This is a genomic window from Caulobacter sp. GW821-FHT09B08 (genome assembly GCF_059418225.1).
Genome location: NZ_JBWKPL010000010.1, coordinates 109,776 through 157,095 on the forward strand (window position 1 = coordinate 109,776; position 47,320 = coordinate 157,095).

Annotated in this window: 55 protein-coding genes; 22 read left to right on the forward strand and 33 right to left on the reverse strand. The window is 68.8% G+C overall.

Annotation, left to right across the window (positions count from 1 at the left end; genetic code table 11):
• Window positions 1–83: 83 nt before the first annotated feature.
• The gene (locus tag AC07OA_RS23050) at window positions 84–473 is read right to left on the reverse strand and encodes a hypothetical protein (RefSeq protein WP_494666162.1); all 390 of its coding nucleotides are present in this window, start codon (window positions 471–473) and stop codon (window positions 84–86) included.
• A 241-nt stretch (window positions 474–714) separates the two neighbouring features.
• Between AC07OA_RS23050 and AC07OA_RS23055 the strand changes: the two genes are divergently transcribed.
• Entirely contained in the window at window positions 715–1,185 is a 471-nt protein-coding gene (locus AC07OA_RS23055; protein ID WP_494666163.1) for a chemotaxis protein CheW, read from the forward strand.
• Window positions 1,186–1,206: 21 nt separating this feature from the next.
• On the opposite strand, the gene AC07OA_RS23060 is transcribed toward AC07OA_RS23055, so the two are convergent.
• On the reverse strand, window positions 1,207–1,527 hold the full coding sequence (locus AC07OA_RS23060) for a hypothetical protein (RefSeq protein ID WP_494666164.1): 321 nt from the start codon (window positions 1,525–1,527) through the stop codon (window positions 1,207–1,209).
• Window positions 1,528–1,551: 24 nt separating this feature from the next.
• Window positions 1,552–1,767 (reverse strand): hypothetical protein, encoded by a 216-nt coding sequence (locus tag AC07OA_RS23065; protein ID WP_494666165.1) that lies wholly within the window; start codon window positions 1,765–1,767, stop codon window positions 1,552–1,554.
• Between the two features lie 173 nt (window positions 1,768–1,940).
• Here AC07OA_RS23065 and AC07OA_RS23070 point away from each other — a divergent pair, with 173 nt between their 5' ends.
• Both AC07OA_RS23070 and AC07OA_RS23075 read left to right on the forward strand, forming a co-directional pair.
• A complete protein-coding gene (locus AC07OA_RS23070) occupies window positions 1,941–3,038 on the forward strand; it encodes a Zn-dependent alcohol dehydrogenase (protein ID WP_494666166.1) in 1,098 nt (365 codons plus the stop codon).
• Between the two features lie 53 nt (window positions 3,039–3,091).
• The gene (locus AC07OA_RS23075; RefSeq protein ID WP_494666167.1) at window positions 3,092–4,111 is read left to right on the forward strand and encodes a beta-eliminating lyase-related protein; all 1,020 of its coding nucleotides are present in this window, start codon (window positions 3,092–3,094) and stop codon (window positions 4,109–4,111) included.
• Here AC07OA_RS23075 and AC07OA_RS23080 read toward each other — a convergent pair.
• The 7 genes from AC07OA_RS23080 to AC07OA_RS23110 form a co-directional block, all read right to left on the reverse strand.
• Window positions 4,108–4,551 carry a recombinase family protein gene (locus AC07OA_RS23080; protein WP_494666168.1) on the reverse strand — a complete coding sequence of 148 codons (444 nt, stop codon included), beginning with the start codon at window positions 4,549–4,551 and terminating at the stop codon, window positions 4,108–4,110. The genes AC07OA_RS23075 and AC07OA_RS23080 overlap by 4 nt on opposite strands.
• Window positions 4,552–4,633: 82 nt before the next feature.
• Window positions 4,634–6,841 carry a putative bifunctional diguanylate cyclase/phosphodiesterase gene (locus AC07OA_RS23085; RefSeq protein WP_494666169.1) on the reverse strand — a complete coding sequence of 736 codons (2,208 nt, stop codon included), beginning with the start codon at window positions 6,839–6,841 and terminating at the stop codon, window positions 4,634–4,636.
• A gap of 333 nt (window positions 6,842–7,174) precedes the next feature.
• Window positions 7,175–8,119: a phosphoribosylaminoimidazolesuccinocarboxamide synthase gene (locus AC07OA_RS23090; RefSeq protein WP_494666217.1), complete on the reverse strand. Its 945-nt coding sequence runs from the start codon at window positions 8,117–8,119 to the stop codon at window positions 7,175–7,177.
• 204 nt (window positions 8,120–8,323) lie between these two features.
• On the reverse strand, window positions 8,324–9,301 hold the full coding sequence (locus AC07OA_RS23095; protein WP_494666170.1) for an NAD(P)H-dependent flavin oxidoreductase: 978 nt from the start codon (window positions 9,299–9,301) through the stop codon (window positions 8,324–8,326).
• Between the two features lie 76 nt (window positions 9,302–9,377).
• A complete protein-coding gene (locus tag AC07OA_RS23100) occupies window positions 9,378–9,812 on the reverse strand; it encodes a carboxymuconolactone decarboxylase family protein (protein ID WP_494666171.1) in 435 nt (144 codons plus the stop codon).
• Between the two features lie 73 nt (window positions 9,813–9,885).
• Window positions 9,886–10,107, reverse strand: a complete 222-nt coding sequence (locus tag AC07OA_RS23105; protein ID WP_494666172.1) for a hypothetical protein — start codon at window positions 10,105–10,107, stop codon at window positions 9,886–9,888.
• 2 nt (window positions 10,108–10,109) lie between these two features.
• The gene (locus AC07OA_RS23110) at window positions 10,110–11,072 is read right to left on the reverse strand and encodes an acetyl-CoA carboxylase carboxyltransferase subunit alpha (RefSeq protein ID WP_494666173.1); all 963 of its coding nucleotides are present in this window, start codon (window positions 11,070–11,072) and stop codon (window positions 10,110–10,112) included.
• A gap of 419 nt (window positions 11,073–11,491) precedes the next feature.
• On the opposite strand from AC07OA_RS23110, the gene AC07OA_RS23115 reads away from it, so the two are divergent.
• Together AC07OA_RS23115 and AC07OA_RS23120 are read left to right on the forward strand one after the other, a co-directional pair.
• The gene (locus AC07OA_RS23115; protein WP_494666174.1) at window positions 11,492–11,692 is read left to right on the forward strand and encodes a hypothetical protein; all 201 of its coding nucleotides are present in this window, start codon (window positions 11,492–11,494) and stop codon (window positions 11,690–11,692) included.
• Between the two features lie 72 nt (window positions 11,693–11,764).
• Window positions 11,765–12,181, forward strand: a complete 417-nt coding sequence (locus tag AC07OA_RS23120; protein WP_494666175.1) for an OsmC family protein — start codon at window positions 11,765–11,767, stop codon at window positions 12,179–12,181.
• Between the two features lie 157 nt (window positions 12,182–12,338).
• On the opposite strand, the gene AC07OA_RS23125 is transcribed toward AC07OA_RS23120, so the two are convergent.
• The 8 genes from AC07OA_RS23125 to AC07OA_RS23160 form a co-directional block, all read right to left on the reverse strand.
• Window positions 12,339–13,388, reverse strand: coding sequence for an HpcH/HpaI aldolase/citrate lyase family protein (locus tag AC07OA_RS23125; protein ID WP_494666176.1), 1,050 nt, complete (start codon window positions 13,386–13,388; stop codon window positions 12,339–12,341).
• A 216-nt stretch (window positions 13,389–13,604) separates the two neighbouring features.
• Window positions 13,605–13,871, reverse strand: a complete 267-nt coding sequence (locus AC07OA_RS23130) for a hypothetical protein (RefSeq protein WP_494666177.1) — start codon at window positions 13,869–13,871, stop codon at window positions 13,605–13,607.
• Between the two features lie 122 nt (window positions 13,872–13,993).
• On the reverse strand, window positions 13,994–14,638 hold the full coding sequence (locus AC07OA_RS23135; RefSeq protein WP_494666218.1) for a helix-turn-helix transcriptional regulator: 645 nt from the start codon (window positions 14,636–14,638) through the stop codon (window positions 13,994–13,996).
• Between the two features lie 214 nt (window positions 14,639–14,852).
• Window positions 14,853–15,878, reverse strand: a complete 1,026-nt coding sequence (locus AC07OA_RS23140) for a mechanosensitive ion channel family protein (RefSeq protein ID WP_494666178.1) — start codon at window positions 15,876–15,878, stop codon at window positions 14,853–14,855.
• 120 nt (window positions 15,879–15,998) lie between these two features.
• Window positions 15,999–17,012, reverse strand: coding sequence for an aldo/keto reductase (locus tag AC07OA_RS23145; RefSeq protein ID WP_494666179.1), 1,014 nt, complete (start codon window positions 17,010–17,012; stop codon window positions 15,999–16,001).
• Between the two features lie 138 nt (window positions 17,013–17,150).
• Window positions 17,151–17,750, reverse strand: a complete 600-nt coding sequence (locus AC07OA_RS23150) for a glutathione S-transferase family protein (protein WP_494666180.1) — start codon at window positions 17,748–17,750, stop codon at window positions 17,151–17,153.
• Between the two features lie 91 nt (window positions 17,751–17,841).
• A complete protein-coding gene (locus tag AC07OA_RS23155) occupies window positions 17,842–19,269 on the reverse strand; it encodes a right-handed parallel beta-helix repeat-containing protein (protein WP_494666181.1) in 1,428 nt (475 codons plus the stop codon).
• 114 nt (window positions 19,270–19,383) lie between these two features.
• Entirely contained in the window at window positions 19,384–20,523 is a 1,140-nt protein-coding gene (locus AC07OA_RS23160) for an aminotransferase class I/II-fold pyridoxal phosphate-dependent enzyme (RefSeq protein ID WP_494666182.1), read from the reverse strand.
• 166 nt (window positions 20,524–20,689) lie between these two features.
• On the opposite strand from AC07OA_RS23160, the gene AC07OA_RS23165 reads away from it, so the two are divergent.
• Window positions 20,690–21,151, forward strand: coding sequence for a VOC family protein (locus tag AC07OA_RS23165; RefSeq protein ID WP_494666183.1), 462 nt, complete (start codon window positions 20,690–20,692; stop codon window positions 21,149–21,151).
• Between the two features lie 133 nt (window positions 21,152–21,284).
• Here AC07OA_RS23165 and AC07OA_RS23170 read toward each other — a convergent pair whose 3' ends face one another.
• The 4 genes from AC07OA_RS23170 to AC07OA_RS23185 are packed head-to-tail and all read right to left on the reverse strand — an operon-like array spanning window position 21,285 to window position 24,251.
• On the reverse strand, window positions 21,285–21,506 hold the full coding sequence (locus AC07OA_RS23170; protein WP_494666184.1) for an alkylphosphonate utilization protein: 222 nt from the start codon (window positions 21,504–21,506) through the stop codon (window positions 21,285–21,287).
• A gap of 11 nt (window positions 21,507–21,517) precedes the next feature.
• On the reverse strand, window positions 21,518–21,865 hold the full coding sequence (locus AC07OA_RS23175) for a hypothetical protein (protein ID WP_494666185.1): 348 nt from the start codon (window positions 21,863–21,865) through the stop codon (window positions 21,518–21,520).
• Window positions 21,862–22,797 (reverse strand): site-specific tyrosine recombinase XerD, encoded by a 936-nt coding sequence (locus AC07OA_RS23180; protein WP_494666186.1) that lies wholly within the window; start codon window positions 22,795–22,797, stop codon window positions 21,862–21,864. Before AC07OA_RS23180 ends, AC07OA_RS23175 begins: the two co-directional genes overlap by 4 nt.
• Complete coding sequence (locus AC07OA_RS23185) at window positions 22,794–24,251, reverse strand: hypothetical protein (protein WP_494666187.1); 1,458 nt, start codon at window positions 24,249–24,251, stop codon at window positions 22,794–22,796. Before AC07OA_RS23185 ends, AC07OA_RS23180 begins: the two co-directional genes overlap by 4 nt.
• A 121-nt stretch (window positions 24,252–24,372) precedes the next feature.
• Here AC07OA_RS23185 and AC07OA_RS23190 point away from each other — a divergent pair, with 121 nt between their 5' ends.
• Window positions 24,373–24,978, forward strand: coding sequence for a shikimate kinase (locus tag AC07OA_RS23190; RefSeq protein WP_494666188.1), 606 nt, complete (start codon window positions 24,373–24,375; stop codon window positions 24,976–24,978).
• The gene (gene aroB / locus AC07OA_RS23195; protein ID WP_494666189.1) at window positions 24,975–26,084 is read left to right on the forward strand and encodes a 3-dehydroquinate synthase; all 1,110 of its coding nucleotides are present in this window, start codon (window positions 24,975–24,977) and stop codon (window positions 26,082–26,084) included. Before AC07OA_RS23190 ends, aroB begins: the two co-directional genes overlap by 4 nt.
• A gap of 160 nt (window positions 26,085–26,244) precedes the next feature.
• On the opposite strand, the gene AC07OA_RS23200 is transcribed toward aroB, so the two are convergent.
• The 3 genes from AC07OA_RS23200 to AC07OA_RS23210 form a co-directional block, all read right to left on the reverse strand.
• The gene (locus AC07OA_RS23200; RefSeq protein ID WP_494666190.1) at window positions 26,245–27,321 is read right to left on the reverse strand and encodes a hypothetical protein; all 1,077 of its coding nucleotides are present in this window, start codon (window positions 27,319–27,321) and stop codon (window positions 26,245–26,247) included.
• A gap of 1 nt (window position 27,322) precedes the next feature.
• Window positions 27,323–28,744 carry an MBOAT family O-acyltransferase gene (locus AC07OA_RS23205; RefSeq protein WP_494666191.1) on the reverse strand — a complete coding sequence of 474 codons (1,422 nt, stop codon included), beginning with the start codon at window positions 28,742–28,744 and terminating at the stop codon, window positions 27,323–27,325.
• 109 nt (window positions 28,745–28,853) lie between these two features.
• Window positions 28,854–29,678 carry an SDR family oxidoreductase gene (locus AC07OA_RS23210; RefSeq protein WP_494666192.1) on the reverse strand — a complete coding sequence of 275 codons (825 nt, stop codon included), beginning with the start codon at window positions 29,676–29,678 and terminating at the stop codon, window positions 28,854–28,856.
• An 87-nt stretch (window positions 29,679–29,765) separates the two neighbouring features.
• On the opposite strand from AC07OA_RS23210, the gene AC07OA_RS23215 reads away from it, so the two are divergent.
• From AC07OA_RS23215 to AC07OA_RS23225, 3 genes are all read left to right on the forward strand, one after another.
• On the forward strand, window positions 29,766–31,049 hold the full coding sequence (locus AC07OA_RS23215) for an HlyC/CorC family transporter (protein ID WP_494666219.1): 1,284 nt from the start codon (window positions 29,766–29,768) through the stop codon (window positions 31,047–31,049).
• 177 nt (window positions 31,050–31,226) lie between these two features.
• On the forward strand, window positions 31,227–32,831 hold the full coding sequence (locus tag AC07OA_RS23220) for a sensor histidine kinase (protein WP_494666193.1): 1,605 nt from the start codon (window positions 31,227–31,229) through the stop codon (window positions 32,829–32,831).
• A gap of 3 nt (window positions 32,832–32,834) precedes the next feature.
• Window positions 32,835–33,203, forward strand: coding sequence for a response regulator (locus AC07OA_RS23225; RefSeq protein WP_494666194.1), 369 nt, complete (start codon window positions 32,835–32,837; stop codon window positions 33,201–33,203).
• Here the strand turns inward: AC07OA_RS23225 and cdd are convergent.
• Window positions 33,200–33,643 carry a cytidine deaminase gene (gene cdd, locus AC07OA_RS23230; RefSeq protein ID WP_494666195.1) on the reverse strand — a complete coding sequence of 148 codons (444 nt, stop codon included), beginning with the start codon at window positions 33,641–33,643 and terminating at the stop codon, window positions 33,200–33,202. The two genes, AC07OA_RS23225 and cdd, sit on opposite strands and share 4 nt — an antisense overlap.
• A gap of 102 nt (window positions 33,644–33,745) precedes the next feature.
• Window positions 33,746–34,018 (reverse strand): BolA family protein, encoded by a 273-nt coding sequence (locus AC07OA_RS23235; protein ID WP_494666196.1) that lies wholly within the window; start codon window positions 34,016–34,018, stop codon window positions 33,746–33,748.
• A gap of 60 nt (window positions 34,019–34,078) precedes the next feature.
• Between AC07OA_RS23235 and AC07OA_RS23240 the strand changes: the two genes are divergently transcribed.
• Both AC07OA_RS23240 and AC07OA_RS23245 read left to right on the forward strand, forming a co-directional pair.
• Window positions 34,079–34,729 carry a J domain-containing protein gene (locus AC07OA_RS23240; protein WP_494666197.1) on the forward strand — a complete coding sequence of 217 codons (651 nt, stop codon included), beginning with the start codon at window positions 34,079–34,081 and terminating at the stop codon, window positions 34,727–34,729.
• An 89-nt stretch (window positions 34,730–34,818) separates the two neighbouring features.
• The gene (locus AC07OA_RS23245) at window positions 34,819–35,118 is read left to right on the forward strand and encodes a GIY-YIG nuclease family protein (RefSeq protein WP_494666198.1); all 300 of its coding nucleotides are present in this window, start codon (window positions 34,819–34,821) and stop codon (window positions 35,116–35,118) included.
• Window positions 35,119–35,121: 3 nt separating this feature from the next.
• On the opposite strand, the gene AC07OA_RS23250 is transcribed toward AC07OA_RS23245, so the two are convergent.
• The gene (locus tag AC07OA_RS23250) at window positions 35,122–35,880 is read right to left on the reverse strand and encodes a phosphatase PAP2 family protein (protein WP_494666199.1); all 759 of its coding nucleotides are present in this window, start codon (window positions 35,878–35,880) and stop codon (window positions 35,122–35,124) included.
• A gap of 211 nt (window positions 35,881–36,091) precedes the next feature.
• On the opposite strand from AC07OA_RS23250, the gene AC07OA_RS23255 reads away from it, so the two are divergent.
• Both AC07OA_RS23255 and cobS read left to right on the forward strand, forming a co-directional pair.
• Complete coding sequence (locus AC07OA_RS23255) at window positions 36,092–36,481, forward strand: RcnB family protein (protein WP_494666200.1); 390 nt, start codon at window positions 36,092–36,094, stop codon at window positions 36,479–36,481.
• A gap of 138 nt (window positions 36,482–36,619) precedes the next feature.
• Entirely contained in the window at window positions 36,620–37,627 is a 1,008-nt protein-coding gene (gene cobS, locus AC07OA_RS23260; RefSeq protein ID WP_494666201.1) for a cobaltochelatase subunit CobS, read from the forward strand.
• 4 nt (window positions 37,628–37,631) lie between these two features.
• On the opposite strand, the gene AC07OA_RS23265 is transcribed toward cobS, so the two are convergent.
• Window positions 37,632–38,186, reverse strand: coding sequence for a hypothetical protein (locus AC07OA_RS23265; protein ID WP_494666202.1), 555 nt, complete (start codon window positions 38,184–38,186; stop codon window positions 37,632–37,634).
• 126 nt (window positions 38,187–38,312) lie between these two features.
• Here AC07OA_RS23265 and AC07OA_RS23270 point away from each other — a divergent pair, with 126 nt between their 5' ends.
• The 5 genes from AC07OA_RS23270 to AC07OA_RS23290 all read left to right on the forward strand — a co-directional run bounded on the left by AC07OA_RS23270 (window position 38,313) and on the right by AC07OA_RS23290 (window position 42,196).
• The gene (locus AC07OA_RS23270) at window positions 38,313–38,555 is read left to right on the forward strand and encodes a DUF2188 domain-containing protein (RefSeq protein WP_494666203.1); all 243 of its coding nucleotides are present in this window, start codon (window positions 38,313–38,315) and stop codon (window positions 38,553–38,555) included.
• 230 nt (window positions 38,556–38,785) lie between these two features.
• Entirely contained in the window at window positions 38,786–39,886 is a 1,101-nt protein-coding gene (gene ychF, locus AC07OA_RS23275) for a redox-regulated ATPase YchF (RefSeq protein WP_494666204.1), read from the forward strand.
• 194 nt (window positions 39,887–40,080) lie between these two features.
• Window positions 40,081–40,785, forward strand: coding sequence for a hypothetical protein (locus AC07OA_RS23280; RefSeq protein WP_494666205.1), 705 nt, complete (start codon window positions 40,081–40,083; stop codon window positions 40,783–40,785).
• A 44-nt stretch (window positions 40,786–40,829) separates the two neighbouring features.
• Entirely contained in the window at window positions 40,830–41,510 is a 681-nt protein-coding gene (locus tag AC07OA_RS23285; protein WP_494666206.1) for a dienelactone hydrolase family protein, read from the forward strand.
• A gap of 2 nt (window positions 41,511–41,512) precedes the next feature.
• Window positions 41,513–42,196 carry a dienelactone hydrolase family protein gene (locus tag AC07OA_RS23290; protein ID WP_494666207.1) on the forward strand — a complete coding sequence of 228 codons (684 nt, stop codon included), beginning with the start codon at window positions 41,513–41,515 and terminating at the stop codon, window positions 42,194–42,196.
• A gap of 6 nt (window positions 42,197–42,202) precedes the next feature.
• Here AC07OA_RS23290 and AC07OA_RS23295 read toward each other — a convergent pair whose 3' ends face one another.
• A complete protein-coding gene (locus AC07OA_RS23295) occupies window positions 42,203–42,781 on the reverse strand; it encodes a DUF1579 domain-containing protein (RefSeq protein WP_494666208.1) in 579 nt (192 codons plus the stop codon).
• 130 nt (window positions 42,782–42,911) lie between these two features.
• Here AC07OA_RS23295 and AC07OA_RS23300 point away from each other — a divergent pair, with 130 nt between their 5' ends.
• Window positions 42,912–43,703 carry a pepsin/retropepsin-like aspartic protease family protein gene (locus AC07OA_RS23300; RefSeq protein WP_494666209.1) on the forward strand — a complete coding sequence of 264 codons (792 nt, stop codon included), beginning with the start codon at window positions 42,912–42,914 and terminating at the stop codon, window positions 43,701–43,703.
• Window positions 43,704–43,728: 25 nt separating this feature from the next.
• Here the strand turns inward: AC07OA_RS23300 and AC07OA_RS23305 are convergent, their stop codons facing one another.
• Genes AC07OA_RS23305 through petA form a run of 3 tightly spaced genes read right to left on the reverse strand, consistent with a single transcriptional unit; the run spans window position 43,729 to window position 46,480 of the window.
• Window positions 43,729–44,598: a cytochrome c1 gene (locus tag AC07OA_RS23305; protein WP_494666210.1), complete on the reverse strand. Its 870-nt coding sequence runs from the start codon at window positions 44,596–44,598 to the stop codon at window positions 43,729–43,731.
• A gap of 5 nt (window positions 44,599–44,603) precedes the next feature.
• Window positions 44,604–45,923: a cytochrome b gene (locus AC07OA_RS23310; RefSeq protein WP_494666211.1), complete on the reverse strand. Its 1,320-nt coding sequence runs from the start codon at window positions 45,921–45,923 to the stop codon at window positions 44,604–44,606.
• 5 nt (window positions 45,924–45,928) lie between these two features.
• Window positions 45,929–46,480, reverse strand: a complete 552-nt coding sequence (petA, locus tag AC07OA_RS23315) for a ubiquinol-cytochrome c reductase iron-sulfur subunit (RefSeq protein WP_494666212.1) — start codon at window positions 46,478–46,480, stop codon at window positions 45,929–45,931.
• A 205-nt stretch (window positions 46,481–46,685) separates the two neighbouring features.
• On the opposite strand from petA, the gene AC07OA_RS23320 reads away from it, so the two are divergent.
• The gene (locus tag AC07OA_RS23320; RefSeq protein WP_494666213.1) at window positions 46,686–47,147 is read left to right on the forward strand and encodes a tRNA (cytidine(34)-2'-O)-methyltransferase; all 462 of its coding nucleotides are present in this window, start codon (window positions 46,686–46,688) and stop codon (window positions 47,145–47,147) included.
• The last annotated feature ends 173 nt before the right edge of the window (window positions 47,148–47,320 follow it).

The window sequence follows — 47,320 nt, forward strand, 5'->3', positions numbered from 1 at the left end:
CAGCGCCCCTTTCTCATTTCAACTTGCCGGCGGACCGAGGGGTCCTCGGAACAAGTCCGAGGATGACGGTCCTGGGCGGGCCGTTAGCGGCAGACGGTCCGCTCGTACATCGTGCCGCGATAGCGGTCGTACTCGCGGGTGGTCCAGCAGTCGCCGCGATAGGGGCGGCCATAGCCGTAGCCGTCGTAGTAGCGCGGGGGAGGCGGCGGCGGGGCGTAGCCGTAACCGTAGCCGCTGTTGTAGCGCGGGCCGTTGTTGTGGTTGCCCGCGATCGCCGCGCCCAAGGCCAGGCCGACGATGCCGCCGGCGATGGCCACGCCCACGTCGTTGTCGTTGTGATGGTGGCCGCGGCCGCCGTAGTAGCCGCCGCCGCGATAGGGCTGGGCCGAGGCGGCGGTCGCGCCGGCCACCATGGCCAGGGCGGCGACGCCGGCGGCGGCGCGGCCGATGAAGGTCTTCAGTTTGCGGTTCATGACACGATGTCCTCTCTGGAGAGGCGACCCCGACGGGTCCGTCTCCATCTTGGGACCCATCCTCCGCCCCGGCGGCTGAACGCAGGCTGAACGCGGCCGTCAGCTTCGCCGCGACCGCCCTGCGCGACTGCAAGCCGCTGAAAATCCGTCGGAAAGGGGCCTATTTGTTCACCTTTCCGCGCGAGGGTGGCTCCCTACGGCGCTCAGAACGGGCGACGACGAGCTTGAAGGCGACTAGGCGATGTCCAGGAACGTGGCTTACGCGGCCGGCGAGGATTTGCAGATCCTGTCGTTCGAAGTCGGAACCCAGACCTATTGCGTGCCCGTGGGCGCGGTCCGCGAGATCCGCGGCGTCACCCCCCCGACTCCCCTTCCCGACGCCCCGCCCTATGTGCGCGGCGTGATCAATCTGCGCGGCCAGGTGATGCCGGTCATCGACCTGTCCGAGCGCCTCGGCAAGGGCGTGGCCCAGGACAGCGCCCGCCAGGTGATCATCGTGGTCGAGCACCATGACGACGTCGCCGGCCTGCTGGTCGACGCCGTCTGCGACAGCTTCATCGTCTCGGCCGACAGCATCAGCCCGCCGCCGCCCCTGGGCGAGGACGCCAATTCGCCGCTGGTCTCGGCCGTGATCACCACCGACGCGACCATGATCGTGCTGCTGGCCGTCGACGCCATCCTGCCCGAGCGCAAGGTCGCCCTGGCGGCCTAGAGGCCAAAATCAGCGCACCGACTATCGCTGGTTCCAACCGACGACAGAGCCGTTCTCGACCGTGATACGGGTCGCAAAGCGCTTACGGCCGTCTTGATCGTACTTGAAGACCAATGTGGTCTTGGTTTTGTACACCCGCTCATCGATCGCTACCGGTCTACCGCGCGAGTCGATCAGCTGCTCCTTCGTCATTCCTTGCCAAACCTCGTGGCGTAGGATGCCTCTGACGATCTCAACGTCGCCGTACTTCGCCATCAGCGCATTCCACCGCACGCGCCTATGCCAGACGTTTAGGCCCACAACCGCGCTGATGATCACCAGCGCCCAAACCCAAAATTCCATCGCACTCCCCCGAGCGAGAGACGTTCAGCCGTCCACTTGTTTAAAAAGCAGCCTGAGCAATTTGGCGAAGCTGAACGAAGTTCGATTGTAGACTCGGTTGTAAGCGGCCTTTTTGGGATTGGTCAGCCAACCATACCCTCTGGGCGCCTTCAGACCGAGGCTGTGACGGACAACGCGCTTGAGCGACGTGCGTGCAGCAATGCTCTTGCGTAGACTTGGTGTGCGCATGCCAATTTTCATGACGCCCTCCCTATCCCACTATGGCGCGAGCTTGAGCATTTCGACAACCTTTGTGAGTGAGGGCCCGAAGACACGCAACTCAGCTCGCCCCTCCAAACATTTGTTCGAATAGCCCCTTCCTTCTCCCCCACGCCTCCCGCTAGGGTCTCCCGCAACAAAGAGGGAGATCGCCGATGAAGGCCGCCGTACTGCGCCAAGTGGGTCAGCCGCTTACGATCGAGACCGTGTCGATCGGCAAGCCCGGCCCGCACGAGGTGCTGATCCGCACCAAGGCCGCGGGCGTCTGCCACTCCGACCTGCACTTCGTCGAGGGCTCCTACCCCCATCCCCTGCCCGCCGTGCTGGGCCACGAGAGCGCCGGCGTCGTCGAGGCGGTCGGGTCGGAGGTGCGCACCGTCAAGATCGGCGACCACGTCATCACCTGCCTCAACCCCTATTGCGGCCACTGCGAGGTCTGCCTGACCGGGCACATGAACCTGTGCATCAGCCCGGAGACCCGTCGCTCCAAGAGCGAGGAGCCGCGCCTGTTCCGCGAGGACCTTAGCGGCTCCGGCGACACCAAGATGGCTCAGTTCCTGAACCTGTCGTCGTTCGCCGAGATGATGCTGGTGCACGAGCACGCCTGCGTGGCCATCCGCAAGGACATGCCGTTCGACCGCGCCGCCCTGATCGGCTGCTCGGTGATGACCGGGGTCGGGGCGGTGATCAACACCTCCAACGTGCGCCTGGGCGAGACCGTGGCCGTGATCGGCTGCGGCGGGGTGGGCCTGGCGGCGATCAACGGCGCGGCCATGGCCGGGGCGGGCCGGATCATCGCCATCGACCGCCTGCCCCACAAGCTGGAGCTGGCCCGCCAGTTCGGCGCCACCGACGTGATCGAGGCCGGCCCCGACACGGTCAAGCAGGTGATCGAACTGACCGGCGGCGGGGTGCATCACAGCTTCGAGGCCATCGGCCTGAAGGTCACCGCCGAGCAGTCGTTCAAGATGCTGCGCCGGGGCGGCACGGCCAACATCATCGGCATGATCCCGGTGGGCACCATGATCGAGCTGCACGGCCCCGACTTCCTGGGCGAGAAGAAGATCCAGGGCAGCTACATGGGCTCCAACCGCTTCCCGGTCGACATGCCCCGCCTGGTCGACGCCTACATGGCCGGCAAGCTGAAGCTGGACGAACTGATCTCGCGCCGCATCAAGCTGGAAGACGTCAACTCGGCGTTCGACGAGCTGAAGCGCGGCGAGCTGGCGCGCTCGGTGATCGTGTTTGATTGATCCGCCTCGGCGTGGCATCGGGAGCTGATCCGACACCCGCCGAGACCCCACCCATGGCCCGCTACGACTTCGCCTCCGACAACGTCGCCGGCGCCATGCCGGAAGTGATCGAGGCGATCGTCGCCGCCAATGCCGGGACCGCTTCCGGCTACGGGACCGACCATGTCAGCGCCGCCGCCGCCGACCGCATCCGCGCCCTGCTGGACGCCGACGCGGAGGTGCGGTTCACCGCCTCGGGCACGGCGGCCAACGCCTTCGCCCTGACCTGCCTGGCCCATCCGCACGAGGCGGTGCTGGCCCACGAGCACGCCCACATCTGCACCGACGAGACCGGCGCCCCGGGCTTCTTCGGCCAGGGCGTTGGGCTGATCGGCCTGGCCGGCGCCTCGGGCAAGATCGCCCTGCCGGGGCTGGAGCTGGCGCTGAACGAGCCCGACGTCTCCTACCGCCAGCCGGCCGCGGCCCTGTCCCTGACCAACGCCACCGAATACGGCACGGTCTATGGCGCCGACGAGCTGGCCGCCCTGATCGCGCCTGCGAAGGCCAAGGGCTACGGCGTGCACCTGGACGGCGCGCGCCTGGCCAACGCCGTGGCCGCCGGCTTCGACATCAAGCAGATCGCCAAGATCGGCGTCGACATCCTGGTGATCGGCGGCACCAAGGCCGGCTCGACCCCGACCGAGGCCGTGGTGTTCCTGAACAAGGACTTGGCCCGGCGCCTGGACGCCCGCCTCAAGCACGCCGGCCAGCTGGTCTCCAAGGGCCGGTTCCTCAGCGCCCCCTGGCTGGGCCTGCTGGGCGAAAACGGCGAAGCCGGCCCTTGGGCGGCGCGCGCGGCCCACGCCAACGCCATGGCCCAAAAGCTGGCCGCCCTGATGCCCTTCCCCCTGCGCCACCCGGTCGAGGCCAACGGCCTGTTCGTCGACATGGACGACCAGGCCCTGGAGCGGCTGCGGGAAACGGGCTGGTTCGTCTATCGCTTCCTGGACGGCACGGCCCGCTTCATGTGCTCCTGGGCCACCACGCCCGAGATGGTCGAGGAGTTGGGCGAGGCGCTGAAGGCGGTGGCTTAAGGGCCGTCCGTCGGCGGCTCGTCCGCCTGAGGCCGCCGCCCGCCCTCGCGCACGATCTTCTCCTCGGCCAGGCGCACCATGCGGCGCTGGTCGTGGAACGCAGCCAACTGGGCGCAGGCGGTGAAGAAGCCGCCGGGCTGGCGAGTGTCGACGCCCTCGACCAGGGTCACCAGGTGGACCTGCGCCGCCTCCAGCCGCGCCAGCACTTCCAGTAGGTCGACCAGATGGGCGGCGAAGGCGTGCAGGTTGAGGACGACCAGCGCGTCGCCGGGCTTCAGCGCGGCCAGGGCCTGGTCCAGGCCCGGCTTGACCACGGCCAGGCCGTAGCAGCGGTCGTGGAACAGCTGGTCGCAGCCGGCCTCGAACAGGCGCTGCGACTGCGGCCCGTCGATCACCATGCCCCGAACGGGCGGAACTCTCAGATAGCCGACCTTGCGCATGGGGCTGTGTCGCAAAGGCGAAGGCGCGAGGCTAGAGGGCGCGCGCCGATAGATGTGGACGGGGCGTGACCGCCCCGGTCCGTCACGCTTCCTGGCGCAGGTCCCCTTCGCCGGTCCACGCCGGCGGCATGGGGGCCGCCTCGGCGGGCTGGGCGAGCGCGATCACGGGCGCCTTGTCGCCGCCTTGGACCGTCACCCCCAGCATGGCCGCGATCTCGGCGGCGGGCTTGGGACGGCTGATGAAGTAGCCCTGGATCTCGCCGCAGCCCTGGCGGCGCAGTTCGTCCAGTTGCTCGGCCGACTCCACGCCCTCGGCCGTGGTGGTGATACCCAGGCTCGCGCCCAGGTCCAGCACCGCCTTGATGATGGCCAGGGCGTCGGCGTCGTCGAGGATGTCGCGCACGAAGGTCTGGTCGATCTTGATCTTGTCGAACGGGAAGCTGCGCAGATAGCTCAACGACGAATAGCCCGTGCCGAAGTCGTCCATCGAGATGCGCACGCCCAGGGCCTTCAGGTCGTGCAGGATCGACATGTTGCCGGCGGTGTCCTGCAGCAGGACCGACTCGGTGATCTCCAGCTCCAGCCGCTCGGCGGCCAGGCCCGAGGCCGCCAGGGCCGAGACCACGGTGCTCACCAGGTGCTTGTCGCGGAACTGGGCGGGCGAGAGGTTGACCGCCAGGCGCACGTGGTCGGGCCAGCCGGCCGCCTCGCGGCAGGCCTCGCGCAGCACCCATTCGCCCAGCGGATTGATCAGGCCGATCTCCTCGGCCAGCGGGATGAAGTCGGCCGGCGAGACCATGCCGCGCTCGGGATGGCGCCAGCGCAGCAGGGCCTCGCACCCCATCACCCGGTCGGCGCCCAGGCTGAACAGCGGCTGGTAGTGCAGCTCGAACTGGCCCTCGGCCAAGGCCAGGCGCAGGTCCAGCTCCAGGGCGCGGCGGGCCTGCAGGGCCTCGTCCATGGCCCGCTCGAAGAAGTGGAAGGCGCCCTTGCCGTCGGCCTTGGCGCGGTAGAGGGCCATGTCGGCCTTCTTCAGCAGTTCGTCCGTGCCGGTGCCGTCGTTGGGCGACACGGCCACCCCGACGCTGCCGCCGATCATCACCTGGTGGCTCTGGATCTGGAAGGTCTCCGACAGGGCCTCGACGATACGGCCGGCCAGGCGCGTGGCGCCCGACAGGTCGGTCAGGCCGCACTGCACCACCGCGAACTCGTCGCCGCCCAGGCGGGCGATGGTGTCGCCCTCGCGCACGCAGGCCCGCAGCCGCTCGGCGGCGGTCTTCAGCAGCGCGTCGCCGACCGGGTGGCCCAGGGTGTCGTTGACGGTCTTGAAGCGGTCGAGATCGATGCAGTGCACCGCCACCAGCTCCTCGCGCCGCGAGGCCCGGCCCAGAGCCGCCGCCAGGTCCTTCTGGAACAGCAGGCGATTGGGCAGCTCGGTCAGCGGGTCGTAGTGGGCTAGGCGGGCGATCTGGGCCTCGGCGCGCTTGCGCTCGGCGATGTCTTCCGAGACGGCCAGGATGTATTCCGGCTGGCCGTCGGGACCGGGGATGGCGATCTTCTTGGTGCGCAGCAGGGCCGTCGTGCCGTCCTTGCGCGGCACCAGGTCCTCCTCGATCACCCGCACCTCGCCCGAGGCGGCCACCTCGGCGTCGCGCTGGCGGTAGATGGCGGCCTGCTCGGGCGGGTAGAAGTCGGCGTCGGTGCGGCCGATCATGTCGGCGCGGCTGTGGCCCAGGATCTTCTCGCCGGCGCGGTTCAGCAGAACGTACGAGTGGTCGTCGGCCCGCTTGACGAACACCATCGAAGGAATGGCCTCGACCACCGCGGTCATGAAGGTATGGGCGCGTTCCTGGTCGGCTTTCGCCGAGGCCAGGGCCTCGACGCCCCGCCGGTTGGTCTCGTTGGCGGCCTGCAGCAGGCCCAGCACCGTGCCCACGCCCAGATAGCGCCCGCCGTCGGTGACGATGAAGCCGCGCAGCAGGTCCGACGCGCGATACGACAGGCTGTCGCTGGTGAAGGCGGCCAGCTCGACGTCGGCCTCGACCACCAGGGGGTCCTTGTCCATCAGCACCGAGATGGGGCGCAGAGCGTAGAGGGCGCGGCCGTACTCGGCGGCCATCCGCAGGAAGAAGGCGTTGCGCTCGACGATGCCGATGGGGCGGTCGTCGGCGTCCAGCACCGGCACGATCAGCGTGTCGGGCTCCTCGCGGAACCGCTCGTACAGGGTCTTGCCCAGGTCGTCGGCCCGCGCCGGCTCCAGGGAAGACACGGTGTCTCGCAAGGTAAACATGGAAAGCCCCTCTTACTGGGGCTGGAAGGACCATTTCTCGACTAACGGCGTGCTAATTCAGGTCTTCAAGCCTCACCATTTCGCGAAAACTTCACGGCGCTGTCACAGTGTTTGCCGGGGCGTTTACTGTGACCTGCGGGCGCGCGAATTTTTCCCGCGCTTCCCCATACTCCCGTCATCCCGGGCCTTGTGCCCGGGACCCCTGGTTCAGCTTTTTCGTGAAGTGCATTGGCGCGCCAGTGCGCCACGCTTCCGCACCTGCGGCGGACGGAGGGGTCCCGGGCACGAGGCCCGGGATGACGGCTGAAAGGTTGGGCTCGAAAACCCTGCCCCCTAAGCCGGAAAGAACGGCGCCAGGTTTCGCCGAATGCGGTCCAGGATCGGCGCGTCGCCCGTGTACGGCTGGAAGGCCTGGCCGGTGATGGCCTCGTAGGCCTCCTGATAGACGTCGGACGTCGCCTGGATCACCGAGTCCGGGATCTCGGGGATGTCGTCCTTGTACGGATCGCAGCGGGCGGCGACCCAAGCGCGGACGAAGTCCTTGTCGAAGCTGTCGGGCCGCTCGCCGGCCGCGAAGCGCTCGCCATAGGTGTTGGCGCGCCAGAAGCGGCTGCTGTCGGGGGTGTGGATCTCGTCGGCCAGCACGATGGTCCCGTCGGCGTCGGTCCCGAACTCGTACTTGGTGTCGGCCAGGATCAGACCGCGCTCGGCCGCCATGGCCTGGCCGCGCGCGAACAGGGCCAGGGCGTAGGCCGACAGCGTCTCCCACTGCCGCGGCGTCAGCAGGCCCTGCTCCAGGATCTGGGCGGGCGACAGCGGGGCGTCGTGGTCGCCGTCGGCGGCCTTGCTGGTGGGGGTCAGGATCGGCTGGGGCAGCTTCTGGTTCGGCTCCAGCCCGTCGGGCAGGGTCACGCCGTACATCTCGCGCTGGCCGGCCTTGTAGAGGGTCAGGATCGAGGTCGAGGTCGTGCCCGCCAGATAGCCGCGCACCACCAGCTCGACGGGCAGCATGTCCAGACGCTTGCCGATCACCACGTTGGGGTCGGGATAGGCCAGCACGTGGTTGGGGCAGATGTCGGCGGTGGCCTCGAACCAGAACCGCGCGGTCTGGGTCAGCACCTGGCCCTTGCACGGCACGGCGCACAGGATGCGGTCGAAGGCGCTGAGCCGGTCGGTGGCGATGATCACCCGGCGGCCGTCGGGCAGGTCGTAATTGTCGCGCACCTTGCCGTGATAGGCGTTGGGCAGCTCGGGGATCGTGGCGTCGGCCAATACCATCTTGGGGAGAACTTGGGGCGTGGTCACGGTCGTCGGCTCCGGTGGCGAGTCGGAGGCGACGTATAGCCGGTGCGACGGCCCGGGACATCCAAAACGGTTGTCATCCCGGAAACGGCGCAGCCGTTATCCGGGACCGACTTGGAACTCGGCGCTTCGGGTCGGTCCCGGATCGGCGCGCTGCGCGCTTGTCCGGGATGACAGCCCCTATTGCACCATCCCCGCCAGGCGTCCGCGAATGATCTCCTCGGCCTCCGAGACGATCCGGTCGATCAGGTCCTTCACCGTCGGCACGTCATGGATCAGGCCCTGGACCATCCCCGCCGACCAGACGCCGTGGTCGACGTCGCCGCTGAGCAGCCCCTCCCTCCCGCGCGCGCCCTTCACGAGATCCGCCACGTCCTCGAACTTGGCCCCGCCGGCCCGCTCGATGGCCACGACCTGCTGGCTGATGGCGTTCCTGGCCACCCGGGCGGTGTTGTGCAGGGTGCGGAAGATCAGGTCGGTGGCCCGCTCGTCGTTGGCCACCATCTGCTGCTTGAAGTTCTCATGGATCGGGGCCTCGACCGTGGCGCAGAAGCGGGTGCCCATGTTGACGCCGTCGGCGCCCAGGGCCAGGGCCGCCACCAGGCCGCGCGCGTCGCCGAAGCCGCCCGAGGCGATCATCGGGATTTTCACCTTCGAGGCGGCCACCGGGATCAGGATCAGGCCGGGAATGTCGTCCTCGCCAGGGTGACCGGCGCATTCGAAGCCGTCGATGCTGATGGCGTCCACGCCCATGCGCTCGGCGGAGAGGGCATGTCGGACGGCCGTGCACTTGTGGATCACCTTCACGCCATGGGCCTTCAGGTCGTCAACATGCTCCTGCGGCTTGTAGCCGGCCGTCTCGACGATCTTGATCCCCGCCTCGATGATCGCGGCGCGGTACTCGGCATAGGGCGGCGGCTTGATGGCCGGCAGGATGGTCAGGTTCACCCCGAACGGCTTGTCGGTCAGCTCGCGGGTGCGGGCGATCTCCTGGCTGAGCGCCTCGGGCGTGGGCTGGGTCAGGGCGGTCAGGAAGCCCAGGGCGCCGGCGTTGGCCACGGCCGAAACGAGCGGCGCGGTGCCCACCCACTGCATGCCGCCCTGGGCGATCGGATGCTCGACGCCGAACATTTCCGTGAAACGGGTCTTGATGGCCATGGACGCCTCCCTCTGATTTTGGAGGAGTATGGCCGAGTGACGTTGGGGAGGGGCAAGCCCCTCCCCAACGAAAGGATCAGTGCACCGACACGCCCAGCCGGTTCCACAGGTTGATCATCGCGATCACCGTGGTCACGGCGCTGGCCTCGACGTCGGTGAAGTGCTCGCGCAGGCCGGCGCGCAGCGGGGCCAGGTCGACCTTGGCCGGCAGCTGGGTCAGGGCCTCGGTCCAGGCCAGGGCCGCCTTTTCCTTGGCGGTGAAGTCGCTGACGTGGCGCCACACCACCAGGCGGTCCAGCCGCTCGTTGGTCTCGCCGTCGTCGCGGGCCTCCTTGGAGTGCATCTTCACGCAGAAGGCGCAGTCGTTCAGTTGCGAGGCCCGCAGCTTGATCAGGTGCAGCAGGCCGTGGTCGATCCCCGACGCCACCACCGCGGTCTCGGCGGCGATGAAGGCCTTGTAGACCTCGGGGACGTTCAGGTCGTGGCGGAAGGGCGCGGTCTCGGCGGACATGGTCTTGATCCTCGTTGGGGCCCGGCGTTCGGGCTTTCGAGGGTAGGACGAGGCCGCCCGGCGCGATGTGACATCAGCGCGCGAATTTTCCGCGTTTGATTTGTCCAAGGCCCTTCCAGGCCAGGAAGGCCAACAGGCCCGCCCCGACGATCACCCCGCCGATCACGGCCATGGGCAGGGGCGCGACCTCGGACAGGACGCCGAAGCCGGCCTCAATGCCCGCGTCGGCCCAGGCGGAATCCTTGCGCTTGCCGCCGACCGTCTCGCCCAGGAACGGATCGCCCCCGCCGGCCAAGCCTATTGCAGGCCTTCGCGGCCGATGGCGTAGAAGCGCGCGGCGCGTTGCTTCTTCAGCTCGGCGGCCGACAGTTGCATCAGGGCCTTCAGCTCGTCCTCGACCGCGTCGCCCACGGCCTCGATGGCGGCGGCCGGATCGGAGTGGGCCCCGCCGGCCGGTTCCTCGACGATGCGGTCGACGATCTTCAGCGCGATCAGGTCCTGGGCGGTGATCTTCATGTTGGTGGCCGCGTCCTTGGCCCGGGCGCCGTCGCGCCACAGGATCGAGGCCGCGCCTTCCGGCGAGATCACCGAATAGATCGAGTGCTCCAGGATCAGCACCTTGTTGGCGCCGGCCAGGGCGATGGCCCCGCCGCTGCCGCCTTCGCCGACGATGGTGGCCACCATCGGGGTTTCCAGCACCAGGCCGCGTTCGGTGGAGCGGGCGATGGCCTCGGCCTGGCCGCGCTCCTCGGCGCCCAGGCCCGGATAGGCGCCGGCGGTGTCGACGAAGGTGACGACCGGCAGGTTGAAGCGCTCGGCCATGTCCATCAGGCGCACGGCCTTGCGGTAGCCCTCGGGGCGGGCCATGCCGAAGTTGTGCTTGAGGCGCGTGGTGGTGTCGTGGCCCTTCTCGTGGCCCATGACCACGACCGGGATGCCGCGGAATCGGCCGAGACCGCCCACGATGGCCTGGTCGTCGGCGAACTTGCGGTCGCCGCGCAGCTCGACGAACTCGTCGATCAGGCCGGCGATGTAGTCCTTCAGGTGCGGACGCTCGGGATGGCGGGCGACCATGGTCTTCTGCCAGGCGTCCAGGCCCGCATAGGCTTCCTTGCGCAGCTGCTGGGCGCGGTCGCGCAGGGCTTGGATCTCGGTTTCGAACGCGCCGGGACCAGCCGTCTCCGACAGGCGGGACAGCTCCTCGATCTTGCTTTCCAGATCGGCGATGGGTCGCTCGAAGTCGAGATAATGCGCGGCCATGGGTCTCTTAACGTCGCCGTTGCGGAAAGGTGGCGAACCTAGAGCGCGATAACGCAAAACGGAACCGGTTTCGGCGGGTTCCGCGCCCGAAATCGCCAAATCCCGGACTCGCGAGGGACTCGGGCGGGACTCAAGCCCGCCTCGGGGCGGACTCATTGCCATCGCACAAAGGTCTGGCCGGGCCCTGGGATGCGACTCGTCGTCGCAGCGACACCATGACTCGGCAGGAACCCCTGGGAGTCTCAGGGATTCCGGTTCGTGAGAGTCCTGTGGAGAGTCCTGTATTGAAACCTGGGATCTCTGGTTAATCGCCGGGTTCTCGCCTATATCCCCTCTTGTCGGCTCGGAAGCCAGTCGACGCCCGCGGCCCCGCCCATCGAATATGGACCCGGTCCCGCCTGTAGCGAACGGATGTTCCCATGCAGGTGTTCACCTTCTTCTGCGTCGGTTCGGACGGCTCCGTGCCGCGTTTCGACGTCACCCCCTGCCCCGACGATCACGCCGCGCGTCGCCACGCCGAAGAGCTGGTCGGCGTCCATCGCGGCTGCGACACCATCGAGGTGTGGCGTGGGGCGACCCGGCTGTTCGAGGTCTCCTCGCACCAGGTGGCGGCGGCTTAAAGCACGCACGAAGGTTCAAGCGCCGCCGTTCGCGCGCGCTATAGTCCGGGCTCGCCTTTCGGAGTCCGCCCCATGACCCTCGCCCCCGTCCGTCCTTCCGCCATCGCCGACGACAGCGGCCACGGCGGGGTGCAGATCCTCGTCACCGCCGGCCCCGTGCGCTTCACCGGCGACCTGACGCCGGCCGACGGCGGGCTGGATGTCGGCCCCAATCCCCACGACCTGGTCGCCGCGGGCCTGGCGGCCTGTACCACCCAGACGCTGCGCCTCTACGCCAAGCGCAAGGGCCTGGCCCTGGGCGCGGTGCACGTGGAAGTGACCTGGCGGCGCGAGCCGGGCTGGCTCCCGGCCGACGTCTTCGAGCGCGTGATCACCTTGCAGGGGGACCTGGACGAGGCCCAGCGCACGCGGCTGATGGAGATCGCCGAGATGTGCCCCGTGCATAAGATGCTGACGGCGGGGTCGCAGGTGGTGACGAAGGCGGGGTAGGCGAGGCACGAGCGCCTTGCCCCCACCTGGCGACTTCGTCGCCTGTCCGCCCCCATAGGGGGCGGAGCTGCGCCGCGTCAGATCAAACTCCGCCCCCTATGGGGGCGGACAGACCGCGAAGCGGTCAGGTGGGGGCAAGTGATGATCCACTACGCCCTCAGAACCCATAAAGCCCCGCGTACTCCGCATCCTTCGCCGCGATCTGCCGCGCGCAATCGACCATGACCTTGGCCTGCTTCCAGGTGGCGTCGTCCTGCATTTTACCATCCAGCATGGCCACGCCCGTGCCGTCGGGCATCGCCTCCAAAATCCGCTTGGCGAAGGCCACCTCATCGGGCGCGGGCGAGAACACCCGCTTGGCGATCTCGATCTGGCTGGGGTGCAGGCTCCAGGCCCCGGCGCAGCCCATCAGGAAGGCGTTGCGGAACTGCTGTTCGCAAGCCACCGGATCGTCGATGGCCCCGAACGGGCCGTAGAACGGCTTGATGCCGTGGGCGGCGCAGGCGTCGACCATCTTGGCGAAGGTGTAGTGCCACAGGTCCTGCTGCACCGAGACGCGGGGGCCGCCATCGGCGTGCGGGTCCTCGATGACGCGGTAGCCGGGATGGCCGCCGCCGACGCGGGTGGTCTTCATGGCGCGGCTGGCGGCGAGGTCCGCCGGACCGAGCGAAATCCCCTGCATGCGCGAGCTGGCGCCGGCGATCTGCTCGACGTTCATCACCCCCTCGGCGGTCTCCAGGATCGCGTGCAGCAGGATCGGCCGGGTGACGCCGTGCTTGGCCTCCAGCGAGGCCAAAAGCTGATCCATGTAGAAGATGTCCCACGGCCCCTCGACCTTGGGGACCATGATCACGTCGATCTGGTTTCCGGCCTTCTCGACCAGGGTCGCCACCTCGTCCAGGTGCCAGGGCGAGTTGAGGCAGTTGATCCGCACCCACAGCCCCACGCCCAGGGCCGCGAAGTCGGTCTCGCGGGCCAGGGCGATGGTCCCGGCCAGGGCCGCGCCCTTGGCGTCGGCGGGGATGGCGTCCTCCAGATTGGCCAGGATGACGTCGACGGTCGGAGCGATCTCGGGGACCTTGGCGCGCACCTTGTCCAGGTGCGGCGGCACGAAATGGATCATCCGCTCGACCCGCGCCGGCGGCTCGCGCCAGGGCGTGGGCGCGCCGATGGCCAGCGGTTTGAAAAAGCCTCGAGGGGTCTTCATGGCGGCGGCTCCCGGCGTCGTCGTTTCTTATTTCGCAGTTGCGAGAAGAGTGCGGCGCGGGGGTGACGGGGTCAAGGCTGACGCATGGGTCAGGGACCGGTCGGCTGCACCGCCGATCTCGGCCACGAACGGCAATCCCGAGCGCCAGGCGCGAACCTGGGCTTTCTCGCCCCCAACAACCTCAGGCTCGCTTTGTCAGCCGCCGGCCGGACCAATCTAGGCGGCGACGCTAACGTCGTCCTGCGAGAGCCACGCCTGCAAGGCGGTCAGGGCGCCGACGTCACGACGATCGCAACGCACCCCAGCCGCGATATTGTCGATCAGCGTGCCGACGATGACCGCCGCTTCCCCCCGGTCGCAGGGACGATGATCCAGGATGATCTCCTCGGCCTTCCCGGCCAAAACCCCGTCGTCGTCTTCGGATCGCGTCTCGGCGTACCGACGCAGATAGTCAAAGGCTTGCTGAAAAGTCATCGCGCTCATGTCTGTACCCCGACTGACAAATCGATCGTCCTGCCTCCTCCGAGGGCAAGGACGTCACACCGATCAGGATGTCAGCGTCTACGCAACGCGCCCCTAGGTAACCCTACGGATGCGCCTTAGCGTCACAGGCGCAAGGCGCGCGACAGCGAGGCCTCGATCACGGCCTGGAAGCGGGTCCGCACGCCGAGACGCTGGCAGGCGGTCAGCAGATGCTGATCGACCGTTCGTGCTGAGATACCGAAGATCTGACCGATGTCGAACGAGCTTTTGCCATCGCGAACCCATTCCAGGCATTCGATCTGGCGCGCCGACAGGCGGACGGGCTCCCGCTCGGACTGCGCCAGGCGCGCCCCGATCAGCCCGTAGTGGGTGGCCAGAAAATGCACCACCATCCGATCGACCGGATCGTCCAGCGCGACGTGCCTGCCCGCCGTCGAGATGGCCACGGGAAGGCTATCCCCGCGCCGCACCGCGACAATATGACCGTTATGCAGGCCGAACTCCTTGAGCTCTTCCAGGACAAGAAGCTGTCGCTTGGCGAGTGGTCGGGCCTTCAGCTCGGTCCAGATGGTAGGTTCCGACGAGGCGGCTTGCACTACCGGGCAGTATGCGCCGTGACCCTGCTCAATGTAATGCAGCATAGGAGGCGCGGCGACGTCGCCAAACAAGGGTTGAACGGTTCGCTCATTGCCTCGGCGCGAGATTTCGACCGCCGTCACCACGTCGAAACCGTAGGAGCGAAGCGCCCAACCAGCGGTCTCTTCCACCAAGTGTGCTCGCGGCTTGAGCGTCCGCGATCACATCGAAAGCCATTCGGGTCGCGTTGGCTGATGATCCTCTACCCATCGAAGCATACAGCGACTCTCAACCTACCCCTGGCAAATCACTGATTGTGACAATGAGGCGCCGCCGTCTTCGTCGGCTGCAGTCTCCGCCCCGGCTGAAAATCGCCCGCTGACCTGAAACGTCCGACACCCCAAGCTACCCCTTCGCCGGCGGTCCCTGCACCGGCAGCGGCGGCTCCTCGGGGTCCTCGCGCTTGAGATCCTCGGCCGCGTCGTTCTTGGACGCTACGGCGGTCTTGGCCCGCGCCTTGCGCCCCGCGCGGGGCTCAAGCCGCAGAGCGGCGCGGGCGTCGTCGCCTTCCTCGCCGAACAGGCCGCGCAGCCGCACGTCGTGCTGGGGATAGGGCACCTCGATCCCCGCCCCGCGCAGGGCGTCGTCGATGGCCCAGGTATAGGCGGCCAGGATCGCCGCCGGACGACGCACCGAGTCGATGGTCGGCCAAACGATCAGTTCGAACTTCAGCGACGACTCCCCGAACCCCACCAGCCAGACCTGGGCCTTGCGCACGGCGTCGTCCGGCGCGGTGAACGACACCGAATGGGCCGCCTTCAGCACCGCCTCGCGCACCACCTCCTTGTCGACCCCGAAGGCGGTCACGAACGGCACGCGAATGCGGCGGGTGGTGTGGTGCAGGGTCCAGTTGATCACCTGCTCGTTGACCAGCACCGAGTTGGGCACGATCACGTCGGTGCTGTCGTTGGTGCGGATGCGGGTCGAGCGCGGGCCGATCTCGTGCACCACCCCGCGCGCGCCGTTCTGCAGCTCGACGAAGTCGCCCACCGCCACCAGCCGCTCGAACATCAGCGACACGCCGGACGCGAAGTCCTTGACCAGCCCCTGCAGGCCCAGCCCCACGCCCACGCCCAGGGCGCCGGCGAACACCGCCAGGGAGGTGAGGTTCACCCCCATCACCGACAGGGCCACCAGCAGGCCGACGGTGCGCAGGCCGTAGGTGCTGAGCTTTTCGACGATGTACAGCGACGGGGCGCTGACCACCGAGCGCTCGCGAAGCTTGCGCAGGCCCGAGGCCACCAGACGCGACAGATAGACCGACGCCACCACGATGACGATGGCCGCCGCCAGGCCGCCCAACGTGATCGTGGTCTTGCCCAGCCTGATCAGCTCGATGGCGTCCGGACGATGCAGGGGATCGGCGACCATGGGCCGAGTGTGGGCCGGGCGGGGTAAAGGGGGCAATACCCCTTTACCCCATAAAGACTCAGCAGGCCCCACCCGTCCGCTTCGCGTCCACCCTCCCCACGAGGGGGAGGGAAGACTGGATCAGGGCGCCTCGCGCCCCACCATCGCCATGCCGGCTTCCGAATAGCGCGCGCCCTCGATGGCGACCTCCGGCACGGCGGCCTCGATCCTGGCCAGGTCGTCGGCCGACAGGACCACCTCGGCGGCGCCGATGTTCTCCTCCAGGCGGCTGATCTTGGTGGTGCCAGGGATCGGGGCGATGTCCTCGCCCTGGGCCAGGATCCAGGCCAGGGCCAGCTGGGCCGGGGTGACGCCCTTGTCGGCGGCCACCTGGGTCAGGGCCTCGACCAGCGACAGGTTCTTGGTCAGGGCCTCGCCCTGGAAGCGCGGCAGGCCGCGACGGAAGTCGTTCTCGGCCAGGGCGGCGTCGCTCTTCAGGGCCCCGGTCAGGAAGCCCCGGCCCAGGGGGCTATAGGGCACCAGGCCGATGCCCAGCTCGCGCAGCAGCGGCAGGATCTTGGCCTCCACGTCGCGGGTCCACAGCGAATACTCGTTCTGCAGGGCCGCCACCGGCTGGACGGCGTGGGCCCGGCGGATGGTCTCGGGACCGGCTTCCGACAGGCCGAAATGCTTGACCTTGCCCTCGGCGATCAGGTCCTTGACCGCCCCCGCCACGTCCTCGATCGGCACGGTGGGGTCGACGCGGTGCTGGTAGAAGAGGTCGATCACCTCCACGCCCAGGCGCTTGAGCGAAGCCTCGGCCACCGCCTTGATGTGGTCGGGCCGGCTGTTGACCCCGACCATCCGCGCCGCGCCGCCCGCCTGTTCCGGCGGGGCGATGTCGAAGCCGAACTTGGTGGCGATCACCAGCTTGTCGCGATAGGCCTTCAGCCCCTCGCCGACCAGTTCCTCGTTCGCATAGGGGCCGTAGACCTCGGCGGTGTCGAAGAAGGTCACGCCCAGCTCGACCGCGCGGGCCAGCACCTTGAAGACGTCGGCCTTGTCGGGCGCCTGGCCGTAGGCCCAGCTCATCCCCATGCAGCCCAGGCCGATGGCCGAGACCTCCAGGCCGTCACCGAGTTTGCGCGTCTTCATGGATCGCTCCTTCTTGTCTGATCGCGCCCAGAAGATGGGCGTCGTCCGGTCCGCCGGAACCTCCCGAGACCCCGAAATCGACGGCGACGCAGTAACAGGCAAGAACTCGGCGCGATCAAGCAAACCCGCGTGGAGGCGTCAGTCGAAGGGCGTCTCCAGGAAGGCCGGCGTGGCCTCCGCCGCCTGCGCCAGGGCCGCCAGGTTCGGATGCTCCGCCGGATCGACCGAGCCCGGCAGGGTGCGCACCGCGAAGGTCCAGACCACCGCGCAGGTCAGCCAGGCTTGCGAGCCCTCGAACCCGGCGGGCGGATCGGCGACCTCGGCCTCCAGCAGCCGCCAGGCGTGGGCCAGCTGGCCGCGCACCCGCTCGATCCACGGACCGTGATGCTTGTCCTCGGGTCGCAGGTTGAATTCGTAGACCAGGGAGACGGTCTTCTCGCTGGCCGCCAGGGCCAGGCCCAGGATGCGCTGGGCGCGGGCGTGATCGGCCAGGTCGGTCAGGCCCAGACCCCGTCCGGCCAGGCGCTCCAAGTGCTCGATGATCAGGGTGGAGTCCATCAGCACCACGCCCTCGTCGGTGACCAGGGTCGGCGCCTTGACCACCGGATTGACCGCCGCGAAGGCGTCGTAGTGGCGAAACACCGACACCGGCTCGTGCGCGAACGCCAGCCCCAGCAGCCGCGCCGAAACGGCCACGCGCCGCACATAGGGCGAATCCAGCATCCCGATCAGTCGCATCTTGGTCCCCGCTTTGGTCGGCGCATGATGAGGGAGCCGGTCCCGTCGCGGAAGAGCCCCGGCGCCCTTTCGGACGCCGGGGCCGGCCGATCTAGTCCTTCTCGGTCGTGGCCTGCCAGGCGAAGTACATCGCCGAGCTAGGCGCGGCGTTCACGCGGATGACGAACTGGGTGGCCGTGATCGAGGCGCTGTCGATCCAGAACGAGGACGCGGTGGTCCAGCCCGACACCGGCGTGACCGACAGCCGCTCGATGGGCGGCGCCGAGGCCAGGCCGTGATTGACCGTCACCGAGGTGGCGCCGGACGGCACGTTGGTCGAGCCGGCGGCCCGGGTGGCGTAGCCGAGGTTGCGGGTGACATAGCCGGTGGGCGCCAGCGCATTGTCGCTGAGGCCGGTGGTGGTGTTGCCCGTCAGGTCGTTGTCACGGATCTCGTAGTCGCCGCAGCCCGCGCCGACATAGACGCCGTACAGGTTGCCCGTGAAGTAGTCGTGCGGGCCCATCCGGTTGCCCCGGATCTTGAACCGCTGGGTGTTCGGCGCGACCGACACCCCCGACCCGCCGTTCTGGGCGAAGCTGCCGTAGTCGATCCAGGTGTCGGTCGCCGTGGCGCCGACCAGGATGCCGTCGTGGGTGTTGAGCTCGGCCTGGTGGCGAAGGGTGTGGAAGCCTTCGATGGCCCCCGCCCCGGCCAGCAGCACGCCGTACTGCAGGTGCGACGAGGTCCAGACGTTGGTCAGCCAGGTCCGCGACACGTGGCCGGTAGCGGCCGGATCGACATAGATCCCGTATTCGGCCGTGTCGAAGAAGGTGTGGTGGATGTAGGTGTTGGCCACCGTCTGTTCGTTGGCGGGGACCAAGGCCAGGTCCTTGCCGGCGCGGATGATGTCGCAGTTGGCGATGATCACCGCGTCGCTCTGGGTGATCTTGATCCCGTAGGACGGCATGTCGCCCACCTGGGTCGGCGACGGCGCCAGGTCGGTGTCCATCACCACGTCGTCGATGACGACCGCGACGGTGAAGCCCTGGGCGTTGCCGCCGATCACGACGCCGGCCGAGCCCGCCGAGACGCTGCTCTTGGTGGCGTTGCGGATGCTGCCGTGGACGATGCGGCCGATCGAGGAATTGATCGCCTCGACGCCCACATAGGGCGCGCGGAAATCGAAGTCGCTGATCGAGAAGAACGGCGCGTTCTCCAGCCGCACATAGGCGCCGGAAGTGCGCGGCGCGGCGCTGCCGATCACCAGGCCCTGGGCGTTGAAGCCCTGGGCCGTGACGTTCAGCACCGGGCCGGTGGCGTCACGGGCCATCAGGCGGGCCGAGACGCCGGCCACGCCGCCCTGGAACTCCAGCTTGACCGGGGTGGTGACGTTCAGCTGGCCCACCTTGTAGATGCCGGCGGCCAGGATAGTCCCGCCGTGGGCCGGCAGGGCGTTGAGGGTGTTCTGCCAGGCGGTCGTGTCGTCGGCGACGCCGTCGCCGACCGCGCCGTAGGTTTCGGGGGTAAAATAGGTGGTCATGAAAATGGCTCCAAAAATGAAAATCCCGGGCCTAATGGGCTTCGGGATCTCCACTGTGGAGCCGGGCTACGACAGGCCCGGTCGCTGACTCATGCCGCCAGTTTGGCTGCTGGTTTAGGCCGCCGTCCGCGCCGCGAACCAGGGCCTGATCCGGCGCAGGGCCTCTTCCACCTCGGCGGTCGAGACCGCGAAGCTGAAGCGGATGAAGCGCCGGCCATCCACCGGGTCGAAGTCGACGCCCGGGGCGGTGGCCACGCCCGTGTCGCGCAGCAGGGCCTCGCAGAAGGCCAGGCTGTCCTGCGTGAGATGGCCGATGTCGGCGTAGATGTAGAAGGCCCCGTCCGGCGGGGCGATCGAGGCCAGGCCCAGGGCCGGCAGGGCGTCCAGCAGCAGGGCGCGGTTGGCGCGGTAGACGTCCAGGTGGCCTTCCAACTCGTCCAGGCAGTCCATGGCGACCAGGCCCGCGTGCTGGCTCAGCGACGGCGGGGTCAGGAACAGGTTGCCCATGAAGGCCCGGGCGCGCGGAATCTGGTCCTGCGGCACGACCGCCCAGCCCAGCCGCCATGCGGCCATGCTGAAGTACTTGGAGAAGCTGTTGACGATCAGGGCGTCGGGTTCGAACGCCAGCATCGAGCGGGCCGGCTCGCCGTAGCTGAGGCCGTGATAGATCTCGTCGGAGACGATGCGGATTCCGCGCTCACGGCAGACCCGCGCGATGGCTTCCAGCTCGGCGGCGGGGATGATGGTGCCGGTGGGATTGGCGGGGCTGGCGATGATCACCCCCGCGGGGGCGGGCTCCAGGGCGGCCAGGTGGGCGGCGGTCAGCTGGAAGCGGCTCTGCGCCCCGCAGGCGATCTCGACCGGGACCAGGTTCAGGGCCTTCAGCGTATTGCGATAGGCCACGTAGCCGGGCCGGGCCAGGGCCACGCGCTCGCCCGGCTGGAAGTTCGACGCCAGGGCCAGCACCAGGGCCGGCGAGGCGCCGCAGGTCAGGATGATCCGCTCGGGATCGACCTCCACCCCGTCGAGCTCGGCGTAGCGCCTGGCGATGGCGGCCTTCAGGCCCGGGCTTTCCCAATAGCCCATGCCGTCGGTGTCCAGCACGTGGTGGGCCGTGGCGATGGCCGCCCGAGGCGCGCCGGTCGAGGGCTGGCCGAACTCCATGTGGATGATCGACTGGCCCCGCGCCTTCATCTGGTGAGCCAGACGGCTGATGGCGATGGCGTGGAAGGGTTCGATCTCGGAGGCGGACATGCAGCGTAACTAGAGCGACCGGGCCGGTGCGGCAACGGGGGCGGCTTACAAGAAATCCCCAGGGCCAAAATCCTCGGGGCAAGAATCCCCAGGCCATGTCGGATCAGGCGTGCCTTGATCGTCCTAGGTGCTGAAAAGCCGCCAACCGGCCCCTGGAGAACGTCCCATGCCCAAGATCACCCCATTCCTGTGGTTCGACACCCAGGCGCAGGAAGCCGCCGAGTTCTACGTCTCGCTGTTCCCAAATTCGAGGATCACCTCGACCTCGCCCGGGCCGGGCGGCACGGTGATGACCGTGGGCTTCGAGCTGGAAGGCCAGCCCTATACGGCCCTGAACGGCGGGCCGCACTTCCAGTTCACCGAGGCGGTGTCGTTCGTCGTCCACTGCGCCGACGGCGCGGAGGTGGACCGCTATTGGGACGCCCTGATCGCCGACGGCGGCCAGGCCAGCCAGTGCGGCTGGCTGAAGGACAAGTACGGCCTGTCCTGGCAGATCGTGCCGCAGGAATTCCTGGAGCTGTCGGGGAGCCCGGACAAGGAAGCGGTGGGCCGGATGTTCGCGGCCATGATGCAGATGGTGAAGCTGGACATCGACAAGCTGCGGGCGGCGTTCGAGGGAACCGCATAATTCCGCTCATCCCGGCGAATGCCGGGACCCAGATGGAATGGCTTTGAGGCTGACGCCAAGAACGCTGAGCTCTTCCAATCATCCACACCGCTTTGGGATCTGGGTCCCGGCATTCGCCGGGATGAGCGGAACCTCAAGCCTTCTTCACGAACTCCGTCCGCAGCACCAGGCCGCGCACCTTTTCGACATTGGCCTCGATCTCGTCGGGATCGCCGGTCAGGCGGATCTTCTTGACCAGGGTCCCGCGCTTGAGCGTCACCCCGCCCGAGCCCTTGACCTTGAGGTCCTTGATCAGGGTGACGTTGTCGCCGTCGGCCAGGATCGTGCCGTTGCTGTCTCGGGTTTCGTCGGACATCGCCGTCTCCATCAGGCCTTGGGGGTCACGGGCGAAGCCTTAGCCTGCCCGGCCAGGATTCGCCGACGGATTTCCAGCACCGCGAAGATCAGGGCGGGCACGCCCAGGGGACCGGCCAGGAACAGGTAGAAATAGCCCATCCGGCCCAGCAGGCCGCCGGCCAGGAGCCCTCGCGTCGCGGGAACGCCGTTCAGGACGATGAACACCATCAGCGCCAGGACATAGCCGATGCAGTATTCGGCGAAGGCCCGCCACCACCGTGCGTCGCTCTGGGCCAAGCCCAGCGCGTGGCCGGATCGCCAGCGCCAGATCCATATGGGCCCCGCGAAGATCAGCGGCAGCAGCAGGGCTCCGATCATGCGTCGTGTTCCTTTTTAGCGAGCGGGTGCTTGGACTTGACCACCTGGGCCAGGTGGTCGCCCGCGACATGGGTGTAGATCTGGGTGGTGGCGATGTCGGCGTGGCCGAGCAGCGTCTGGATCACCCGCAGGTCGGCGCCGCCTTCCAGCAGGTGGGTGGCGAAGGCGTGGCGCAGCACGTGGGGGCTGACCGTCTCGCGGTCGATGCCGGCCGCCAGGGCCGCCTCTTCCAGCAACTGGGCGACCCGCCGCGCGGTCAGCCGCCCGCCCTTGCCGCGCGAGGGAAACAGCCAGGGGCTCTCTTTAACGCCTTTTGGCAGAAATTGCGACCTTGCCTCCAAATAGGCCTTCACCGCCGCGCGGGCGGCGTCGTTCAGCGGGGCCAGCCGCTCCTTGCCGCCCTTGCCCTTGACCATCAGAAAGGCCGGGTCGCGGGCCAAGGCCGCCAGGGGCAGGTTCAGCAGTTCGGAGATGCGCAGGCCCGAGGCGTAGAGCAGCTCGATCATGCAGGCCAGGCGCAGGCCCTGGCGGCCGTCCTTGGCCGCCGCCGCCGCGATCAGCCGCTCGACCGCGTCGCGCGACAGCACCTTGGGCAGGGGTCTCCCGGCCTTGGGGGCCTCGACCCGGCGCGAGGGATCGTCGGCCCGCCAGCCCTCGCCCAGCACGAAGCGGTAGAACTGGCGCAGGGCCGAGCGCCGCCGCGCGGCCGTGGCCGGCGAAAGCCCCCGCGCGCCCAGATCGGCGAAATAGGCCTCGACCGCCTCGGCGCCCGCCCCGTCCAGGTCGCCGCGCGCGGCCAGGAACAGGCGCGCGTCGGCCAGGTCCTTCTCATAGGCGGTCAGGGTGTTGCGGGCGGCCGCGCGCTCGACGGCCATCATCTCGAGGAAGGCGTCGATCCAGCCTGAAGCCTTGCCGGAAGAGGGGGCGCTCATTTCACCTGCAGCGCCAGCAGGCCCTCCACGGCCAGGGCGCGGGCGTCGGCGTCCAGCCCCGCCTGCAGCAGGGCGCGGACCAGGCGGGCGCGGTCGACGGGACCCGGACCGGCGGCGCCTGTCTCGGCGGCCACCGACAGCGCCAGCAGCGCCGCCTCGCCCTTGCGGCCGGCGGCGGCCGCGTCGTCCAGCACCGTCAGGCGCGGAGCGGCGGCGGCGGGCTTGCCGGGATCGAAGGCGGCGAACTGGGCGCGGGCGTCCGGCCCCATGGCGCCGCCCAGGGCGGCCAGGATGATAGCGGCCGGCTGGGCCGGGGACTTGGCGCCACCCTGGGCGCCGCGCTCGATCAGGCCGTCCAGCACCTGGGCGTCCTTCTTGCCCTCGGCGGCGGCCAGGGCGGCGTCCAGCAGGGCCAGGTCCTGGCCGGTGGCGTTGGGAATGGCGTCGCCGGTCAGCTTGCCCCGGATGGTCTGGGCGGTGGCCGGATCGCCGGCCGCCAGGGCGGCGCGGGCCAGCAGGACGGGATCCTCCAGCGGCGCGTCGGCCCGGGCCACGGCGGCGATGGTGGGCAGAGCGGCCTTGGCCGCTTCGGTGAAGGCCGCCAGACCCTTGGCCGCGCGCAGGGCGGCGACGGCGGAGGCCTGCTCGGCCGTCAGGTCGGCGCCCGCCAAGGGGGTCGGGTCGGCCGGCTTCAGCGCCGCCTTGATGGCCGGCGAGGCGGTGGCGAGGGCGGCGGGCGTCCGCACGTCCAGCGCCAGCTTGCGCGACAGAGCGTAGTTGATCCCGTTCTTCAGATTGGCCGCGCCCGTCGGCGTGCCCGACACCGCCGCGCCCGCCAGCCGGGCGTAGTCGGCGTCCTTGGTCTGCTGCAGGGCCAGGGTCAGGGTCAATTGAGCCGCGTCGTGCTGATCGGCCAGCACCTGGCAGAAGGTCCGCAGCCGCAGCCAGTAGGCGCCGCCGCGATCCACGCTCAGGGCGTCGCCGATCCTGCAGGCCTTGTCGTCGGCGCCGACGATCAAGGCCGCCTCGGCCGCCGCCATCGACAGGGACGAGCTGGCCGCCACGCCGGGGGCGCGGTCCAGGATCGCGTCGGCGCCGGCCGCGTCGCCCAGGGCGATCAGGGCCGTGGCCCGGGCCGCGCCCAGGTCCGGATCGTCGCCCACCCCGGCTGGGGCGTTGGCGCCGGTGGCCAACACCCGCCGCGCCAGGCCGGCCGAGGCGGGCGACAGCGGCTTGGCGGCGAGCTTGGGCAGCACGTCGCGGGCGATGCCCGGCGAGAGGTCCTTCCACAGATCGCCGGAGAGGCCGGTGTCGCCCGCCGGGGTCGAGAACAGGTCCGGCGGCGCCAGGGCCTGCACCTGCACCTGGGCGAAGGCGGGCGCCGCGACGGAGGCGGAAAGCAGGGCGGCCAGGACGAAGGTCGAGCCGGTCGTGAGTCGCTTGGAAAGGGCCATGGTTCAACTATGCCGCAGGTCAGGGGTTGGCGAAACTTTTCGCCCTTTGAACGAGCTTGGACGCCGGGTTGGTCCAAACCTTGGCGGCGGGCCTCACGGTCGTGTAAACCGCGAGCAGGCCATGACCGACGATACGATCCCCTCTCCCCCTGACAAGGGCTCCGACGCCAGGGCCGCCCTGCGTCACAGGACCATCGTGCTGGTCGGGCTGATGGGGGTGGGCAAGTCCAGCGTCGGCCGCCGCCTGGCCGCCGCGCTGGAGCTGCCGTTCCGCGACGCGGACCACGAGGTCGAGGCCGCCGCCGGCCGCACCATTCCCGAGATCTTCGCCGAGATGGGCGAGCCGGCCTTCCGCGACGGCGAGCGGCGGGTGATCGCCCGGCTGCTGGACGATCCGCCCCACGTGCTGGCCACCGGCGGCGGGGCCTTCGTCAATCCCGAGACCCGCGCCCTGATCAAGTCCAAGGCCGTCGCCGTGTGGCTGAAGGCCGACCTGGAGCTCCTGGCCCGCCGCGTGGGGCGCAAGGAGGGCCGGCCCCTGCTGAAGAACCGCGACCCGATGGAGGTGCTGCGCGAGCACGCCCGCCTGCGCTACCCCGCCTATGGCGAGGCGCACCTGACGGTCCAGACCGGCGACACCGCCCACAGCGTGGCGGTCGAGGCGGTGATCAACGCCCTGCGGGCTCACCTGGGGCCCGTCCAGTCTTCCGAAAGTCGAGTTCCGTGATTCAGACCATTCCCGTGGGCCTGGGCGCCCGCGCCTACGACGTCGTGGTCGGGACCGGCCTGATCGACCGGGCCGGCGAGCGCATCGCGCCCCTGCTCAAGCGCAAGCGGGTGGCCGTCGTCACCGACACCATCGTGGGCGAGCACCACGGCGAGCGCCTGGCTGCCGCCCTGGAGCACGCGGGCGTCGCCGTCGACGTGATCCTGGTGCCGCCCGGCGAGGAGACCAAGAGCTTCGAGGGCCTGGCCGAGCTGTCGGACCGCCTGCTGGCCCTGGGCCTGGAGCGCGGCGACATGGTGGTGGCGTTCGGCGGCGGGGTGGTCGGCGACCTGACGGGCTTCGCGGCGGCGATCTACAAGCGCGGCATCGACTTCATCCAGATCCCCACCACCCTGCTGGCCCAGGTGGATTCGTCCGTGGGCGGAAAGACCGCCATCGACACCCCGCGCGGCAAGAACCTGATCGGCGCCTTCCACCAGCCGCGCCTGGTGCTGGCCGACCTCGACATCCTGGCCACCCTGCCCGCCCGCGAGCTGGCCTGCGGCTATGCCGAGATCGTCAAGTACGGCCTCTTGGGCGACTTCGCCTTCTTCGAGTGGCTGGAGGCCAACGTCCACGCCGTGCTCGAGCGCGACACCGCCGCCCTGGTCCGCGCCGTGGGCCGGTCGGTGGAGATGAAGGCGCAGATCGTCGCCGAGGACGAAAAGGAGGCCGGCCGCCGGGCCCTGCTCAATCTCGGCCACACCTTCGGCCACGCGGTCGAGGCCGAGATGGGCTTCGGCGATGCGCTCAAGCACGGCGAGGCCGTGGGCCTGGGCATGGCGCAGGCCTTCCGCTTCTCGGCCCGCCAGGGGCTGTGCTCGGCGCAGGACGCCGTCCGCGCCGAGGCCGCCATCAAGGCCGCCGGCCTGCCCACCAAGCTGTCGGACATCCGCCCCGAGCCTTTCGCCGCCGACGCCCTGATCGCCCACTGCGCCCAGGACAAGAAGGCCGAGGGCGGGACCCTGACCTTCGTCCTGGTCCGCGCCATCGGCGATGCGTTCGTCGCCAAGGACGTCGACCGCGAAGCCCTGCGGGTGTTCCTGGTGGAGGAAGGGGCGGTCTGAGAAAGCGCGATCCTTCTCCCCTTGCGGGAGAAGGTGTCGGCGAAGCCGACGGATGAGGGGTCGAAAGACCTGTCCGGAAAGGCTTGCGAGACCCCTCACCCGACCTCGCTCCGCGAGGCCACCCTCTCCCGCAAGGGGAGAGGGATTTGAAACCGCAGCCCTACTTCTTCGGCCGCGTCTCCGCGTCCGCCTTCAGCAGCATCGGCGCCAGCCTCGCCGTATAGACCTCGGCGTCGCGCGGGTGCATGTGCGACAGCTCCGGCAGGCGGAAGCCTTGCAGCTGCGGATAGTCGTCGTAGCGCACGCCCTTGGTCCCGGTCTTGGCCAGCAAACCGTCCCAGAACACCGCGCGCGGGAAGGCGTGGCGCTCGCCGGCCTCCAGGAAGCCGCCCTGCGGGTGCATGACGAACACCACGTTGCCGCCCCGAGCGCGGATCTTGGCGACATTGGCGGCGACCTCGGCGATCACCTTGGGCGGGTCGGGCGGCGGAGCGCCGGGCGGCGGGCGGAACAGCACCGCCCAGATGCCGATGGCGCGCTGGCGATACTCCTCGTCGATCAGCAGTCGGCCCCACAGCTCGGTGTTGCGGTCGGGCTTGGCGGTCTCGAGCTTGTAGGGATCGACGAAGGGCGGCCGCTGGCCGGGCCGCAGCGGCAGGCTGACCCGCCGCCAGATCTCCTTGGGCCGGGTCTGGTCGTCGATGTAGCCGAAGGCGTATTCCGAGGGATAGGCCAGGAAGAACCCCGCCCGCTGCGACGGCGTCTCCTTGTGATAGTACGGCACGGCCGCCGCGCCCCGCCCGTCGAAGGTGGTGTAGAACATCCCCGTGACCATGTCCGAGATCACCAGGCCGTGGAATTTCGGGTCGTTCGCCAGGTCGGCCAGCACAAAGCGCGGACTGGTGCCGGCCAGGGACAGCTGCACGGGCCGCACGCCGGTGGTCTTCTGGAAGACATCCAGGTCGACGTCGTAGAGATTGCGCGAGGTGCCGATCAGCACCACCGCGTCGCCCGTGGCGTGGCGGCGCTGCTCGGACCAGCCGGCATAGGTGTCCTTGACGTCGCCGGGCATGAACTGGCGGGTCCGCCAGAAGCCCTCCCAGCCGGCGATCATCAGCGCGGTCAGCACCAGGGCGATCAGGGCGATGCGGCCCCACGGCCGGTCGGGCACGTCGCGGTGCGCCTCCTCCAACTCGTCGGCGTGGCGCAGGCCGTCGATGGGCGGGGGCGCCGGCATGTCAGAACTGGAAGTAGATGAAGGCATTGTCCGAGCCCTGACTGGCGAGAACGAGGAAGCCCATGACGCTCCAGGCAACGGCCAGGACCAGGGCGGGCGTGCGGGCCACCACCGCCTCCAGCGAGGTCGCCCGCAGGCGCCAGTGGCTGACCAGCATCAGCGACACGATCAAGGCCACGGCGATCAGGTCGTTCAGATAGAGCAGCGGCTTGGCCCCGGCCGGGGTCGTGGCCATCGAGGCCAGCAGACGGGCGGCCTGGGCGAAATCGGCCGAGCGGAAGAACACCCAGGCCACGCAGACCATGGCGAAGGTGAAAAGGCCCGCCAGCAGCTTGAAGACCCCGGTGTGGAAGACCCTGAACCGTCCGAAGGCGCCGGTCAGCAGCCGCTCGCCGCTGAGATAGAGGCCGTGCAGCCCGCCCCAGACCACGAAGGTCCAGTTGGCCCCGTGCCACAGCCCGCCCAGCAGCATGGTGATCATCAGGTTCAGGTGGGTGCGCAGGGCGCCCTTCCGGTTGCCGCCCAGCGAGATGTAGAGGTAGTCGCGCAGCCAGGTGGACAGCGAGATGTGCCAGCGCCGCCAGAAGTCCGAAAAGCCCACCGAGGCGTAGGGCGAGTTGAAGTTCTGCGGCAGGGCGAAGCCCAGGCACAGGGCCGCCCCGATGGCGGTGGTGGTGTAGCCGGAGAAGTCGAAGAAGATCTGGCCGGCGAAGGCCAGCACGCCCGCCCAGGCGTCCAGCGACGGCAGGGCCTCCTTGGCGCCGAACACCTTGTCGGCCGGTCCGGACAGGAAGCCGTCGGCCAGCACGATCTTCTCGAACAGCCCCATGGTCATCAGGGCCAGGCCCCACAGCATCATCGGCCGGGTCGCCCGCTTGGGGGTGGAGAACTGCGACAGCAGGTCCCGCGGCCGCATGATCGGGCCCGCCACCAGGTGCGGGAAGAAGGTCACGAACAGGGCGAAGTTCAGGAACGAGCGGCTGGGGGCGATCCGCCGCTGATAGACGTCCAGCGTGTAGGACAGGGTCTGGAAGGTGTAGAACGAGATACCCAGCGGCAGGACGATGTTCCACTTGGGGGCGTGATAGGTCACCCCCGCCAGGGCGGCCAGCTGCTCGAAGTTCTGCTCCAGGAAGCCGCCGTACTTGAAGAAGCCCAGCATGCCCAGATTGGCGGCCAGGGATATGATCAGGGCCACGCGCCGGGGTCCCGGCCGTTCCTCGCTTGCGATCCAGCGGGCGGCGAAATAGTCGACCACGGTCGAGATCCACAGCAGGACCACGAAGGGCGGGCTCCAGCTGGCGTAGAACAGATAGCTGGCCACCAGCAGGATCACCCGCCGCGCGGTCCAGGCCAGCGGCAGGCTCCACAGCGCCAGGAACACCGCGAAGAAGACGACGAAGGTGATGGAGTTGAAGATCACGGCCTGCCCCCCGGCATGTCGGCTCCATACCGCGAAACAGCGTTCGCCGAATGACACTTTCCATAAGTTTCGCCGGCCGGACCCCGATACGCCCGGTTTTTGAGCCGTCTCAGGCGTCGGTCGACAGGGCCAGGGCTTTCTGGGCGTCCAGGATCTCGAGCCGCTCGACCAAAGCGGCGCGGACCATGGCGTAGGCGTCTCTGCCCAGGGTCAGGCGCTTGGGGGCTGGACTGACGTCGACGGAGTCGATCATCGCCTGAACGATCCTGGCCGGATCGCCGGGCGCGGGGAACGCGCCCTCCGCGCTCATGCGGCGCACCGCCCCGGCGGGGGTGTCGGCATAGGCGGCCATCGGCGCGGCCACGGCCAGGCCCGCACCGAAGCCGGTCTTGGCCGCGCCGGGCTGGACGATGGTGAATTCCACGCCGAAAGGGGCGACTTCCTGGGCCACGGCCTCCACGAAGCCTTCCACGCCCCATTTGCTGGCGTGATAGAGGCTGAGATTGGGGAAGGTCGCCTGGCCGCCCAGGGACGAGACCTGCAGGATGCGCCCGCCGCCCTGGGCGCGCAGGTGGGGCATGACCGCCCGGATCACCTGGATCGCGCCGACCAGATTGACGGCCAACTGATGGTCGATCTGGGCGTCGGTCACCTCCTCGACCGAACCGGCCAGGCCGTAGCCGGCGTTGTTGACCACCACCTCGATACGGCCGAGCTCGGCGAAGGCGCGGTCGACCACGGCGCGCACGGCGGGGGTGTCGGCGACGTCCAGCGACGCGATCCAGAGGCGCTCGCCGTGCTGAGCCTTCAGGTCATCGAGAGCGCCCGTCCGGCGCAGGGTGGCGGCCACGCGGTCGCCGCGCGCCAGCAGCCGCTCGGTCATGATCCGGCCGAAGCCCGACGAGGCGCCCGTGACGAACCAGGTCCTGGACATGACGTTTCCCTTCCCCTGAACCCATTGGGCTCCGATTTCACCAAGCTACTCCCGCATCGCGCCGGCGAAGCGTAGGAAGACGGCATGATCCTGACCGCCATCCTCGGCCTCGCGCCGATCATCGTCCTGCTCCTGGCGACCTCGGCGCTGTTCTCGGCGGCCGAGACCTCGCTGACCGCCGCCAGCCGCGCGCGCATGCACCAGCTGGAACGCGAGGGCGACCGCCCGGCCAAGCGGGTCAACAAGCTGCTCTCCGACCAGGAGACGATGATCGGGGCGGTGCTGCTGGGCAACAACCTGATCAACATACTGGCCTCGGCCCTGACCACCCAGGTGCTGACCACCGCCATCCCCGGCCCGTGGGGCGTGGCCGCCGCGACCGGGGCCATGACCGTGCTGGTGCTGGTGTTCGCCGAGGTGCTGCCCAAGACCCTGGCGATCCTGAAGTCAGACGACGTGGCCCGCTTCCTGTCGGGCCCCACCCTGCTGGTGGTGCGCCTCTTCGGCCCGATCATCTACGCCATCCAGTGGGTGGTGCGCCGCACCCTGCGCCTCTTCGGCGTCAAGCTGACCATGGAGGTCGACGTCCTGGCCGCCCACGAGGAGATCCGCGGCGCGGTCGAGTACCACCACTCCGAAGGCGGGGTCGAAAGCGGCGACCGGCGGATGCTGGGCGGGGTGCTGGACCTGTCGGACATGGACGTCTCGGAGATCATGGTCCACCGCAAGTCGATCACCCTGATCGACGCCGACCTGCCGGTGCGCGAGCTGGTGGCCGAGGCCCTGGAGGCCCAGCACACCCGCATCCCCCTCTATCGCGACAACGCCGACAACATCGTGGGCGTGCTGCACGCGCGCGACCTGTTGCACGCCCTGGCCGGCGCCAACGGCGACATCGACGCCATCGACATCGCCGCCATCCAGCGCGAGCCGTGGTTCATCCCCGACACCACCAACCTCAAGGACCAGCTGAACGCGTTCCTCAAGCGCCGCAGCCACTTCGCCCTGGTGGTCGACGAATACGGCGCCCTGCAGGGGCTGGTGACCCTGGAGGACATCCTCGAGGAGATCGTCGGCGAGATCGAGGACGAGCACGACGCCAAGGTCGAGGGCCTTCGTCCGCAAGCGGATGGTTCGGTGCATGTCGACGGCCACGTGACGGTGCGCGACCTCAACCGGGCCATGGACTGGCGCTTGCCGGAAGGCGAGGCGGTGACCATCGCGGGCCTCGTGATCCACGAGGCCCAGACCATCCCCGAGCCCGGCCAGATCTTCATCTTCCACCACCACCGCTTCCAGGTGCTGCGCCGCCAGCGCAACCAGGTGACGGGCCTGCGGATCAGCGCGCGACTGGACGAGAGCGCGCGGTAGGGTCGCCTCGGTCGGAAACCCGACGCAACCGCTTGATTCATGCGGATTTCCGCAAGTAATCGCTTTCCCAGACCGTGCGGGCGGGCGCAGAGTACGGACGTACGGAACCATAACCCTGGCGGCGCGTTTGCAGCCCGCCGGGGGTGTTGATACGGCGTAGCTTTAGGGGGCGAAGACTTGGCCAAGGCTCTGGGCCTCGTGGCGGAGGATGGGATCGAGGATCTCACCGCGCGCCTGGCCATGGCCCAGGTCGCCCTGGCCGACGAGATCCGCCGCTCCCGCGCCCTCAACCGCATCGCCGAAGCCATCGGCGGCGGCGGCGACACCGAGAGCCTGATCCAGATCGTCGTCGACGGCGGGGTCGAGCTGACCGCCGCCCAGTTCGGGGCCTTCTTCTACAACGTGGTCGACGAGGCCGGCGAGAGCTTCATGCTCTACAGCCTGTCGGGCGCGCCGCGCGCGGCGTTCGCCGGCTTTCCCATGCCGCGCAACACCGAGGTCTTCGCCCCCACCTTCGGCGGCCAGGGCGTGGTGCGCTCAGACGACATCACCCAGGACCCGCGCTACGGCCGCAACGCCCCCCGTCGCGGCATGCCCGAGGGCCACCTGCCGGTGCGCAGCTATCTGGCCGTGCCGGTGATTACCCGCGAGGGAACGGTGCTGGGCGGCCTCTTCTTCGGCCATCCGGAGGTGGGCCGGTTCAGCGCCCGGGCCGAAAGCCTGATGGTGGGCCTGGCCGCCCAGGCCGCCGTGGCCATCGAGTCGGTGCGGGCCCGCGAGGCCGCCCAGGCCGAGCTGGAGCAGCGCCGCGCCACCGAGGAGCGCCTGAAGTTCGCCCTGGAGTCCGGCCGGCTGGGCTCGTGGGAGCTGGACGTGCAGACCCGCGCCTATCTGGCCTCGGACATCTGCAAGGCCAATTACGGGCGGGGGCCGCACGAGGACTTCGGCTTCGACGACCTGGTGGCCTCGGTGCATCCGGGCGACCGCGAGCGGATGACCGCCGCCATCGAGGACGCCATCCGCCACGGCGCCGAATACGACATCGAATACCGCGTGCGCCATCCGGGCGGCGAGGAGCGCTGGGTCCACGCCCGGGGCCGCGCGGCCCAGACCGCCGACCACGGCGAGGCCCGCCGCATGGCCGGGGTGTCGCTGGACGTCACCGACCGCAAGCGCGCCGAGGAACGCCAGAAGCTGCTGGTCAACGAGCTGAACCACCGGGTGAAGAACACCCTGGTCTCGGTGCAGTCGATCGCCAGCCAGACCCTGCGCACCACCGATACGCCCGAAGCCTTCCGCGAGGCCTTCGAGGGCCGGCTGATGGCCCTGTCCAACACCCACAACCTGCTGACCGAGCAGAACTGGGAAGGCGCCAGCCTGCGCGAGATCTTCGATTTCGAGCTGGAGGCCTTCGCCGCCCGCGACCGCATCGACTTCGACTACGCCCAGGACCTGCAGCTGAGCCCCAAGGCCACGGTGGCGTTCGGCATGGCGGTGCACGAGCTGGCGACCAACGCGCTGAAATACGGCGCCCTGTCGATCCCCGACGGCCGGGTGCGGGTGGTCTGGGCGCCGGATCCGGCCTCCGAAATGCCCGTGCTGCGCCTGACCTGGACCGAAACCGGCGGTCCGCCCGTCGTTTCGCCGACCCGTAGCGGATTTGGCGCACGCCTGCTCGAAAAGGGCCTGGCGGGCGAACTGTCCGCACAGGTCGACCTAGCCTATGATAGCCTTGGCCTCGTATGCACCATGAGGTTGCCGATCCGTGCCCTGGAGCCCTGAACAATGAAGCCCCTCACCGCCCTCAAGGTTCTGGTGGTCGAAGACGAGGCCCTGGTCTCCATGCTGGTGGAGGACATGCTCAGCGATCTCGGCTGCGCGGTCGTCGGTCCCGCCGCCGAGCTGGAAGAGGCCCTGCGCCTGGCCGGCAGCGCCGACATCGACGCGGCCCTGCTGGACGTCAATCTGGGCGGCCGCCCGATCTTCCCGGTCGCCGACGCCCTGAAAGAGCGCGGCGTGCCGTTCGCCTTCGCCAGCGGCTACGGCGAGGCGGGCCTGTCGGAAAGCCACAAGGGCGCGACCGTGCTGCAGAAACCCTTCCGCGAGGCCGACCTGCGCCGCGTGCTCGAGGGGCTGGCCGCCCAGGTGGCCTAACCCAGGTCCTTCGGCCCGAACGATTCGGGCAGCAGGCTCCAGAACGGCGTGCGGCGCGTGGCCTTGCCCGCCTGCACCGAGACAATCTCGCAGGTGTCGGCCGCGAATTCGGCGATGCGCTGGCGGCACGCGCCGCACGGCTGGACCACGCCGTCGGAGCCGGCCGCGATCAGCACCTTGGCGATCTGGCGCCCGCCGGCCGTGACCATGGCCCCGATGGCCGTCTGCTCGGCGCAGGTGCCCGACGGATAGGCCGCGTTCTCGACATTGACCCCCAGGTGCGCGCGCCCGTCCGCATCGATCACCGCGGCGGCCACGGTGAAGTTGGAATAGCGCGCATACGACCGGGCCAGCAGGGCCGGCAGGGCGGCGGCCAGGGCCGCCTCGCTGTCCTCGTCCAGGAAGGTGGGGATCGGAGTATCGGTGTCTGTCGCGCTCATGCCGGCCTCGTCGCCGGCGTTCCCGCTGTTTGCGGGGCTGCGCCGGGCGGAGAGGCAATCAGTCGCGGGCCGCCCTGGCAAGCCCGTTTTCGCAGGCTAGCGTCAAGCTTCGCCGGGCGCCTTGGCGATGATCGAAAGGGCGTGGACGGGGCCCGCCATCTCGTCGGCCAGGGCCTGGAAAATCAGCCTCTGGCGCTGCACGCGGCCCTTGCCCGCAAAGGCTTCGGCCTCGATCACGAGGTTGAAGTGGCTCTCCCCCCCCTCGCGGTGTCCGGCATGGCCGTGGTGGCGGTCGCTGTCGTCCACGATCTCGAGCCGTGTGGGCGAAAAAGCGGTGGTCAGTTTGGCGGCTATGGTGTCGGCGACGGCGCCCATGGACGGCTTCCTTGCTTGTCAATCCTTGAACGCAAATAGCTGCGGCTTACTCTAAGCGCCATGAGCGCCGACTTCGAATATCGCCCCAAGTTTTTCGACATCCGTGTCCGCCCCCCGAAATCGCCGGAGGAGGCGGCTCGGGAGAACGACGTCTACGCCCTGAAACCGGGCGAAGTGCGGTGCGATCATCCTGAATGCCGCTCGGCCGCCACGGCCAAGGCGCCCAAGTCGCGCGACCTGCCGGGCGTCTACTACAATTTCTGCCAGCGGCACGCGGCCGAGTACAACAAGAACTGGAACTTCTACGCCGGCATGAGCGAGGGCCAGATCCGCGCCGCGCAGGAAAAGGAGAAGATGACCGGGGGCCGTCCGACCTGGTCGATGAAGGCAGACGCCAATTCGCGCGAGGCCGCCGCGGCCGCCGCCCGCGACGCTCGCCACCTGAACGACCCCTTCGGCCTGTTCCGCGCCCAGCAGCGCAAGGCCGAATCGGCCGCGGCCGGTCGCGCCCTGGGCAAGCTGGAACGCCAGGCCCTGGCGGATCTGGATCTGGACGCCGACGCCGACGGCCCGGCGATCCGCGCCAAGTACAAGGACCTGCTCAAGCGCTGCCACCCGGACATGAACGGCGGCGACCGCAGCGCCGAGCACAAGCTCCAGCGGGTGATCAAGGCGTACAAGACCCTGCAGAAGTCTGGGCTGGCGAAGTAGGCCTAGACACAACCAAAAGTTCACATAATGTTCCGCTCATCCCGGCGAAAGCCGGGACCCAAGCCGAGGTGAGGGATTGGAGCTGGGACTTGGCCTTCTTCACTTACATCGTGGCCAGCAGGCCTTATGGCACGCTGTACACGGGCTCGACCGACAATATCTGGCGTCGGGTAGCCGAACACCGGGCCATGGAACGGCCGGGGTTCACTAGAAAGTACGGCGTCACGCGCCTGGTCTGGGTCGAACAGCATGAAAGCCGCGACCAGGCTTTCCGTCGTGAGCGCCGCATAAAGGAATGGCGTCGAGCCTGGAAGATCCAGCTGATCGAGGCGGCGAATCCTGACTGGTCCGATCTCCTAGAGCACCTGGACGAGTCGTTCTCGTTCTGAGCCTCAGCTTGGGTCCCGACTTTCGTCGGGATGAGCGGATTTGAGGGACCCGAACCGCCGCTCCCACGCCCAGGCCGCCATCCAGCAGATCATGGCCCAGGCCGCGCCCAGGCTCCAGCCGCCCAGCACGTCGCTGGCCCAGTGGACGCCCAGATAGACCCGCGAGGCCCCCACCAGGAGGCTCAGCAGCACCCCGGCCGACAGGACCAGGGCCTTGATCCGCCGCTTGTCGGAGAACCGGGCCGCCAGGGCGCCCAGGGTCAGGAACACCACGGCCGACAGCATGGCATGGCCCGAAGGGAAGCTGGGATTGGACGCCTCGACCGCGCGATAGACGAGATCTGGCCGCTCGCGCCCGAACAGCTGCTTGAGACCCTGGCTGATCGCCACGCCTCCGCCCGCTCCGACCAACACCATCAGAGCCTCGCTCCAGCGCCGCAGGCTGGCCATGAAGACGACGGCCAGGGTCACGATCAGCCCCAGCACCGTCACCGAGCCCAGGGCCGTGATGTCTGTGGCGGCGATGTGCAGCCACTTGGGTCCGACCAGGGCGTTCGGATCGCCCGGCAGCCGCAAGGCCGTCAGCACCGCCAGGTCGAACGCCCGGGTGTCGCCCTCGGCCATCTCCTCGGCCACGTGCAGGAAAGCCAGCAGCCCGCCGGCCGCCACCATCAGGGCCGCCACCATCCCCAGCTCGCTCTTGGCCGCGGCCAGCAGGCGGGGCAGGTCGCGACGGGGCTGGAAGGCGAAAAGGCGGCTCATGCGGGATCAACGCTCCACGGCCGGATTGGCCTCTTTCCGAGTATTGCGAGCGAATACACGGAAGATCACGCCAAATGTTTCGCAAATGAAACATGATGAACCAAAGCTGACTACCGCCGTTCATGTCCGGTCCAATTCACTCTCGCTAGTGTCGGACTATCGAAGAGGTTCGGCAGTGTCGGACTGCCACGCAACAGGAAAGGACCTCGTTATGAAGCGTCTGATCATCACCACCCTGGCCGGCGCCCTGCTGGCCGGCACCGCCCTGTCGGGCACGGCCATGGCCGCGGGCCAACGCTGGGACGGCCACGGCGGTCGCTACGACCAGCGCCACGACGACCGTGGCAACCGCTACGACCGCGGCGAACGCGACGCCTATCGCGACGGCCGTCGCGACGGTCGCCACGACGCCCGCCACTGGCAGCGCGGCCAGCGCCTGGACGCCCGCTATCGCGGCAACGGCTACTATGTGAGCGACTACCGCCGTCACGGCCTGCGCGCCCCGCCGCGCGGCTATCGCTGGCACCGGGTCAACAACGACTACGTCCTGGCCGCCGTCGCCACCGGCCTGATCGCCTCGGTGATCATCGCCAACAACTAGGTTCCCCAGGAACCAGGTTCCTTGCGGACCTCATCGAGCGCCCCGGACAGTTCCGCTGTCCGGGGCGTTTGGTTTTTTCGAACAGGAAAAGGGCCTCGGCCCTTCCCCTCCCCCGGGTCAAGGCGTTAATCGGGAAGCATGCCCGACCTGACCGACAGCCACGCCGCCGATCCCCTGATCACCCTGGCCCCCGACAAGTGGGTCACGCTTCGCGACGCGTTCGGCGTCGACAGCGACATGAAGGTCCCCGCCTTCAGCACGCGCGACAGCCACGTCCCCGAGATCGACCCGGCCTATAAGTTCGATCCGCAGACGACCAAGGCCATCTGCGCGGGCTTCGCCAACGACCGGCGGGTGATGGTCCAGGGCTATCACGGCACCGGCAAGTCGACCCACATCGAGCAGGTCGCCGCCCGCCTGAACTGGCCGCTGGTGCGCGTGAACCTCGACAGCCACGTCTCGCGGATCGATCTGGTCGGCAAGGACGCCATCGTCCTGAAGGACGGCAAGCAGGTCACCGAATTCCGCGAAGGCATCCTGCCCTGGTCGCTGCAGCGCCCCATCGCCCTGGTGTTCGACGAATACGACGCCGGCCGTCCGGACGTGATGTTCGTCATCCAGCGCGTGCTCGAGGCGGGCGGCAAGCTGACCCTGCTGGACCAGAACCGCGTCATCCGGGCCAACCCGTATTTCCGGCTGTTCTCGACGACCAACACCATAGGTCTGGGCGACACCACCGGCCTCTATCACGGCACCCAGCAGATCAATCAGGGCCAGATGGACCGCTGGTCGATCGTCACGACGCTGAACTACCTCGACCACGACGTCGAGGCCGGCATCGTCCTGGCCAAGAACCCGTCCTACGACACGCCCGAGGGCAAGCGCACCCTGGCCGCCATGGTCCGCGTTGCGGACATGACCCGCAACGCCTTCATGAACGGTGACATCTCCACCGTCATGAGCCCGCGCACGGTGATCACCTGGGCCCAGAACGCCGAGATCTTCGACCGCGACATCGGCCTGGCCTTCCGCCTGACCTTCCTGAACAAGTGCGACGAGCTGGAGCGGCCGACCGTGGCCGAGTTCTTCCAGCGGGCGTTCGGGCAGGACCTGCCCGAGAGCGCGGCGCGGGTGAAGGTGGCCTAGCGCCCTAGCGGATTCCCGGCGGCAGCAGCGACGCCGCGCAGTACTTGAACGTCTGCGCGCCGGCCGCCCGCTTCAGCGTGAACTCCAGATTGTTCTCGATCACGATGGTCTGGCGCTCGCTGGATCGCGGCGCCGGCCCCGAGCCGGCGTCGATGCAGGACTGATCGACCTCGTAGGTCTTGTCCTTGTGCGACAGCACCGTGGCGCGGCAATCGTGCGTGTGAGCGCCGCTGAGACCCACGCCGTCATAACGGCGCAAGGCGGCGAAGGATGGGCTGCCGCAGTCCACGTCCGACGCCACGAAGATCCCATGCTTGAGCGGCAGCACGCCGCCCAGATCCGTCGAGGGCTCGATCAGTTCGTCGCCCGGCGCGGGCCGGGGCGCGGCGGCGACCGTATCGGGAACCGCCGGCGTGGGCTGGGCAGCGGGCGCGGCCGACGACGACTGGGCCTGTTCGACAGGCTTGGCCGGCTCCGCCGCCGGAGGCGTCTTGTCCGAACAGGCGGCTAGGGCCAGTAGGCCGATTAGGGGAAATGCGCGCGACAGCGTGACGGACATGAAAACTCCGGGAGGCCACAGGTTGGGGCTCAACGCGCTTGGCGACCGCTCCGTTCAAGACTCCGCGCTTGGAACCGTGCCCTTCCAGGCGCAGTTTCCTGATCCAGTCCTCAACGGAGCCAGTCCATGACCGACATCACCTACCTCATCGTCGAGCACGACGGCGGCTGGGCCTACAAGATGGACGGGGTGTTCTCCGAGACCTTCCCCACCCACGACGCGGCCCTGAAGGCCGCCCAGCGCGTGGCCGGCGAGCAGCGGATCACCGACGCGGAGTCCACCGGCATCTCGTACGAGGACGAGAAGGGCAAGTGGCACGACGAGATCTCGGAGGGGGACGACCGGCCGACGACGCATGTGAAGGGGTAGGGTCCGCCTCGGTGCGCGCCCACTTGCCCCCACCTGGCGACTGACGTCGCCTGTCCGCCCCCATAGGGGGCGGAGCTTCGTAAGGCCAGGCGTTCCGCGGCTCCGCCCCCTATGGGGGCGGACAGACCGCGAAGCGGTCAGGTGGGGGCAAGTGGCGATCCACGGCGGTGGAAGAGACTTCCCCGCCGATCCATGCTAAGCGCGCGCCAACGAAATCCACCGAGAGTTCCATGGCCCTTAAAGTCGCCATCGTCGGCCTGCCCAATGTCGGCAAGTCCACCCTGTTCAACGCCCTGACGCAGACCGCCGCCGCCCAGGCCGCGAACTATCCCTTCTGCACGATCGAGCCCAACACCGGCGACGTGGCCGTGCCTGAGCCGCGCCTGGACGCCCTGGCCAAGATCGCCGGCTCGAAAGAGATCATCCCGGCCCGGATCACCTTCGTCGACATCGCCGGCCTGGTGCGCGGCGCGAGCAAGGGCGAGGGCCTGGGCAACCAGTTCCTGGCCAACATCCGCGACTGCGACGCCGTGGCCTTCGTGGCCCGCTGCTTCGAGGACGACGACATCACCCACGTCGAGGGCCGCATCGACCCGCTCAGCGATCTCGAGATCATCGAGATGGAGCTGATGCTGGCCGACCTGGAGAGCCTGGAAAAGCGCCTGCCGGCCATCGAGAAGAAGGCCAAGTCGGGCGGCGACAAGGAAGCCGCCAACACCCTGCGCCTGATCAACCTTGCCCTGGCCCAGCTGCGCGAGGGCCGCCCGGCCCGCGCCGCGACCGTGGACAAGGAAGACGAGAAGGCCTGGCACATGCTGCAGCTGCTGACCTCGCTGCCGGCCCTCTATGTCTGCAACGTCGAGGAAGGCAGCGCCGACAAGGGCAACAAGTACAGCGACCTGGTCGCCGAACGCGCCGCCAAGGACAACGCCAAGTCGGTGGTCATCTCGGCCCAGATCGAGAGCGAGATCGCGTTGCTTGATGCGGAAGAAAGGGCCGAGTTCTTGGAAACCCTTGGCCTGGAAGAGCCGGGCCTGAACCGCCTGATCCGCGAAGCCTACAAGCTTCTGGACCTGCAGACCTATTTCACGGTCGGCCCCAAGGAAGCCCGCGCCTGGACCATCCACGTGGGCGACACCGGCCCGCAGGCGGCCGGCGTGATCCACACCGACTTCGAGAAGGGCTACATCCGCGCCGAGACCATCGCCTTTGACGACTTCGTCAAGCTGGGCGGCGAAGGCCCGGCCAAGGAAGCCGGCAAGATGCGGGCCGAAGGCAAGGAATACGTCGTCAAGGACGGCGACGTGATGCACTTCCGCTTCAACGTCTGACTTGGTGGAACCGGCCACGGCGCGCGAGCCGCCGGTGGCGATCATCACCCCGCTGATCGTCGTGATCCTTTGGTTCGGCGGCGGCGGGGACGTCACACCCTGACATTGCAGGTTTGCGCGTCCCGGGCTCTTCCGCTCCCGCTTGCACCGGTGCAGAGTTGCGCTCTGTTTTTCGGGGGGAGGAGGCCCTGGTGATGCGTCTGTTTTCGTCTTTGATGTGCGTGCTGCTGCTGGCCGCGAATAGCGGAGCGGCCTGGGCTCAGACCACCGGCGGCACGCTGCCGTCCAGGGCCCTGTCGGCCCCTTCACAGAACACGCCGCGCGACTATGTCAGCAAACGCGACACGGCCGTGGCGACCGGCCCCAAGCGCGAATCCGCCAACCCGCCCCAGTTGAAGGAGGCCAAGACCCTGCTGGCGCGCGCCGGCGCCGCCTGCGAGTTCGTCGACGCGGGCCTGATCACCAAGCAGAAGGTCAAGGTGAACGGCGCCCCGGTGCAGCTGACCAGCTACGAGGTCGCCTGCAAGGATTCGCTGGGCTGGATCGTCACCGAGCAAGGCGACCAGGTTTCGGCCTTCGACTGCGCCGCCGTCGACGCCTCGGCCGAGGCGGCCGGCAAGGACTGGGACATCAACAACACCTGCCGGCTGAACGGCAACGCCAGCCGCCGCGCCGGCTTCCAGAGCCTGGCCAAGGCCGCCGGCCTGACCTGCAACGTCATCGAGGGCGGGTTCCTGGGCCAGGGCGGCGCCCCGCCGATCTCGCGCTACCAGGTGCTGTGTTCGGAAAAGACCAGCTATCTGATCGACGCCCCGACGCCCGGCTCGACCGCCAAGATCGCCTCGCTGTCCTGCGACAAGGCTCAGGGGGCTTGCACCCTGCCGACCGGCAGGCGCTGAGGCGCGGCGAAGATCTTCGATTTGTTCGCGTACAGGACCCGATCATGACCGACACCGTCACCCTGACCTCCGCCATCGACGGCTTCGCCTTCACCGCCGCCCACGCCGCACCGCAAGGCGAGCGCAAGGGCGGGGTGGTGGTGATCCAGGAGATCTTCGGCCTGGACCAGTACGTACTGGCCGATGTCGCGCGCTGGTCGGCCCTGGGCTTCGAGGTGCTGGCCCCGTCGGTCTTCGACCGCGTGACGCCCGGCTACGTGGCCGAGCACGACCCGCAGGGCTTCCAGACGGGGATCGCCGCCGTCGGGACCGTGGGGCTGGACGCCATGCTGTCGGACGTCCAGGCCTGCATCGACGAACTGGCCCAGCGCGGCCCGGTGTTCGCGGTCGGCTACTGCATGGGCGGGTCGCTGGTCTGGCTGGCGGCCGGCAAGCTGAAGGGCCTGGCGGCGGGCTCGGCCTATTACGGCAGCATGATCGCCGCCAACGCCGAACTGCCGCTGAACGCCCCGGTGATCGTCCACCTGGGCCGCAAGGACGGCCACATTCCCGCCGACGCGGTGAAGGACAAGATCGCCACCGCCCACCCCGACGTGCCCGTGTACGTCTATGAAAACAGCGGCCACGGCTTCAATAACGACGGTCGGCCGGATTCCGACCTGGACGACGCCAAGCTGGCCCGCCAGCGCACCCTGGCCCTGTTCCAGGCGAACGGCGCGGCCTGAGCATGGGCGAGCGCGTCACCCTGACCACGCGCGACGGCCAGCCGGTCGCCGCGTGGCACGCCCCGCCCGGCGACGCCCGGCGCGGGGGGCTGGTCATGCTGCACGCCATCTGGGGCGTGACGCCGCATATCCGCGAACTGTCCGACACCCTGGCCGACCAGGGCTACGAGGTGATCGCCCCCAGCCTGCTGGACGAGGCCGACGCGCCCTTCCCCGCCGCCGACACCGATCCGCCCAATCTCGACGCCCGGATGGCGCTGGGCCTGGCCGGCGGCTGGGGCGCGGCCAGCCTGCCGCGCGTGCAGGCGGCCATCGACGCCCTTTCGGACAAGGGCCCGGTGTTCGCCATGGGCTTCTGCTTCGGCGGCACGACCGCCTGGCTGGCCGCCGCCCGCTGCGAGGGACTGAAGGCCGTCTCGTGCTTCTATGGCGGCGACATCGCCGGCTATGCGGACGAGCAGCCCAAGGTCCCGACCATCCTGCATTTCGGCCGCACCGACCCGATGATCCCCATGGCCGACGTCGAGACGATCACGGCCGCCCATCCGGACCTGCCGGTGTGGCTCTACGATGCCGGCCACGCCTTCGTCGCCCCCAACGGCCGTCACGACGACAGCGCCAAGCTGGCCCTGCTGCGGACGCTGCAGCTGTTCCAGCGTAGCGGCGGATCGAAGGGCGAGGCCTAGGCTCCCCTAGTTCGGCGGGATCGCCCCCGCCGTCGGCCACTCGCTGTCGCCGATGCGCTTGAGGTTCATCTCGAAGAACTGGACGGGCGGCTGGCCCTCGACCACGCGCTCGCCCACCTCGCGCCACGTGCCGTCCTTGGCGGTGATGGTGTAGCGGATCGTCGTCCCCGGACCGGCCGGGATGGTCCACACGGCCCCCGTCGGAGTCAGGACCATGAGGAAGTCGCCCACCCGCCCCAGGGCGTAGGAGCGCAGGGTGTAGGCGTCCTTGTCGGGATCGTAGGAGATGATCGCGAAGGCGTTGAAGCCCGTCGAACCGTCGGCGTTGTAGCCGCGCCCCTCGACCACGTGGATCGAGCCGCCCAGCAGGGGGCCGCTGCGCTCGGTCTGGGTGACCTCGTACTTGCGGCCGCCGGGGCCGGTGGTCACGGCCGGGCCGCGCCACACCCCGTCCATCCAGGATAGGGCCTTCATGGCCGCCTGCTGCTTGGCGATCCGCGCCGGGGCGTCGGGCATCACCTGGGCGAAGGCGGGGGCGGCGGTGGAGAGCGTAAGGACCAGGGCCAAGGCCGGGAGGACACGCATGGAGGTCTCGCTATTGGGAAGGATCGGTTGCAGATAACTCTGATACACAGAGTTCTTTGAGTCAACATCATAGAACGCCGTTCAATGCACGGCAGTCGCCGCCGCGCCAAACCTTGGCTAGGATCGCCGCATGCGTCGCGTCGTGCCCCTGTCGATCCTGAGCGTCCTGGCGGCGGCGAGCGGCGGACCGGCCGTGGCCGGCCAGACCGCCTGCTGGTTCGAGAACGGCGCGGTCGTCGCCCCCGCCGCCATCGGCGACATCGCCGGCGACTATGTGATCGACCTGTCGGCGCCCCAGACCCTGCTGCACGAGACCGCCGCCCAGCGCGGCGGCTTCGCGGAGACGGCCCTGACCCTGCCCGTGCGGGTGGCCGGCCAGGCGGTGGCGACCGCGCCGGTCACCGTGCGCGATCTGGACTATCGCAGCGTGGGCTTCTCCACCCCGATCGCCGGGGTCATCGGGGCCGACATCCTGGACCGCTATGTGGTGACTCTGGACTTCTCCCCCTGCCGCCTGCGGCTGGAGCCGCTGGGGACCGGCGCGAGGCCGTCGGGAGACGCCCTGCGCGTGGCCATGGTCGGGGGCGTGCCCACGGTCGTGGCGGCGGCTTCGGACGGCCTCAAGGGCGTCTCGGGTCCCTTCGCCCTGGATACGGCCTCGGCGGGCGGGGTGCGGACCCGGGGGGCCGCCGACGGGCCGCGCCAGAAGCCGGCCGGCGCTCTGCGCGCCCTGTCGCTGGACGGGACCCTGCGCCAGGACCTGCCCGCCGTGGTGGCCGGCGACCTGCCCCAGGGCGTGGTCGGGGCCCTGGGGGTGCAGGTGCTGGCGGCCTATCGCCTGCGGCTGGATCCCAGGGCGCTGCGCCTTTGGCTGACGCCGGCGGCCAAAGAAAAAGGGCCCGGCGTTTCCGCCGAGCCCTGATCTTTTCCGGCAGGAAGCGGGTCGATCAGTGCGACTCGTTCTTCCAGACCTGGCGGTAGCTGGCATAGAGCAGGCCCGCGAAGATCAGCAGATAGATCATCACGGCCAGGCCGGTCTGCTTGCGCTCTTCCAGCTTGGGCTCGGCGGCCCACATCAGGAAGGCCGAGACGTCCTTGGCCTGCTGGTCGATCGTCGACGGGGTGCCGTCGTCGAAGGTCACCTGGCCCGCCTTCAGCGGCGGGGCCATGGCGATGAAGCCGCCCGGGGGCACGTGCTCGTGGTTGCCCGACCAGTACGAGGTCAGGTCGCCCGCCATGTACGGGTTGTAGTGCTGGCCGGGGCCGATCTTCAGGCCGGCCGGCGCGTCCTTGTAGCCCGTCACGATCGAGTAGATGTGGTTGGGGCCTTCCTCGCGGGCCTTGGCCAGCAGCGACATGTCCGGCGGCAGGGCGCCGCCGTTCGACGCGCGGGCCGCGGCCTCGTTCGGGAACGGCGAGACGAAGCGGTCGGCCGGGGTGGCCGGACGCTTGATCGGGTCGCCGGTCTCGCTGTCGATGTCGGCCACCTCGTAGTCCTTGGCGATCGCCTTGACGTACGGGTTGTCGTTCGAGGTCTTGCCGTACTTCGCCGAGTACTTCTCGTCGTAGAACGGGCCGCCCTTGTCGCCGAGGTTGCGGAAGCTGACCAGGCTCATCGAGTGGCAGGCCGAGCAGACCTCCCGATAGACCTTGTAGCCGCGCTGCAGCTGGGCCTGGTCGAACTTGCCGAACGGGCCGTCGAACGACCACTTCACTTCCTTGGCGGGCAGGGCGTGGCCGCTGGCCATCGCCTGCCCGGCGACGCCGGCCGCCAGGAGACCCGCGACCGCTGCGATGACGGAGAGTTTGCGCAGCATCGAGATCAGCCCTTCATTTCAGGCGCGGCGGTCGCTTCGGCCGGCGTGGAGGCCGGGTGCGACAGGACGGGCGAGGCGATGGAGTCCGGCACCGGCAGGGTCTTCTCGGTCAGACCGAGCACCGGCAGGATCACCAGGAAGAAAGCGAAGTAGTAGAGGGCGGCGACGCGCGACAGCCACACGAAGCTGTTGAGGTCGGCGTCGATCAGGTTGAACGTCGTCAGGTGCGGAATGACCGGATCCGACGGCAGCTTGGCGCCGCAGAGGCCCAGGATGCAGCACGCCACCACGAAGATGAAGAAGTGCAGCTTGGCGGTCGGACGGTAGCGCATCGAGCGCACCTTCGACGTGTCGAGCCAGGGCAGGGCGAACAGGCAGGCGATGGCGCCGAACATGGCCAGCACGCCCATCAGCTTGTCCGGCACGGCGCGCAGGATCGCGTAGAACGGCAGGAAGTACCATTCCGGAACGATGTGCGCCGGGGTCACCAGGGGGTTGGCCGGGATGTAGTTGTCGGCGTGGCCCAGGGCGTTGGGCATGTAGAACACGAAGAACGCGAACAGCAGCATGAAGACGCTGACCGCGAAGGCGTCCTTCACCGTGGCGTACGGCGTGAAGGGCACGGTGTCGGCCTTCGACTTCGGCTCGACGCCGGTCGGGTTGTTCTGGCCGACCACGTGCAGGGCCCAGATGTGCAGGATCACGACGCCCGCGATCATGAAGGGCAGCAGGTAGTGCAGCGAGAAGAAGCGGTTCAGCGTGGCGTTGTCGACGGCGAAGCCGCCCCACAGCCAGGTGGTGATCGCCGGCCCCACCAGCGGCAGGGCGCCGAACAGGTTGGTGATCACGACGGCGCCGTGGAAGGACATCTGACCCCAGGGCAGCACGTAGCCCATGAAGGCGGTGGCCATCATCAGGAGGTAGATCACGCAGCCCAGCAGCCACAGCACTTCGCGGGGCGCCTTGTAGGAGCCGTAGTAGAGGCCGCGCAGCATGTGGATGTAGACGGCGATGAAGAACATCGACGCGCCGTTGGCGTGCATGTAGCGGATCAGCCAGCCGTAGTTCACGTCGCGCATGATGTGCTCGACGCTGGCGAAGGCGTGGTCGGCGCTGGGCGTGTAGTGCATCACCAGGATGATGCCGGTGATCAGCTGCGAGGCCAGGCAGAGCGACAGGATCGCGCCGAAGGTCCACCAGTAGTTCAGGTTACGCGGCGTGGGGTAGTCGACGAAGCTGTCGTAGCCCAGGCGCACGATCGGCAGACGGGCGTCGAGCCAGCGCTCGATACCGGTCTTGGGTTCGTAGGTCGAATGTCCGCTCATATCTCTTAGCCGATCTTGACCTTGGTGTCGGAAAGGAAGGCGTACTCCGGAACCGCCAGGTTCAGGGGCGCCGGGCCCTTACGGATACGACCCGAGGTGTCGTAGACGCTGCCGTGGCACGGGCAGAACCAGCCGCCGTACTCGCCGCCGCCGAAGGTCGGCACGCAGCCCAGGTGCGTGCAGCTGCCGATCAGGACCAGCCATTGGGCCTTGCCGGGCTTGACCCGGTCGGCGTCCTTCTGGGGATCCTTCATCGCGGCGCCGTCGTCCTTGACCGCCGAGGCGATCTCGGCCGCCGTGCGGTTACGGACGAACAGCGGCTTGCCCCGCCATTTCACCGTCACCTGCTGACCGGCGGCGACCTTGGAGAGGTCGAACTCGATCGAGGCCAGGGCCAGCGTATCGGCTGACGGGTTCATCTGATCGATGAACGGCCAGGCGATCGCGGCCGCGCCGCCAGCGGCGACGGCCATCGATGCGATGTAGATGAAATCCCGGCGGCTGGGGTCTTCCCCATGCGCCGGATCAGTTTTTGCGCCCACGGCGGTGTCGGCCACCCAAGTCACCCTTCGATGCCGCCGCGCCGCCACGAAAGCGACCCGGCCTGGAGAAACGCCTGTCGGCGCATACTGTCTGGACCCGCGAGCGGGTCTTCGCCACAAGGGGCAAAGCGGATCGTCCTATCGGACCTGCGGACGAAGTCCGCAAGTGCTTTCGATTCGCAGCTAATACCCCTGCCAGCTCTATGGTGGTTCGCTTAGAATGCGGCTCGCGCTTTTTCAACCCGGCATTCCTCAAAACGTGGGGGCGGCTATCCGTTTGGGCGCCTGCCTGGGCGTGGGGCTGGACGTCATCGAGCCCTGCAGTTTCCCCTTGGACGACAAGAGCTTGAAGCGCGCGGCCCTGGATTACGGCCCCCTCGCGCACATGACCCGCCATGCGTCGTGGGAGGCCTTCATCGCCGCCCCGGAGCGCCGGGAGGGCCGGCTCCTGCTGTTCACCACCAAGTCGACGGCGCCGTTCCACAAGTTCGACTTTCAGGCAGGAGACACCCTGTTATTCGGCAACGAGAGCCGTGGAGCGCCGCCGGAAGTGCACGAAGCGGCCTTCATGCGACTGACGATTCCCCTGCGCCCCGAAGCCCGCTCGATGAACCTGGCCACCACCGCCGCCATGGCCCTGGGCGAGGCCCTGCGGCAGACGGACGGGTTTCCGGGAGATTAGCCTCCGCCCCCTGCGGGGGCGGACAGGCGGCGAAGCCGCCAGGTGGGGGCAAGTGGGGACGCTCTCACGCCAAGGGCTGTGAGGTGATGGAAAGGAACGCGGAGCGCCGGACGACGTCCGGAGTGTGTGTTTGTGTGTACCGTTTCGACGAAGCCCGTTCGCTCCGCGCAACC

What these genes read in the sequence shown, in the direction of transcription:
- AC07OA_RS23050 (WP_494666162.1), bottom strand. Translation starts at nt 473, where the DNA reads ATGAACCGCAAACTGAAGACCTTCATCGGCCGCGCCGCCGCCGGCGTC.
- AC07OA_RS23055 (WP_494666163.1), top strand. Translation starts at nt 715, where the DNA reads ATGTCCAGGAACGTGGCTTACGCGGCCGGCGAGGATTTGCAGATCCTG.
- AC07OA_RS23060 (WP_494666164.1), bottom strand. Translation starts at nt 1,527, where the DNA reads ATGGAATTTTGGGTTTGGGCGCTGGTGATCATCAGCGCGGTTGTGGGC.
- AC07OA_RS23065 (WP_494666165.1), bottom strand. Translation starts at nt 1,767, where the DNA reads ATGAAAATTGGCATGCGCACACCAAGTCTACGCAAGAGCATTGCTGCA.
- AC07OA_RS23070 (WP_494666166.1), top strand. Translation starts at nt 1,941, where the DNA reads ATGAAGGCCGCCGTACTGCGCCAAGTGGGTCAGCCGCTTACGATCGAG.
- AC07OA_RS23075 (WP_494666167.1), top strand. Translation starts at nt 3,092, where the DNA reads ATGGCCCGCTACGACTTCGCCTCCGACAACGTCGCCGGCGCCATGCCG.
- AC07OA_RS23080 (WP_494666168.1), bottom strand. Translation starts at nt 4,551, where the DNA reads ATGCGCAAGGTCGGCTATCTGAGAGTTCCGCCCGTTCGGGGCATGGTG.
- AC07OA_RS23085 (WP_494666169.1), bottom strand. Translation starts at nt 6,841, where the DNA reads ATGTTTACCTTGCGAGACACCGTGTCTTCCCTGGAGCCGGCGCGGGCC.
- AC07OA_RS23090 (WP_494666217.1), bottom strand. Translation starts at nt 8,119, where the DNA reads ATGGTATTGGCCGACGCCACGATCCCCGAGCTGCCCAACGCCTATCAC.
- AC07OA_RS23095 (WP_494666170.1), bottom strand. Translation starts at nt 9,301, where the DNA reads ATGGCCATCAAGACCCGTTTCACGGAAATGTTCGGCGTCGAGCATCCG.
- AC07OA_RS23100 (WP_494666171.1), bottom strand. Translation starts at nt 9,812, where the DNA reads ATGTCCGCCGAGACCGCGCCCTTCCGCCACGACCTGAACGTCCCCGAG.
- AC07OA_RS23110 (WP_494666173.1), bottom strand. Translation starts at nt 11,072, where the DNA reads ATGGCCGCGCATTATCTCGACTTCGAGCGACCCATCGCCGATCTGGAA.
- AC07OA_RS23115 (WP_494666174.1), top strand. Translation starts at nt 11,492, where the DNA reads ATGCAGGTGTTCACCTTCTTCTGCGTCGGTTCGGACGGCTCCGTGCCG.
- AC07OA_RS23120 (WP_494666175.1), top strand. Translation starts at nt 11,765, where the DNA reads ATGACCCTCGCCCCCGTCCGTCCTTCCGCCATCGCCGACGACAGCGGC.
- AC07OA_RS23125 (WP_494666176.1), bottom strand. Translation starts at nt 13,388, where the DNA reads ATGAAGACCCCTCGAGGCTTTTTCAAACCGCTGGCCATCGGCGCGCCC.
- AC07OA_RS23130 (WP_494666177.1), bottom strand. Translation starts at nt 13,871, where the DNA reads ATGAGCGCGATGACTTTTCAGCAAGCCTTTGACTATCTGCGTCGGTAC.
- AC07OA_RS23140 (WP_494666178.1), bottom strand. Translation starts at nt 15,878, where the DNA reads ATGGTCGCCGATCCCCTGCATCGTCCGGACGCCATCGAGCTGATCAGG.
- AC07OA_RS23145 (WP_494666179.1), bottom strand. Translation starts at nt 17,012, where the DNA reads ATGAAGACGCGCAAACTCGGTGACGGCCTGGAGGTCTCGGCCATCGGC.
- AC07OA_RS23150 (WP_494666180.1), bottom strand. Translation starts at nt 17,750, where the DNA reads ATGCGACTGATCGGGATGCTGGATTCGCCCTATGTGCGGCGCGTGGCC.
- AC07OA_RS23155 (WP_494666181.1), bottom strand. Translation starts at nt 19,269, where the DNA reads ATGACCACCTATTTTACCCCCGAAACCTACGGCGCGGTCGGCGACGGC.
- AC07OA_RS23160 (WP_494666182.1), bottom strand. Translation starts at nt 20,523, where the DNA reads ATGTCCGCCTCCGAGATCGAACCCTTCCACGCCATCGCCATCAGCCGT.
- AC07OA_RS23165 (WP_494666183.1), top strand. Translation starts at nt 20,690, where the DNA reads ATGCCCAAGATCACCCCATTCCTGTGGTTCGACACCCAGGCGCAGGAA.
- AC07OA_RS23170 (WP_494666184.1), bottom strand. Translation starts at nt 21,506, where the DNA reads ATGTCCGACGAAACCCGAGACAGCAACGGCACGATCCTGGCCGACGGC.
- AC07OA_RS23175 (WP_494666185.1), bottom strand. Translation starts at nt 21,865, where the DNA reads ATGATCGGAGCCCTGCTGCTGCCGCTGATCTTCGCGGGGCCCATATGG.
- AC07OA_RS23180 (WP_494666186.1), bottom strand. Translation starts at nt 22,797, where the DNA reads ATGAGCGCCCCCTCTTCCGGCAAGGCTTCAGGCTGGATCGACGCCTTC.
- AC07OA_RS23185 (WP_494666187.1), bottom strand. Translation starts at nt 24,251, where the DNA reads ATGGCCCTTTCCAAGCGACTCACGACCGGCTCGACCTTCGTCCTGGCC.
- AC07OA_RS23190 (WP_494666188.1), top strand. Translation starts at nt 24,373, where the DNA reads ATGACCGACGATACGATCCCCTCTCCCCCTGACAAGGGCTCCGACGCC.
- AC07OA_RS23200 (WP_494666190.1), bottom strand. Translation starts at nt 27,321, where the DNA reads ATGCCGGCGCCCCCGCCCATCGACGGCCTGCGCCACGCCGACGAGTTG.
- AC07OA_RS23210 (WP_494666192.1), bottom strand. Translation starts at nt 29,678, where the DNA reads ATGTCCAGGACCTGGTTCGTCACGGGCGCCTCGTCGGGCTTCGGCCGG.
- AC07OA_RS23225 (WP_494666194.1), top strand. Translation starts at nt 32,835, where the DNA reads ATGAAGCCCCTCACCGCCCTCAAGGTTCTGGTGGTCGAAGACGAGGCC.
- cdd (WP_494666195.1), bottom strand. Translation starts at nt 33,643, where the DNA reads ATGAGCGCGACAGACACCGATACTCCGATCCCCACCTTCCTGGACGAG.
- AC07OA_RS23235 (WP_494666196.1), bottom strand. Translation starts at nt 34,018, where the DNA reads ATGGGCGCCGTCGCCGACACCATAGCCGCCAAACTGACCACCGCTTTT.
- AC07OA_RS23240 (WP_494666197.1), top strand. Translation starts at nt 34,079, where the DNA reads ATGAGCGCCGACTTCGAATATCGCCCCAAGTTTTTCGACATCCGTGTC.
- AC07OA_RS23250 (WP_494666199.1), bottom strand. Translation starts at nt 35,880, where the DNA reads ATGAGCCGCCTTTTCGCCTTCCAGCCCCGTCGCGACCTGCCCCGCCTG.
- AC07OA_RS23255 (WP_494666200.1), top strand. Translation starts at nt 36,092, where the DNA reads ATGAAGCGTCTGATCATCACCACCCTGGCCGGCGCCCTGCTGGCCGGC.
- cobS (WP_494666201.1), top strand. Translation starts at nt 36,620, where the DNA reads ATGCCCGACCTGACCGACAGCCACGCCGCCGATCCCCTGATCACCCTG.
- AC07OA_RS23265 (WP_494666202.1), bottom strand. Translation starts at nt 38,186, where the DNA reads ATGTCCGTCACGCTGTCGCGCGCATTTCCCCTAATCGGCCTACTGGCC.
- AC07OA_RS23270 (WP_494666203.1), top strand. Translation starts at nt 38,313, where the DNA reads ATGACCGACATCACCTACCTCATCGTCGAGCACGACGGCGGCTGGGCC.
- ychF (WP_494666204.1), top strand. Translation starts at nt 38,786, where the DNA reads ATGGCCCTTAAAGTCGCCATCGTCGGCCTGCCCAATGTCGGCAAGTCC.
- AC07OA_RS23280 (WP_494666205.1), top strand. Translation starts at nt 40,081, where the DNA reads ATGCGTCTGTTTTCGTCTTTGATGTGCGTGCTGCTGCTGGCCGCGAAT.
- AC07OA_RS23285 (WP_494666206.1), top strand. Translation starts at nt 40,830, where the DNA reads ATGACCGACACCGTCACCCTGACCTCCGCCATCGACGGCTTCGCCTTC.
- AC07OA_RS23290 (WP_494666207.1), top strand. Translation starts at nt 41,513, where the DNA reads ATGGGCGAGCGCGTCACCCTGACCACGCGCGACGGCCAGCCGGTCGCC.
- AC07OA_RS23295 (WP_494666208.1), bottom strand. Translation starts at nt 42,781, where the DNA reads ATGCGTGTCCTCCCGGCCTTGGCCCTGGTCCTTACGCTCTCCACCGCC.
- AC07OA_RS23300 (WP_494666209.1), top strand. Translation starts at nt 42,912, where the DNA reads ATGCGTCGCGTCGTGCCCCTGTCGATCCTGAGCGTCCTGGCGGCGGCG.
- AC07OA_RS23305 (WP_494666210.1), bottom strand. Translation starts at nt 44,598, where the DNA reads ATGCTGCGCAAACTCTCCGTCATCGCAGCGGTCGCGGGTCTCCTGGCG.
- AC07OA_RS23310 (WP_494666211.1), bottom strand. Translation starts at nt 45,923, where the DNA reads ATGAGCGGACATTCGACCTACGAACCCAAGACCGGTATCGAGCGCTGG.
- AC07OA_RS23320 (WP_494666213.1), top strand. Translation starts at nt 46,686, where the DNA reads ATGCGGCTCGCGCTTTTTCAACCCGGCATTCCTCAAAACGTGGGGGCG.